55 protein-coding genes, 1 tRNA gene and 2 pseudogenes are annotated in these 51785 nt (G+C 61.5%); 32 read left to right on the forward strand and 26 right to left on the reverse strand.

Going from position 1 to position 51785, the window contains the following annotated elements; translation table 11 throughout:
* Positions 1–460 precede the first annotated feature (460 nt).
* Positions 461–1294, reverse strand: a complete 834-nt coding sequence (locus B0B52_RS15765) for an undecaprenyl-diphosphate phosphatase (RefSeq protein WP_077594618.1) — start codon at positions 1292–1294, stop codon at positions 461–463.
* A 259-nt stretch (positions 1295–1553) separates the two neighbouring features.
* Between B0B52_RS15765 and B0B52_RS15770 the strand changes: the two are divergent.
* The 14 genes and pseudogenes from B0B52_RS15770 to B0B52_RS15835 all read left to right on the forward strand — a co-directional run.
* Positions 1554–1961: pseudogene (locus tag B0B52_RS15770) on the forward strand (DUF2306 domain-containing protein); the annotation flags it as partial.
* 42 nt (positions 1962–2003) lie between these two features.
* Positions 2004–2516 (forward strand): annotated as a pseudogene (locus B0B52_RS22850) (DUF6622 family protein); the annotation flags it as partial.
* A gap of 15 nt (positions 2517–2531) precedes the next feature.
* On the forward strand, positions 2532–2825 hold the full coding sequence (locus B0B52_RS15780) for a 2TM domain-containing protein (protein WP_077594619.1): 294 nt from the start codon (positions 2532–2534) through the stop codon (positions 2823–2825).
* Positions 2826–2848: 23 nt separating this feature from the next.
* Complete coding sequence (locus B0B52_RS15785) at positions 2849–3877, forward strand: dienelactone hydrolase (RefSeq protein WP_077594620.1); 1029 nt, start codon at positions 2849–2851, stop codon at positions 3875–3877.
* Positions 3874–4857: an alpha/beta hydrolase gene (locus B0B52_RS15790; RefSeq protein WP_077594621.1), complete on the forward strand. Its 984-nt coding sequence runs from the start codon at positions 3874–3876 to the stop codon at positions 4855–4857. Before B0B52_RS15785 ends, B0B52_RS15790 begins: the two co-directional genes overlap by 4 nt.
* A gap of 71 nt (positions 4858–4928) precedes the next feature.
* Positions 4929–5234: a 2TM domain-containing protein gene (locus B0B52_RS15795; RefSeq protein ID WP_077594622.1), complete on the forward strand. Its 306-nt coding sequence runs from the start codon at positions 4929–4931 to the stop codon at positions 5232–5234.
* Positions 5231–6280 carry a sensor histidine kinase gene (locus B0B52_RS15800; protein WP_077594623.1) on the forward strand — a complete coding sequence of 350 codons (1050 nt, stop codon included), beginning with the start codon at positions 5231–5233 and terminating at the stop codon, positions 6278–6280. Before B0B52_RS15795 ends, B0B52_RS15800 begins: the two co-directional genes overlap by 4 nt.
* Positions 6277–7134 carry a LytTR family DNA-binding domain-containing protein gene (locus tag B0B52_RS15805; RefSeq protein WP_077594624.1) on the forward strand — a complete coding sequence of 286 codons (858 nt, stop codon included), beginning with the start codon at positions 6277–6279 and terminating at the stop codon, positions 7132–7134. Before B0B52_RS15800 ends, B0B52_RS15805 begins: the two co-directional genes overlap by 4 nt.
* A 57-nt stretch (positions 7135–7191) precedes the next feature.
* A complete protein-coding gene (locus B0B52_RS15810) occupies positions 7192–7929 on the forward strand; it encodes a DUF924 family protein (protein WP_371327404.1) in 738 nt (245 codons plus the stop codon).
* Positions 7930–7973: 44 nt separating this feature from the next.
* Positions 7974–9566: a tetratricopeptide repeat protein gene (locus B0B52_RS15815; protein ID WP_077594625.1), complete on the forward strand. Its 1593-nt coding sequence runs from the start codon at positions 7974–7976 to the stop codon at positions 9564–9566.
* A 258-nt stretch (positions 9567–9824) separates the two neighbouring features.
* A complete protein-coding gene (locus B0B52_RS15820; RefSeq protein WP_077594626.1) occupies positions 9825–10370 on the forward strand; it encodes a DUF3455 domain-containing protein in 546 nt (181 codons plus the stop codon).
* 281 nt (positions 10371–10651) lie between these two features.
* Positions 10652–11239 (forward strand): DUF3455 domain-containing protein, encoded by a 588-nt coding sequence (locus tag B0B52_RS15825; protein WP_077594627.1) that lies wholly within the window; start codon positions 10652–10654, stop codon positions 11237–11239.
* Between the two features lie 139 nt (positions 11240–11378).
* The gene (locus B0B52_RS15830) at positions 11379–11807 is read left to right on the forward strand and encodes a hypothetical protein (protein WP_077594628.1); all 429 of its coding nucleotides are present in this window, start codon (positions 11379–11381) and stop codon (positions 11805–11807) included.
* 141 nt (positions 11808–11948) lie between these two features.
* Positions 11949–12539 carry a DUF3455 domain-containing protein gene (locus tag B0B52_RS15835; RefSeq protein ID WP_168173566.1) on the forward strand — a complete coding sequence of 197 codons (591 nt, stop codon included), beginning with the start codon at positions 11949–11951 and terminating at the stop codon, positions 12537–12539.
* A 151-nt stretch (positions 12540–12690) separates the two neighbouring features.
* Here the strand turns inward: B0B52_RS15835 and B0B52_RS22730 are convergent, their stop codons facing one another.
* Complete coding sequence (locus tag B0B52_RS22730) at positions 12691–13107, reverse strand: hypothetical protein (RefSeq protein WP_077594630.1); 417 nt, start codon at positions 13105–13107, stop codon at positions 12691–12693.
* 148 nt (positions 13108–13255) lie between these two features.
* Between B0B52_RS22730 and B0B52_RS15845 the strand changes: the two genes are divergently transcribed.
* The 6 genes from B0B52_RS15845 (at position 13256) to B0B52_RS15870 (ending at position 18343) form a co-directional block, all read left to right on the forward strand.
* The gene (locus B0B52_RS15845) at positions 13256–15037 is read left to right on the forward strand and encodes a glutamine--tRNA ligase/YqeY domain fusion protein (protein ID WP_077594631.1); all 1782 of its coding nucleotides are present in this window, start codon (positions 13256–13258) and stop codon (positions 15035–15037) included.
* Positions 15038–15241: 204 nt separating this feature from the next.
* Complete coding sequence (locus tag B0B52_RS15850) at positions 15242–15757, forward strand: DUF3592 domain-containing protein (protein WP_077594632.1); 516 nt, start codon at positions 15242–15244, stop codon at positions 15755–15757.
* A 40-nt stretch (positions 15758–15797) separates the two neighbouring features.
* On the forward strand, positions 15798–16640 hold the full coding sequence (locus B0B52_RS15855) for a cyclopropane-fatty-acyl-phospholipid synthase family protein (RefSeq protein ID WP_077594633.1): 843 nt from the start codon (positions 15798–15800) through the stop codon (positions 16638–16640).
* 11 nt (positions 16641–16651) lie between these two features.
* Entirely contained in the window at positions 16652–17074 is a 423-nt protein-coding gene (locus B0B52_RS15860) for a hypothetical protein (protein ID WP_077594634.1), read from the forward strand.
* Positions 17075–17222: 148 nt separating this feature from the next.
* Entirely contained in the window at positions 17223–17444 is a 222-nt protein-coding gene (locus tag B0B52_RS15865) for a hypothetical protein (RefSeq protein ID WP_077594668.1), read from the forward strand.
* A gap of 8 nt (positions 17445–17452) precedes the next feature.
* Positions 17453–18343, forward strand: coding sequence for a M23 family metallopeptidase (locus B0B52_RS15870; protein ID WP_077594635.1), 891 nt, complete (start codon positions 17453–17455; stop codon positions 18341–18343).
* 282 nt (positions 18344–18625) lie between these two features.
* Here the strand turns inward: B0B52_RS15870 and B0B52_RS15880 are convergent, their stop codons facing one another.
* The 13 genes from B0B52_RS15880 to B0B52_RS15940 all read right to left on the reverse strand — a co-directional run bounded on the left by B0B52_RS15880 (position 18626) and on the right by B0B52_RS15940 (position 30191).
* Entirely contained in the window at positions 18626–19777 is a 1152-nt protein-coding gene (locus B0B52_RS15880; RefSeq protein ID WP_077594637.1) for an ABC transporter substrate-binding protein, read from the reverse strand.
* 131 nt (positions 19778–19908) lie between these two features.
* Positions 19909–20559, reverse strand: coding sequence for a maleylacetoacetate isomerase (maiA, locus tag B0B52_RS15885; RefSeq protein ID WP_077594638.1), 651 nt, complete (start codon positions 20557–20559; stop codon positions 19909–19911).
* Positions 20560–21273, reverse strand: a complete 714-nt coding sequence (locus B0B52_RS15890; RefSeq protein WP_077594639.1) for an ABC transporter ATP-binding protein — start codon at positions 21271–21273, stop codon at positions 20560–20562.
* A gap of 19 nt (positions 21274–21292) precedes the next feature.
* Entirely contained in the window at positions 21293–22045 is a 753-nt protein-coding gene (locus B0B52_RS15895; RefSeq protein ID WP_077594640.1) for an ABC transporter ATP-binding protein, read from the reverse strand.
* On the reverse strand, positions 22045–23058 hold the full coding sequence (locus tag B0B52_RS15900) for a branched-chain amino acid ABC transporter permease (protein ID WP_077594669.1): 1014 nt from the start codon (positions 23056–23058) through the stop codon (positions 22045–22047). The genes B0B52_RS15895 and B0B52_RS15900 overlap by 1 nt, the downstream gene beginning before the upstream one ends.
* Positions 23059–23063: 5 nt before the next feature.
* Positions 23064–23981 carry a branched-chain amino acid ABC transporter permease gene (locus B0B52_RS15905; protein ID WP_077594641.1) on the reverse strand — a complete coding sequence of 306 codons (918 nt, stop codon included), beginning with the start codon at positions 23979–23981 and terminating at the stop codon, positions 23064–23066.
* Positions 23982–23985: 4 nt separating this feature from the next.
* Positions 23986–25182 (reverse strand): ABC transporter substrate-binding protein, encoded by a 1197-nt coding sequence (locus B0B52_RS15910; protein WP_077594642.1) that lies wholly within the window; start codon positions 25180–25182, stop codon positions 23986–23988.
* Between the two features lie 70 nt (positions 25183–25252).
* A complete protein-coding gene (locus B0B52_RS15915) occupies positions 25253–25573 on the reverse strand; it encodes a non-heme iron oxygenase ferredoxin subunit (RefSeq protein ID WP_077594643.1) in 321 nt (106 codons plus the stop codon).
* 3 nt (positions 25574–25576) lie between these two features.
* Positions 25577–26065 (reverse strand): aromatic-ring-hydroxylating dioxygenase subunit beta, encoded by a 489-nt coding sequence (locus tag B0B52_RS15920; RefSeq protein WP_077594644.1) that lies wholly within the window; start codon positions 26063–26065, stop codon positions 25577–25579.
* Positions 26062–27351, reverse strand: a complete 1290-nt coding sequence (locus B0B52_RS15925) for an aromatic ring-hydroxylating dioxygenase subunit alpha (RefSeq protein WP_077594645.1) — start codon at positions 27349–27351, stop codon at positions 26062–26064. Before B0B52_RS15925 ends, B0B52_RS15920 begins: the two co-directional genes overlap by 4 nt.
* 45 nt (positions 27352–27396) lie before the next feature.
* Complete coding sequence (locus B0B52_RS15930) at positions 27397–28092, reverse strand: fumarylacetoacetate hydrolase family protein (RefSeq protein WP_077594646.1); 696 nt, start codon at positions 28090–28092, stop codon at positions 27397–27399.
* A 37-nt stretch (positions 28093–28129) separates the two neighbouring features.
* The gene (gtdA, locus tag B0B52_RS15935; RefSeq protein WP_077594647.1) at positions 28130–29179 is read right to left on the reverse strand and encodes a gentisate 1,2-dioxygenase; all 1050 of its coding nucleotides are present in this window, start codon (positions 29177–29179) and stop codon (positions 28130–28132) included.
* Positions 29180–29207: 28 nt separating this feature from the next.
* A complete protein-coding gene (locus tag B0B52_RS15940) occupies positions 29208–30191 on the reverse strand; it encodes a 2Fe-2S iron-sulfur cluster-binding protein (RefSeq protein WP_077594648.1) in 984 nt (327 codons plus the stop codon).
* A 174-nt stretch (positions 30192–30365) separates the two neighbouring features.
* On the opposite strand from B0B52_RS15940, the gene B0B52_RS15945 reads away from it, so the two are divergent.
* Together B0B52_RS15945 and B0B52_RS15950 are read left to right on the forward strand one after the other, a co-directional pair.
* The gene (locus tag B0B52_RS15945; protein WP_077594649.1) at positions 30366–31271 is read left to right on the forward strand and encodes a LysR family transcriptional regulator; all 906 of its coding nucleotides are present in this window, start codon (positions 30366–30368) and stop codon (positions 31269–31271) included.
* 304 nt (positions 31272–31575) lie between these two features.
* Entirely contained in the window at positions 31576–32097 is a 522-nt protein-coding gene (locus B0B52_RS15950) for a hypothetical protein (protein ID WP_077594650.1), read from the forward strand.
* 135 nt (positions 32098–32232) lie between these two features.
* On the opposite strand, the gene B0B52_RS15955 is transcribed toward B0B52_RS15950, so the two are convergent.
* The 3 genes from B0B52_RS15955 to B0B52_RS15965 all read right to left on the reverse strand — a co-directional run bounded on the left by B0B52_RS15955 (position 32233) and on the right by B0B52_RS15965 (position 35452).
* Complete coding sequence (locus B0B52_RS15955) at positions 32233–32580, reverse strand: helix-turn-helix transcriptional regulator (RefSeq protein ID WP_077594651.1); 348 nt, start codon at positions 32578–32580, stop codon at positions 32233–32235.
* Positions 32564–33025, reverse strand: coding sequence for an SRPBCC family protein (locus tag B0B52_RS15960; RefSeq protein WP_077594652.1), 462 nt, complete (start codon positions 33023–33025; stop codon positions 32564–32566). The genes B0B52_RS15955 and B0B52_RS15960 overlap by 17 nt, the downstream gene beginning before the upstream one ends.
* 183 nt (positions 33026–33208) lie before the next feature.
* Positions 33209–35452, reverse strand: coding sequence for a PAS domain S-box protein (locus B0B52_RS15965; protein WP_254425732.1), 2244 nt, complete (start codon positions 35450–35452; stop codon positions 33209–33211).
* Between the two features lie 328 nt (positions 35453–35780).
* On the opposite strand from B0B52_RS15965, the gene B0B52_RS15970 reads away from it, so the two are divergent.
* Together B0B52_RS15970 and B0B52_RS15975 are read left to right on the forward strand one after the other, a co-directional pair.
* Positions 35781–36503, forward strand: coding sequence for a haloacid dehalogenase type II (locus tag B0B52_RS15970; protein WP_077594653.1), 723 nt, complete (start codon positions 35781–35783; stop codon positions 36501–36503).
* A 121-nt stretch (positions 36504–36624) separates the two neighbouring features.
* The gene (locus B0B52_RS15975; RefSeq protein ID WP_077594654.1) at positions 36625–37218 is read left to right on the forward strand and encodes a pseudouridine synthase; all 594 of its coding nucleotides are present in this window, start codon (positions 36625–36627) and stop codon (positions 37216–37218) included.
* Here B0B52_RS15975 and B0B52_RS15980 read toward each other — a convergent pair.
* Complete coding sequence (locus tag B0B52_RS15980) at positions 37179–37727, reverse strand: DUF2242 domain-containing protein (protein ID WP_371327405.1); 549 nt, start codon at positions 37725–37727, stop codon at positions 37179–37181. The two genes, B0B52_RS15975 and B0B52_RS15980, sit on opposite strands and share 40 nt — an antisense overlap.
* Positions 37728–37969: 242 nt before the next feature.
* Between B0B52_RS15980 and B0B52_RS15985 the strand changes: the two genes are divergently transcribed.
* The 3 genes from B0B52_RS15985 (at position 37970) to B0B52_RS15995 (ending at position 39655) form a co-directional block, all read left to right on the forward strand.
* A tRNA-Ala gene (locus tag B0B52_RS15985) sits at positions 37970–38045 on the forward strand.
* Positions 38046–38120: 75 nt separating this feature from the next.
* Positions 38121–38987, forward strand: a complete 867-nt coding sequence (locus tag B0B52_RS15990) for a 2-keto-4-pentenoate hydratase (protein ID WP_077594655.1) — start codon at positions 38121–38123, stop codon at positions 38985–38987.
* Between the two features lie 20 nt (positions 38988–39007).
* A complete protein-coding gene (locus B0B52_RS15995; protein ID WP_077594656.1) occupies positions 39008–39655 on the forward strand; it encodes a GDSL-type esterase/lipase family protein in 648 nt (215 codons plus the stop codon).
* Between the two features lie 143 nt (positions 39656–39798).
* On the opposite strand, the gene B0B52_RS16000 is transcribed toward B0B52_RS15995, so the two are convergent.
* On the reverse strand, positions 39799–40413 hold the full coding sequence (locus B0B52_RS16000; RefSeq protein ID WP_077594657.1) for a hypothetical protein: 615 nt from the start codon (positions 40411–40413) through the stop codon (positions 39799–39801).
* 244 nt (positions 40414–40657) lie between these two features.
* Entirely contained in the window at positions 40658–41230 is a 573-nt protein-coding gene (locus tag B0B52_RS16005) for a carboxymuconolactone decarboxylase family protein (RefSeq protein WP_077594658.1), read from the reverse strand.
* A gap of 159 nt (positions 41231–41389) precedes the next feature.
* On the opposite strand from B0B52_RS16005, the gene B0B52_RS16010 reads away from it, so the two are divergent.
* Entirely contained in the window at positions 41390–41719 is a 330-nt protein-coding gene (locus tag B0B52_RS16010) for a helix-turn-helix domain-containing protein (protein WP_077594659.1), read from the forward strand.
* Between the two features lie 11 nt (positions 41720–41730).
* Here B0B52_RS16010 and B0B52_RS16015 read toward each other — a convergent pair whose 3' ends face one another.
* Entirely contained in the window at positions 41731–42663 is a 933-nt protein-coding gene (locus tag B0B52_RS16015) for a DHH family phosphoesterase (protein ID WP_077594660.1), read from the reverse strand.
* 323 nt (positions 42664–42986) lie between these two features.
* Between B0B52_RS16015 and B0B52_RS16020 the strand changes: the two genes are divergently transcribed.
* The gene (locus B0B52_RS16020) at positions 42987–44012 is read left to right on the forward strand and encodes a bifunctional 2-polyprenyl-6-hydroxyphenol methylase/3-demethylubiquinol 3-O-methyltransferase UbiG (RefSeq protein ID WP_254425733.1); all 1026 of its coding nucleotides are present in this window, start codon (positions 42987–42989) and stop codon (positions 44010–44012) included.
* Positions 44013–44199: 187 nt separating this feature from the next.
* On the opposite strand, the gene B0B52_RS16025 is transcribed toward B0B52_RS16020, so the two are convergent.
* Positions 44200–46551 carry a xanthine dehydrogenase family protein molybdopterin-binding subunit gene (locus tag B0B52_RS16025; RefSeq protein ID WP_254425734.1) on the reverse strand — a complete coding sequence of 784 codons (2352 nt, stop codon included), beginning with the start codon at positions 46549–46551 and terminating at the stop codon, positions 44200–44202.
* Between the two features lie 165 nt (positions 46552–46716).
* On the opposite strand from B0B52_RS16025, the gene B0B52_RS16030 reads away from it, so the two are divergent.
* Positions 46717–46974: a hypothetical protein gene (locus tag B0B52_RS16030; protein WP_077594674.1), complete on the forward strand. Its 258-nt coding sequence runs from the start codon at positions 46717–46719 to the stop codon at positions 46972–46974.
* Positions 46975–47072: 98 nt separating this feature from the next.
* Positions 47073–47504 (forward strand): response regulator, encoded by a 432-nt coding sequence (locus tag B0B52_RS16035; protein ID WP_077594661.1) that lies wholly within the window; start codon positions 47073–47075, stop codon positions 47502–47504.
* Positions 47505–47551: 47 nt separating this feature from the next.
* On the opposite strand, the gene ylqF is transcribed toward B0B52_RS16035, so the two are convergent.
* From ylqF to B0B52_RS16050, 3 genes are all read right to left on the reverse strand, one after another.
* Positions 47552–48505, reverse strand: coding sequence for a ribosome biogenesis GTPase YlqF (ylqF, locus tag B0B52_RS16040; RefSeq protein ID WP_077594662.1), 954 nt, complete (start codon positions 48503–48505; stop codon positions 47552–47554).
* 169 nt (positions 48506–48674) lie between these two features.
* Complete coding sequence (gshA, locus tag B0B52_RS16045; protein WP_077594663.1) at positions 48675–50261, reverse strand: glutamate--cysteine ligase; 1587 nt, start codon at positions 50259–50261, stop codon at positions 48675–48677.
* A gap of 282 nt (positions 50262–50543) precedes the next feature.
* Positions 50544–51218 carry an alpha/beta hydrolase gene (locus B0B52_RS16050; RefSeq protein WP_077594664.1) on the reverse strand — a complete coding sequence of 225 codons (675 nt, stop codon included), beginning with the start codon at positions 51216–51218 and terminating at the stop codon, positions 50544–50546.
* 170 nt (positions 51219–51388) lie between these two features.
* Between B0B52_RS16050 and B0B52_RS16055 the strand changes: the two genes are divergently transcribed.
* Positions 51389–51625, forward strand: a complete 237-nt coding sequence (locus tag B0B52_RS16055) for a hypothetical protein (protein ID WP_077594665.1) — start codon at positions 51389–51391, stop codon at positions 51623–51625.
* Positions 51626–51785 lie beyond the last annotated feature (160 nt).

Below are 51785 nucleotides of genomic sequence, written 5' to 3' on the forward strand. Positions count from 1 at the left end.
GCTCCCTTCCCTCGCCCCGCTGGGCGAGAGAAGGGAGCCTCATTTGGCCGCGTGCGCTGCGCTCGCGTGCAAACATGACTGTGCGTTGGGAGTGCCGTCCTTGAAGCGCTGCGCGCTTCAAGGACTCCGGATTTGTCCCCGCATTGCCTTCCCCCACCCGTCGGGCTGGGCCGAGGAGCGCAGCGGAAAGCGGATCAGGGCGAGCGATTGTCTGAGCGAAGCGAGTTCGAGCTCGACCCCGCTTTCGGCGAGCACCACAGGTTGCCCGTAGCGAAGCGCAGGGACCCAGACCATCGGGTCGCCTTCTCTTTGCTTACTTTCTCTTGGCGAAGCAAGAGAAAGTGAGTCGCCCGCCGGGGCGAGACCCGGCTTGCTGGTGAACCAGGCTGTGCAAGTTATCCAACATGGATCCCGGATCAAGTCCGGGATGACAGCTTCTCTGGTACGTGCGAACGAAAACTCAGCCGGCCCAGGTCACCCAGCCCATCTGGGCCGTCACCAGCACCACCACACCAAAAACAATGCGGTACCAGGCAAAAGGCACAAAGCTATGGGTGGCGATGTAACGCAGCAGCCAGCGTATGCACAGCCAGGCGCTGATGAATGAAAACAGCAGGCCGACACCGAACATCGGCAAGTCCGCCATCGACAGCAAAGCGCGGTCTTTGTACAGGCTGTAGACGCCGGCGCCTATCAGCGTCGGAATCGCCAGGTAAAAGGAAAAGTCGGTTGCCGCCTTGCGTGACAGGCCGAGCAGCATGCCGCCGATGATGGTGGCGCCGCTGCGGCTGGTGCCGGGGATCATGGCCAGGCACTGCACCAGGCCGACCTTGAGCGCGTCCATCAGCGTCATCGCTTCGACTTCCTGGATACGCGCCACCGCCGGGTTGTTCTGCTGGCGCCGCTCGGCCCACAGGATGATGAAGCCGCCAATGATGAAGGTGCTGGCCACCACCACCGGCGTGAACAGGTTGGCCTTGATGGCCTTGCCGAACAGCAGGCCCAGCAACACGGCGGGCACAAAAGCCACGAAGACATTGAGCGCAAACTGCTGCGCCTGTTTTTCGGTGGGCAGTGCCACCAGCGTGTCGCGCAGCTTTTGCCAGTAAACCAGGATGACTGCAAAAATTGCCCCGGTCTGGATGGCGATGTCAAACACCTTGGCCTTGTCGTCGTCAAAGCCCAGCAGTGCGCCCGCAAGAATCAGGTGGCCGGTGGATGAAATGGGCAGGAACTCGGTCAAACCCTCGACGACGCCCATGACGGCCGCCTTGATCAGCAATGCAATATCCACTCATGCTCCAGAAAGTAAGGGGGAATTATCGCCGCTGCCTGTTGGCGCTTCGGGCGCTACGCGGCCGAAATAGGGGCTCAATCGGCCCCTTGAAAACACGTCTCATTACAACTCCTGCGGTTCTCGTGCGTCCTTGAGCCCCGCATTTCGCGCCATTACGGCGCAACTCGCGCTCCGCTTTCTGCATTTCGTCGCACCGCCCTCGCGCTAGCGGCGGCGCTCCGGCAAAGTCCGCTTCATCCACTACAGGAGAAGCCCCATGGACATGTCGCCCGTTATTGCCGTTCATCTGACCACCATCCTTGGCGCTGTAGCCACCGGCCCGGTCGCTCTGTGGGCCCGTAAAACCGGTGCGCACCGTCCCCGGCTGCACCGCGCTGCCGGTTATGCCTGGGTCACGTTGATGCTGGTGGCCGCTACTTCGGCCATATTCATCCGAGACTACCGCCTGCCCAACATCGCCGGCTACACCCCCATCCACATACTCATTCCGGTGGTGTACGGCATGCTCATCCTGGCCTTCTGGTTCCTCGCCAAAGGCAGCATCGAGGGCCACCGCAAGACCATGCAGCGCCTGTACATCGGCGCCTGCGGGGTGGCGGGTGCCTTCACCCTGCTGCCCGGCCGCTACCTCGGCAACCTGGTTTTCGGCCAGTGGCTCGGACTGATTTCTCCAACCTACCAACCTCCTCAAGGAACACCCATGATTGCTCAAATTCTCATCAACACACCCCTCTGGGTCTGGGGCCTGCTGGCCGCATTGCTGGTACTCGGCTTCGGCCAGACCCGCAGCCGCACCGTGGGCTTGGCCCGCATCGTCATCCTGCCTCTGGGCCTGGGCGCCTTCTCGCTGTACGGCACCATCTCGGCCTTCGGAACCTCACCCACTGTGCTAGGCAGCTGGCTGGCCACAGCCGTCTTGCTGGTGCTGGTGGTCACACAGCTCCCGCTCCCGGCCGGCGCCCGCTACGACAACGCCTCACGCAAGTTCCAGCTTCCGGGCAGCTGGATTCCCATGGTCTTGATCATGGCCATCTTCCTGACCAAGTACGTTGTTGGCGTGAGCCTGGTGATGCACCCGGAACTGAAGGTACACGCCAACTTCAGCCTGGCCATCGGCACACTTTATGGCGTCTTCAGCGGCATCTTTGCCGGCCGCGCCATCCGCCTGGTTCGCCTGGCCCTGCGCCCCGCCCCCACCCTTCCCGTCCTCAACGCTTGAAAAAAGGAGCTCACCATGAACGCCACTCCCCTGCAAGACAAAACCCTCGAACAACTCGCCCGCAAGCGCGCAGGCGCCAAAATGGGCTGGTACATCCATGCCACCGTTTTCATCATCGTCAACATCCTGCTGGCAGTCCTCTCGGCGATGAGCGAGCGCCACTGGGCCATGTTCCCGGCCTTCGGCTGGGGCATAGGCCTGGCGGTCCACGGTTTCGTGGTCTTCCTCGTGACGGGCGGGGGCGGCCTCCACCAGCGCCTGGTGCAGCAGGAACGCGAGCGTCTGGACCTGCAGCGCGACCCCTGGTAAGAGAAGGCACAGAAAAAACCGCCATGAAAAAATACCTGTTTGCCTGCGTCTTCCTGCTGGCCTTCGGACGTGCGCAGGCAGGCGTGGGCCTCACCGAGCTGCCCGGCCCGGAGGGCGACGGTCCGGTCAGCGTTTTTTACCCTTCCAGCGGTGAAGACAAGGCGCTGCAGCGCGGGCCTTTCGCCCTGCAGCTCGCCTGGCAGGGCACGCCGGTCCGCGGCAACGGCCGCCTCATCGTCATCTCGCACGGCTCGGGCGGCAACCCCTGGGTGCATACAGACGTGGCGCGCACGCTGGTGCAGGCCGGTTTCGTGGTGGCCTTCCCCCAGCACCGGGGCGACCATACCGGGCAGTTCACCGACCCTGGCCCCATCAGCTGGAAGCTGCGTCCAGCCGAAGTGTCTCGCGCCATCGACGCCGTGGGGCAAAGCCCGCAGTTCGCACCGCTGCTGGTACTGGACAAAGTCGGCGTTTATGGCGGATCCGCAGGTGGGCACACCGCGCTGACAGTGGCCGGCGGGCGCTGGTCGCCTGCAGCGTTCCGCCGTCACTGCGAAGCTCACATTGCCGACGACTTTTCTTCATGTGTGGGTTTTTTCACCCGCCTGCGCGGCAACATCCTGGACGGGCTCAAGAAAACCGTGGCGCTGGGTGTGATTCGCCAGCGTTTTGACGACACCAGCTGGTACAGCCACCATGACCCGCGCATCCACGCCGCCATAGCCAGCGTGCCTTTTGCCGCCGACTTCGACATGGCTTCCCTGGCCGCGCCGCGGATTCCGCTGGGGCTTATCGAAGCTCGTCAGGACATCAACCAGGTGCCGCGGTTTCACATCGATGCCGTACGCGCGGTATGCACGACGTGCACCATCATTGCGGACCTGCCCAGTGCGGGCCACGGCGCCATGCTGTCCCCGCTGCCGCCATTCAAGCCCGACACGATCGCCGCTGAACTGCTGGGCGACCCGCCCGGTTTTGACCGCAACACGCTGCCTGAGATAGACCGCAAAATAGCGGCCTTCTTTCGCCAACACCTGCCGCCCGCACCATGAACACTTCAAGCCGCCTTCCCCGCACCCTGGGGCTCGTCCTGTTCGCCGCGGTGGCTCTCCTGATGGTCGCGCTGGCCGCCGCCATCACCTTTGGCGGGCCGGGGCCGATTGCACCTTTGGCCAGCGTCAACGACCCGTTTGCCAAAGCCGATTTTTCAGGCGTGCCTTTCCCGCGCCGCTATACCGCGCGTGACGGTACCGCCATGGCCTGGCTGCACTATGCGGCCGCCGGCAATGTACAGAACGCGCGCCGTGTGGTGCTGGTCCACGGTTCGTCGGCGCGGGCGCGCAGCATGCATGTGCTGGCACGTGCCCTGGCCGGCGCCGGCTTTGAAGTGGCAGCGCTCGACATGCGCGGCCATGGCGACTCCGGCCCGCGCGGCCAGGCTGCCTACGTGGGCCAACTTGAAGACGACGTGGAAGATTTCATGCGCGCCGTGCCGCATGCCGGCCCCAGCACCCTGCTGGGCCACTCCCGCGGCGGCGGCTTTGTACTGCGCTTCGCCGGCGGCGCCAGACAAGCATTGTTTGACCGCTATGTGCTGCTGTCGCCCTACCTGCGCCACGACGCGCCGACCGCCCGGCCTGATGACGGCGGATGGGCAACCATGGGCTTGCCGCGGTTCCTGGGCTTGCACTTCATCAACCTCGCCGGTATGACCACCTGGAATCACCTGCCCGTACTCAATTTCGCACTGGACGACGCAGCGCGCCCCATGCTCACGCCCTCGTACTCATACACCCTCGCCAACGGTTTCGGCCCGCACAACGACTATGTGGACGACATCCGCGGCGCCCGCGGTGCCATGCACATCGTCGCCGGCAGTGACGACGAACTTTTCCGGGCCGACCGTTTTGCGGACGTATTCACCGCCGCAGGCAAAACCGTGCCGGTGACGCTGGTGCCAGGCGTCAACCACATGGGCCTTACCCTCGACAGCGCCGCTTTGGGCGCCGTCATCCAGGCCTGCCGGACCTGAGGTGCTCCCCTGTAACGCCCGGCACCCATGAACGGTGAAAACGTCAATAGAATGTTTCAACACCTTCGCCTATGAACACCCCACTGAATTCCGAACAGATAGAACGCATGGCGCACAGGCGCACCAGCGCCAAGCTGGGCTGGTACTTCCACGCCTTCCTTTATGTGCTGATCAACCTGATCGTGTTCGCCACCTCGGAATATGGTTTCGGCAGCCGGCCCTGGTCGCTGTTCCCGCTGCTGGGCTGGGGCCTGGGCGTGGTGCTGCACGGCATCTCGGTCTTTGTGCTGGGCGCAAATGGCAGCCTGCGGGAACGCATGGTGCAAAAGGAACGCGAGCGCCTGCAGCGCCAGCACGGCGACGGCACACCCCGATGAAAATCGACTGGATCGCCAAGCTGCGCCATCTTCTGCAGGTATTGGCGTTTGCGCTGGCCATCGCCACCATCCAGTACGCGTTCACGCCGGAAAAACCCTATGGCCCGCCACTGGTGTATTCGCTGTTCATCGCCAGCATCACCTGGGCCGTGATTGACCTGGGTCGCGAGTTTTTCCCCTCCAGCGCAGAAACCGGCTGGCCACAAGGTTGGGCCGGGCTGGCCCTGGTGCTGGCTGGCATAGCGCTGGGCTACCTGATCGGTACCTGGCTGGCCGACAAGCTGTGCCTTTATTACGGCTGGTATCCCAGCGGCGCCCGTCCTCCCCCCAACGGCCCAGGCCAGCTGCGCACCTCGATTCTCATCACCGTGCTGGCCGGCGTCACGGGCAGCTATTACTTCTACACCATCAACAAAAGCGCCTACCTCATCCGCAAGATGAATGAGGCGCACCAGCACGCCAACGAGGCGCGCCTGAAGCTGCTTGAAACCCAGCTTGAACCGCACATGCTGTTCAACACGCTGGCCAACCTGCGGGCGCTGATTGCCACCGACCCGCAGCGCGCGCAGGTCATGCTGGACCACATGATTGCCTACCTGCGTGCCACGCTGGGCGCCTCGCTGAGCGCCACCCACACGCTGGAGGCCGAGTTCGACCGCCTGCGCGACTACCTGGAACTCATGGCCATCCGCATGGGGCCGCGCCTTTCCTACACGCTGGACCTGCCGCCCGAGCTGGCGCAGCATCCCGTGCCCACGCTGCTGCTGCAACCCCTGGTTGAAAACAGCATCAAGCACGGGCTGGAGCCCAAGATCGAAGGCGGGCAGATCACCGTGAGCGCGCGGCGTGACGGCCCGACGCTGGTCCTGGAAGTGCTGGACACCGGCGTGGGCCTGTCAGGTGCCGCCGAAGACCGGCCGGGCTTTGGGGTCGCCCAGGTGCGCGAGCGGCTGGCAAGCACCTACGGCCTTGAATCTGCTATTGAATTGGTAGCTTCTTCCGAAGGTGGGACAAGGGCTACGGCCCGATTTCCTTACAAAGAATGAGCTCAAACAGCCCCAGCGGTCTCAACGGCGCTCCCGCGGCCACCGCACTGATTGCCGAAGACGAACCCCTGCTGGCTCAGGCCCTGCAGGCCGAACTGGCCCGTGCCTGGCCCACGCTGCGTGTAGTGGCCAGCGTGGGCGATGGCGTTTCGGCCGTGGCCCAGGCACTGCAGCTGCAGCCGGACGTGCTGTTCTTCGACATCCGCATGCCCGGCCAAAGCGGCCTGGACGCCGCCGCCGAGCTGGCTGACGAATGGCCGCAGGGCAAACCTTTCCCGGCGCTGGTGTTTGTGACCGCCTACGACCAATACGCCGTGCAGGCCTTTGAAACACAGGCCGTGGATTACCTGCTCAAGCCGCTGCAAGCGGCGCGCCTTGAAAAAACCGTATCAAAAGTGCAGCTAGCCCTTTCTGCACGGGTGCCAGCAGCTATTAATTCAGTAGCAGAGCAAAACGGCGCACTCGACCAGACCCTGGAGCAGCTGCGCCACCTGCTGGCTGCAACCCGCACGCCCGTGCCTGAAAGCAGTCCCCTGAAAGTGCTGCAGGTCAGCGTGGGCACAAGCATTCGCATGGTGCCGGTGGGTGAGGTGGTTTACTTTGAAGCCGCCGACAAATACGTGCGGGTGTTGACCGCCGGCCACGAGTACTTGATACGCACGCCCCTGAAGGAACTGCTGCCCCAGCTGGACGCGCAAAGTTTCTGGCAGATTCACCGCGGCACCGTGGTGCAGGCCTCAGCGATTGAAACCGTCAGCCGGGACGAAGCCGGCAAACTCACGCTGAGCCTGCGCGGCCGTCCGGAAAAGCTAGCGGTCAGCCGGCTTTACAGCTCGCTGTTCCGGGCCCTGTAGCCGCCCCGGCGCGGGCCGATAAAGGGTTTTCAAGACAGTGTCAACCTCCAGCGTCTCATGTCCCTGTGCCCTTTGTTGGGGCGCAAGCAAGCCCGGCGCAGCAGCGGCGATGCTGGCATCATGCCGGGCATGACATCGTCCTATCGATCAACAGCTCCTTCCGATTTCGCATCCACCGCATCGCCTGCTGCTACTTCAGCGAAGGCTTCTCCGGCAGCGCCAGTCACGCCGCAGTCGGTGCTTGACTTCTGGTTCAACGAATCCACGGTCAAACGCTGGTTCACCGGTGGCGTAGAACTGGACGACGAAATACGCAGAGAGTTTGGTACGCAAGTGACGCTGGCACAGTCCGGCGGGCTGGCCGAGTGGGAAGCTGACCCGCAAAGCCGGCTGGCCCTGGTGATTGTGCTCGACCAGTTTTCGCGCAACATCTTTCGCGGCAAGTCCAAAGCCTTTGCCGGCGATGAGCGTGCCCAGCAGTTGGTGACCGACGCACTGGCGCGCGGTTTTGACGCAGAGTTGCCGTGGATGGGCCGCGTGTTTTTGTACATGCCGCTCATGCATGCCGAAAGCCTGGCGCTGCAGGAGGAGTCCGTGAAACGTTTCACCGCGCTGGAAGCCGCCGTGCCGGACGATTTGCGCGCCAGCGCGCAAAGCTCTCTCGACTACGCGCGCCAGCACCGCGACATCATTGCCCGCCTGGGTCGCTTCCCTTATCGCAACTCCGCACTGGGACGCACCAACACCGCGCTGGAATTCGACTTCCTGAAGAACGGCCCGCGCTTCGGGCAATAGGGGCAACCATTTCACGCCCACACCCGTGATTTGAAAGGCGTGACATGTTCACCAAGTTGAAAAATCTGCTCGTATCGGGATCGTCAAAGGCCGTTCCTGAAGTCACCTTCAAAAAGCAGGGCGACAAACACCTGAATCTGGACGAACTGGACGAGGCGGTGGCCTGCTATAGCCAGGCGGTATCCATCAATCCAGAGTTTGTTGAAGCCTATCTTGGTTTGGGTTTCGCTTTGACCGGACAACTGCATCACGAGCAGGCTGCAGCTGCATTGGACAAGGCTTTGTCGATTGATCCCGCCATTGCGGACGCACACTACATGCTCGGCACCATTGCAAAGGCGCGCGATGACCAGCCCGGCGCCATCAGGCATTTCACCAGGGCACTGGAACTCAAACCGGACTTTGAATTTGCTTACCGTGACTTTTTCGATTTTTTGCTTCATTCCGGACAAACTGGAGAGGCCGAGGCACTGATCCGGAAAGGAATTCTTGTCTTCCCGGAATCGGCAGAGTTTCATTTTTTCCTGGGCAACCTGCTGTTCAACCGGCAGGATTTTGAGGGAGCCATTTCGTGCCACACCAAGGCCGTGGCATTAGAACCGACAGCAGTTTCCTCCCACAAAATCCTGGGTGATGCACATCGCAATCTTGGCCACCATCAAAGGTCGGCAGAGTGTTACGAAGCTGCAGCTCTTCTCGAACCCGACAACGCTGATGCACATGTCAATCTTGGCGACGCCCTGGACATGCTCGGGAAAAACCAGCAGTCCATCGGGTGTTATCGACGCGCAATTGCACTCGAACCCGGTCATGCCGCAGCGCATCGGCTCCTCGGAAATGCCCTGTTGAGCAACGGCAATCAACCGGGAGCCCTTGCCTGTTACCGGAAGGTTGTCGAATTGCAGCCCGACAGTCCGGTTGTTCATCTGGTGGCGGCACTCTCGGGAGAAAGCCCCGACAGTGCGCCACGAGGCTATGTCGAACAACTTTTCGATGAGTACGCGCAACATTTTGATTCGCACCTGGTCCGGACACTTCACTACAACGTGCCGGAAAAGCTGGCTGAGATGGTGCTCAAGTTCTCCGTTCCAGGGGCTGGAAAATGGTCTGTCCTGGATCTGGGTTGCGGGACCGGATTGTCCGGTTCCGCCCTGGCCGCACATGCAGGAGAGCTGGTGGGCGTTGACCTCTCCAGCAAAATGCTCGCCAAGGCCCGGGCCCGGAACATCTATTCGCGGCTTGAGCACATGGATCTGGTATCCATGATGCAAAACGAAGCGCCTGCGAGTTATGACGTTCTCATCTCCGCAGATGTTTTCATTTACGTTGGGAGACTGGACGGATTGTTCGATCAGGCACAGAGACTGTTGCGTCCGGGCGGGCTGTTTGCGTTTTCAATCGAATCCCTTGATGCGCTGAATGACGAGGGTGGTTTGGCATCGGGGGCTGCCCCTGGCTACCAGCTGACGCCGACCGGCCGTTACGCACATTCCATGGCCTACATGATCCGCATGGCAACGCACCATGGCTTCGGGATATTGAGCAACATGAACATACAGTGCCGCCTGGAGCAGGGCAAGGATGTACCGGGACGCATGATGTTATGGCGCCGGCTGGACGGCACCGGGCCGCATTGAGCCGAATGATGCGAGCGGCGGAGTGAAAGTCCGGTAACGCCCGCCACAACGCTTCGGTCCCGTCACCGTGCGACTCTGGTGACTTTTTTCACGCCAGAACTGCCCAGGCCTGAATCCGGCCGGCAACTCACCCCGTACTCCTCTCAGGCGCTGCCGCATGGCCGGACTCCCGTCCGGCCATGCGGCACGCCGACACGAGCGCATTCACAACAAGCAACTGGCGCCTGCCAGCTCACTCACTTAACTGGAGTTACCTTCATGATGATTCGTACCGCTATCGCTACTGCCGCCGTCTCGCTCATCGCCGCCTGCGGCAGCATGGCGCCGATGATGACCAGCTACTCGCAGGCAAACCTGCCCGCCACCGTGCAAGTGCCGGCCGGCAACAAGGTCGCCATGGAAACCGTGGGCATGGGCGACATCACCTACCAGTGCAACGCAAAGAAAGACATGGCCGGCCAGTTTGAATGGGTGTTTGTCGGCCCCGACGCCAAGCTCATGGACCGCGGCGGCAAACAGGTGGGCAAGTACTACGGCCCGCCCGCAACCTGGGAAGCCATGGACGGCTCCAAACTGACGGCCGTGCAGCTCGCCGTAGCGCCCAACATGCCCGGCAGCATTCCGCTGCAGCTGGTCAAAGGCAACCCCGCCATGGGCTCGGGTGCCATGCAAGGCGTCACCTACATCCAGCGCGTCAACACACAGGGCGGCGTTGCGCCCGCCGCTCCTTGCACCGTCGCAAACCTGTCAGCCAAACAAGTCGTGAAATACCAGGCCGACTACATCTTCTACAAGGCCATGTAAGCAAGAAGGCCATGTAAGCAAGAAGGCCCACAGGCTCCTCGCTTGCTCCCCGCGGGGAGTTCACCTCATGGTGAGCAACCGGCCTCCGCCCCCTCGGGAGCCGGTTTTTACAGCCCGCTGACTGCGGCAAGCGCCGTTGCCTGTGGGCTTTTTTGCGCCCGTAAAACCGAAGTGTTTTGCGAAAGCGTTTTTCACTCGCAACGCCCATGCGCGGCGTCCTACATACGGTTACATCCGACGCGGTTCAACTCGAACTTACAACCTCAAACGGGAAACTCCGCATGAAAAGCACCCACACCACCTCACTGCACATCGCCGGCAAAAGCCTGCTCTGCACCAGCCTGATGACCATCGGCACAGCCCTCATCATGGGCGCCTGTTCCAGCAACAAGCTGCCGCTGCCCAAAGAGTATTCACAAGACACCCTGCCCCAGTCCGTGATGGTTCCCTCCGGTCACAAGGTTGCGCTGGAAACGCGCGCTGCAGGCGTGCTTGACTACGAATGCCGCGCCACCCCTGCCGGCCCCTACGCCTGGGTGCTGATGAGCCCCAGGGCCAACCTGCTGGACCTCAGCGGCAAAGACGTGATTGCCTACTCCGGCCCACCGGCCACCTGGACCCACATTGACGGCTCCCGCATCGTCGGCAACCAGGTCAGCGTCGCTTCCAACGGCGAGTACAACCTGCCACTGCAACTGTCGCGTGCAGAACCTTCCCCAAGCGCAGGCGCACTGCAGGGCGTCAGCTTTATTCAGCGCATCAAGACCAAAGGCGGCGTTGAAAAAACCAAGCCCTGCACCACGATGAACGCTGCTGAAAAAGTGACACTGCCCTACCAGGCCGACTACATCTTCTGGCGCCCGGTTTAAACCCCTGATCCATCCCATGAACCGCCTTTTATCCATGCCGGGCTTCGCACCGGCCCCGGCAATAGACGGTTTCCTACAAAAAACCGCCCGGTCCTGCTGTCTACTGAAGTGCCAGCCCTGCTGGAAGGAGTGATCCGCCATGAAAAGTACGCACCACACGTTTCGCGTCATCAGCGTTGGCATTGGTTTGGCCCTTCTGGTGGTCAGCGGCACCGCGGCCATGATCGCCACCTTCTCCGGCCCGATCTCCGCACCTTCTGCCTATGTGCCTCATGCCGCTGCGCCTGCGCCCGCTTCTGGCGTCTTCCATCACGGAGACGACAGCCTGCTTTACGAACGCGTGGCCCGCAGCGACGGCAGCACCCAGTGGGTGCTGATTAACGAGCCCGCAGTCAGCGTGGCCAGCCTCATGCTTTCCGGTGAGCGCCTGCAGCCCATCAACTATGTGCTGCAGGGCAAACCCTCAGGCCTGAACAAGGTGTTGAAGAACTGCAACATTGGCGCCGATAACGGCACGAAGCCAAAAGCAGTCGATGCGTACGATCTTTCGTGCGTGACGCTCGGGTAAGCAATCTATAGTTTTACGGCGCTGCCCTGAAACCGCTTGTGGCAGGGGCTGAGCGTCTGCTGCGCGACAGTAAAAAAGCGCCAAAAATGGCCCCGGCAAGTTACGATGCCCCGGCACCCTTCCTCATCACAGGAATTTGCCGTGAAAACAAAAGCTGCCCGTCTTCCTTTTTCCTCCGGCCGCCTGTTGCCCTGCCTGCTGCTTGCCGCAGGTAGCGTCGCGCTGTTGGGCGCCTGCGGCTACCGGCCGCTCAAACCCTACAACACACAAAACGACCTGCCCGAAGCCGTGCGCGTGCCCGCAGGCTACCAGGTGGCAATTGAAGCCACCAGCAACGGGCAGCTGATGTACGAATGCCAGGCGGTCAAACGCGCACCTTACGAATACGAATGGCTGTTGCGCAGCCCCGGTGTGACCCTTACCGACACCTACGGCAACCGCATTACCCACAAACCCGGCGTACGCGCAACCTGGGCGCACCAGGACGGCTCCAGCGTCATGTCCCGCGAATTCATTGAAGTGCCGAACGGCGAGCCCAACCTGACCCTGCAGCGCTACAAGGCCGAGCCTTCAGAAACGCCCGGCATGCTGCACAACATCAGCTACGTGCAGCGCCTGCGCACCGTTGGCGGCTGGGTAGCCGCCATCCCCTGCAGCGCGCCGCAATTGGGCATGCGCAGAACGGTGCCTTATGAAGCCGACTATATTTTCTGGCGCGCCAAGAGCTCCTGAAGCGCTCTCTGAGGTGCCGCGACCTGAGCCAACAACAAGTGCCCCAATAGCCCCGCTCAAACAAAAAGCCCGCAGGCTTGAAGCCTGCGGGCTTTTTTGCTGGTGCAGGCCGCATGGCAGCGGGCCTTTACACAATGACTCTTAACGGTACTTAACGGTCATAACCGCGATGGTCCCCATGGCCGCGGTGGTGGCCATGTCCGTGGCCCCGGTGCCCGCGGTAATACCCCGACGACGGCACCACATACACGGGGGGACGTTCGTAATACACCGGGCGAGGCTGGTAATACACCGGCCGTGGTTGGTAGTAAACCGGTGCAGGCGGGTAATAAACAGGCTGGGGCTGCACATACACCGGCTGGTGATAGACAGGCTGTGAATACACCGGGTAGGCATTGGTCACACCGATCTGCGCGCCGGGCAACACCACGCCGACAGAAAACTGCACATCGCTGCGCGCGTGGGCGCCACCTGCAAACCCGAGGGCCCCCAGGGCCAAGGCTGCAGCTGCACCCGCCATCAGAAGGGTTCGCCGGGGTGTTGCGGCTTGAAGTGTTGACTGAAGCATTGCTTTCTCCTTGAGTAGGGCAGAAAGTGCCCATGTAGGAATTAAACGCTCCAGCCCGTTAATGGCCTACCCACTGCACGGTTAAGAGCGTACCCAAAAGTAACGCCCAAACCGGCTTTACATACGCCCACCCCCTAGAATCAGGCGCATGACCCCCCTTGCAGACAAAGAAACCCCCAAAACCAGCAATTTTTTGCGTCAGATCATCGAACATGACCTGAACGCTGCCACTTACGCCGGCCGCAAATGGGGCGGCAGCCCCGGCGACGCCGCCCACCACGCCGCCGGCCAGCCGGACCCCGCCAAGGTGCGCCTGCGCTTTCCGCCCGAGCCCAACGGCTACCTGCACATCGGCCACGCCAAGAGCATTTGCCTCAACTTTGGCCTGGCGCGCGACTACGGCGGCGTGTGCCACCTGCGTTTTGACGACACCAACCCCGAAAAAGAAGACACCGAATACGTCGACTCCATCAAGGACGCCGTGCAGTGGCTGGGCTTTGACTGGCACAACAACGGAGAAAACAACCTCTTCCAGGCCAGCGACTACTTTGACTTCATGTACCGCGCCGCCGAGTACCTGATTGAAGCCGGCCACGCCTATGTGGACGAACAAACCGCCGAGCAGATGCGCCTCAACCGCGGCGACTTTGTAAAGCCCGGCACCAACAGCCCCTTCCGCACCCGCAGCCCGGCCGAGAACCTGGCGCGCTTTCGTGAAATGCGCGACGGCAAGCTGCCCGACGGCGCCGCCGTGCTGCGCGCCAAGATCGACATGGCCAGCCCCAACATCAACATGCGCGACCCGGCCATTTACCGCATTCGCCGCGCGCACCACCACAACACCGGCGACAAATGGTGCATCTACCCGATGTACACCTACGCCCACCCGATTGAAGACGCGCTGGAGCAGATCACCCACAGCATCTGCACACTTGAGTTTGAAGACCAGCGCCCGTTTTACGACTGGCTGCTCGACCGCCTGGCAGAAGGCGGCCTGATTGCCAGCCCACACCCGCGCCAGTACGAATTTGCGCGCCTGAACCTCACCTACGTTCTCACCAGCAAACGCAAGCTTGCGCAGCTTGTGAACGAAAAGCGCGTGAGCGGCTGGGACGACCCCCGTATGCCAACCATCGTCGGCCTGCGCCGCCGCGGCTACACGCCCGAAGCCATCCAACTCTTTGCCGAACGCATTGGCGTCACCAAAAGCGACAGCTGGATTGACTACAGCACGCTCGAAGGCGCACTGCGCGACACGCTGGACCCGATTGCCCCCCGCGCGATGGCCGTGCTCGACCCGGTCAAGCTGGTGCTGACCAACTGGGACGAAGTCATGGGCGCAGGCAAGCTTGATGATTGCTCCGCCCCCGTGCACCCTCACCTGCCCGACCTGGGCAAACGCAACTTCAAGATCGGCAAAGAGGTGTGGATTGAAAGCACCGACTACGAAGAAACGCCGCCCAAAGGTTTCTTCCGCCTCTTCCCCGGCAACAAAGTGCGCCTCAAATACGGCCACGTCATCGAATGCACAGGCGCCACCAAAGACGCAAGCGGCAAAGTGACTGAAGTGCAAGCCACCCTGATCCCCGACACCAAGAGCGGCACGCCCGGCTCAGACTCCGTCAAGGTCAAGGGCGTCATCACCTGGGTCGGCGTGGCCGATGCGGTGCAGGCCGAAGTGCGCCTATATGACCGCCTGTTTACCGAAGCCCACCCCGAAGCGGATGGCAAGGATTTTCTGGAGAACCTGAACGCTAACAGCCTGAGCGTGGTGACGGCTTATGTGGAGCCTTCACTGGCATCTGCTACAGCCGGCCAGCGTTTCCAGTTTGAGCGGCATGGGTACTTTGTCACTGACTTGAAGGATCACGCTGCGGGGAAAGCGGTGTTCAATCGGGTGACGGGAATGAAGGACAGTTGGGTTAAGTGAGAGTCACCCACTTGGCCAGACCAAAGCAGGCAATCGCGGTGATTGCAGGGCCCAATGCCTGCTGAAAAATCAGCGACCGTGCATTTTTTACGGCACCAGCTGCATGCGTACTTGTTCTCTGCTCTCGCGAAACTCTTAGTCGACGGAGAGATCTAGATGCTGATGCCCATCGTGCAGCATATGTTTTGCACATGAAAGGGTGGTATGCAACTAATTGATAGAGCCGAAATCTCCAAACTTAGCCATTCGGCACGACAGGGATATGCGGCATTGCTGATACTGATGGCCTGCTGTGCTCTGTATGTTGCTTATCTGTTCGGAGAAATGACTTTCCGCGAATATCAATTAAACACGCGCTATAGCCGTGAGGGGATTAAGGCCGAAGGCCTAGTCACTGGTTTCAGATTCTTCCAGGCCACTGGTAAGAATCCGGAAAGGCACACCGGATATCACCCCAATGTGACATTCACTACGCCAAACGGCCCCGTCATTCTTAAGGCCAGCATTGGAGAGCCGCTGACCAGCGCGGCGCAACAGCAGTTCTGGCTAGGGCGAGAGGTCCACGTGCTCTACCTGCCCGATCAGCCAGACCGAGCTCGCGTATTGGAATGGCCGACCGAATTTTCGCAAAGCCTAATGCTAATGACCGCGTTTATGTTTTCCATCTCGATGCTGGTGCTCTATTTTGCTCGCGTTATGTGGCCAAGCACAGCCAAATAAAACACTCTCTACGGGTTTCAAATCTGACCTTTACGTACACATGCTAATCCGCCATTGCACGGGAAGAGTCTTCCCACTACTGGCTGCGATTTTCTCGTCGCAGCTGACTCACGCCCAACCCACCGAAGAAGTCCCCTTCATCACCTCCCCCGACAACGTCACGCTCGAGATGCTGAGCGTCGCAGACGTCAAGCGCGGCGACCACGTGATTGATCTGGGCTCCGGCGACGGGCGCATCGTGATTCTTGCGGCGAAGAAATTTGAAGCCACCGGCCTGGGTGTGGAGATTGACCCCGCGCTGGTGGTGCGTAGCAAAGCCAATGCACGTACTGCCGGCGTGGCAGACAAGGTGGAGTTTCGGGTTGAGGATTTGTTCAAGACCGACCTCTCGCAGGCCACGGTGATCACCATGTATTTGCTGCAAGAAGTCAACCTGCAGTTGCGCCCTTCCCTGCTTGCACTCAAGCCGGGCACGCGCATCGTCTCGCACGACTGGAACATGGGTGACTGGGCGCCTGACCGCACAACCGTTGTGCCGGTGCCCAACAAGGCGGTGGGGCGCGAGAAGTCGAGCAAGGTGCACCTGTGGACGGTGCCTGCGCGGGTGGAAGGCTTGTGGTGTGCGAGCGGCCTGCTGCGCGGTGCCAGCATCAAGCTGACGCAGAAGTACCAAACCTTTGAAGGCACGCTGGCGTGGCGCGAGCGTACGCGTGAACTGGCAGGCACCATCAACGGCACCGAGCTGCGTACACCCGCAGGCAGGCACGGTGAGCTGGTCTTGCAGGCGGAGGGCGATGCGCTCCGCATCAAAGAGGCCCATGGCAATATGGCGCTGGCACAGGGCCAGACCTTCAGGCGCGCGGCGGGCGCGTCTTGCAGCTAGAGGACGCCGCGATGGAGCAATTCACCCACCTGAAGCTGAGGGGTTGGCTTGGCATCGTGCTTATCATCGTCGCAACGGGCGTGGCCGGCATCATGTTTTTTCTTTTGGGCTTGAATGGCCTGCAAAGCGGGGAAATTGTCATCCAGTTCAAAGGGCATGCTGCGGCCACTGCCACAGCTGACGGCCCCAACGCTTCTGCCTTCCACACCGAGGTGTGGGGCTTCATGCTGATAGGCGCGTTTTTCATGTGCTGCAGCCTGGCTGTCATCCTGCGTCTGCTCTTTGTCTCGCGTGCTCGCCGGGACGAGACGATCCGCATGATTGGCGCCATGCGTGCGAGCGGCGGTAGTGATGCGGTGCCGGGCTGGGCTGTCGCGGTCGTACTGATCGGCCTGGTGTCGACCTTCGTTTTTATAGCCTTCAGGTTCAGCTAGCTCGGCCTTACCGCCCCCGTGCCGGCGTTGCACACGGCGGCAACGCCCGCCGCCCAGAATCGTCTTTTGCCGACACACAACTCCTCTTGCTGCGCGTAGGATGTTTTTCAGCCCCCATACGGCCGTTCAAACCTCCAAGGAGACCTCCATGCCCCAATTCGCCACAGTGACCCACGACGTAACCTTCACCCCCGGTGACGGCGCGCCCATTCCCATTCCACCGGGCCGCATCGAAGTTGGGCTGGAGCCTGACAGTGCCACCCTGAGCTGGGACGCCGGTGACGGCGTGGCGGCTGTGGCGGCCATTCCGATCAGCCAGTTCAACGACTACCTGCGCGACGGCAAGATCACCTGGGAAGTCAAGGAATAATCAGGCGCATGTTCGCCCGCCCGCCTTACCCGGCCCCTTCTGTTACCCGCCGCTCTGCCCTGCTGGGCGGCCTGGGTTTGCTCGCGCTTCCGGCCGGCGGTTGGGCGGCAACGCCTGCTGAAGCCAGCGTTTGGCCGCGGGCCTTGCAGGTGCCCGGCGGTATTGCGCGGCTGCCGCTGGGTGCTGCGCCAACGCGGCCGGTGGCCCACCTGCCAGGCGGCGACGGCCCGGTGCCCTTGCTGGTGCTGGGCGACACCTCGCACTGGACAGCGCTGGTGGGGGTGGCGCTTTCGGCAGAGCCCGGCGAGGCGCACATTGTTGTGCAGGCCGGCGAAGGCGCGTCGCGTGAGCTGGCCTACACCATTGCTCCCAAGCGCTATAGCGAGCAGCGCCTGACCGTGCCGCCGCGCACGGTGGATCTCTCGCCCGAAGACCAGGCTCGGTTTGAGCGGGAGCGTGCGCACCAGGCGACAGTGATGGCGACTTTCAGCGAACCCCCACTACAAAACACATTGCGCATGCGGGTACCAGTGCCGGGGCGGCGCTCCAGCTCTTTCGGGCTGCGCCGCGTCTTCAACGGCCAGGCGCGCAACCCGCACAGCGGTATGGACATTGCCGCCGGCACGGGCACGCCGGTGGTGGCGCCGCTGCCGGCGCGGGTGATTGACACCGGCGACTATTTCTTCAACGGCCAAACGGTGTGGCTGGACCACGGTGGCGGGCTGCTGAGCATGGTGTGCCACCTGAGCGCCATAGACGTCAAAACCGGTGACATGCTCAAAACCGGCGAGCGCCTGGGCGCCGTGGGCGCCACCGGCCGGGTGACCGGCCCGCACCTGCACTGGGGCGTGATGCTGAACCGCACCATGGTGGACCCAGCGCTGTTTTTGGCGGCTTGAGCGACCAGCGCGCGCCAGACGGCCCAAAACCTCGTTTTTGCCGTTTTACCCAATAATTTCAAGCAAAATGTGCCGTTTGCCCAATAAACACGGGGTCAAGCAGCTCCTGAAAACATAGCAACCTGCCTGTCGATTTTTGCTGCCGACGTCTGCTGCAAGTCCACCGGACGCGCAAAGAAAAAGCGGCGCACCACTTTCGCAATGCGCCACTTCGGCCACTTCGGCCACTTCGGCCACTTCGACCGCTCCGGCCGCTTTGAGCGGCGATCGCTATTTGCCAATCTACTTTTGAAGGCTGCCGCTGGAATTGATGATAGAAAGATCTACACCACCCCAGCCGGTCCGCTGGTTGGCTGTGTAGTTGACATAGACACCGCCCAGGTTGTATTCCCCCAGATTGGACAAGGCTTGCAGCACGGCGGCGCGGGTCGGCGTTTTGCCCGCCCGCCGGACAGCTTCCACAGCGATCTTCGCGCCCATGTAGCCCTCGAGGCTTGCGAAAGACAAGGCCTCGCCAGCGGCGTACTTCTTCATGTCCGCTTGATACTCGGTGATAACCGCCTTGGAAGGAACGAAAGGGAAAGGCACGGCCTGACTCAAGACGATGCCACGAGCTTTATCCTTGCCAGTGGCATTGACCAGGCCGTCGTGCTGCAGCACCGACAAGCCATAGATCTGCACCGCACCACCAGGAACGTCGCGGACCGCCTTGACGAATTCAAACGCAGGCTTTCCCGCAGCCAGCAAAATAATGCCCTTGGGGCGCTTCTCTGCGATGGCGGCAACGGCCGCGCGAACGCTCGCATCCAGCTTGTCGGGCGCGGCGTCAAGTACCTGCTGCGTTGCGATCTTGACGCCCAGTGGACCGCTGAGCTGGGTCGTCAACTGCGCAAGGGGTGGACCGAAGGCAATGCTCATGTTGACGATGGCCAGCGAGTCCTTGCCCCAAGTCTTTGCTTCCTTGAGAAGGCTGCCAACTTCATCCGCGTAGCCGCTGCGCAGGGGAAACACATTAGCGGCAGAAATCACGTTTTTATCGCCCTGCAGCGGCGCAATCAGCGCTATGCCGTTCTTGCTCGGCAAGTCCTGCTTGGCGATTTCAGCAAGGCCGGCGCTGTTGAGAAAGCCCAACAGCCCGATCACCGCCGGGTCGCCGATGAGCTGCTGGGTCAATTCAACCATTTTTGGGCCCTGCAGACTGTCATCCAGCGTGACCAGCTTGAGTTTGTTGCCCTGCAGGGTGTTGCCCGCATTGACCCTGTCGAAATAGGCCTGGATACCCGTTGCCAGGCCTTTGGCGTTCGAGGCCGAGGCCGGATTGGTCTGTGAGGCGACCTGCCCAAAGACCAGTTCGATGGCGTGGCTGGAAATCGGCAGGGCCAGGATCGCAAGTGCTGCCATGGTGGTAGTGAAGCGCGAGAAGTTGAGAGCCATACAGCCTCCTAAAAATCAGCAGTACACCACCAGGGAAACGTAATTCAAATGGGTTAAACCCCAAGGTATTACATTGACGCTGCCCGAATTGCCCTCGACCAGCAATTTCAAGCGCCAAAGTGGTGCAATGGTCATTCAGCATCAGGTTGCCGCGCAGGCTGAGCCTCCGCGAAAGCGGGTAGCGCCTGGCATGCCGCGTAGACAGCCATCACCTTCCTGCATCTGGAGAGATCCACATTGAAGCGTTGCGCGCTGAAGACTTGTGGCACCAGGCAACAGTCAGCCATCGTGGGAACGTTGCCAAAGCAGAAATCACCGTGCCGATCAAGTCTTTCCAGATGCTGTTCAAGCGCCTCAAGGCCGAGGGTGATCCAGTGCTTGATCCACTCGCTTCTTTTCTCCTCCGAAACATCCATGAACTCGGACAGGTATTTCAGAACGCGCAAGTTGTTGAGCGGATGAATATCGCAGGCGATTCCCAAAGAAAGCTGGCGCACAAAAGCCCTGTCGGCCGGTGACGACGGCAAGAGGGGATTTTGCGGGTACACCTCATCAAGGTATTCCATGATGGCCAGGGACTGGCTCAACTGAATCCCGGGCTCGCTCAGAACCGGTACTGACGCTTGCGGATTGATGGCCATAAACGCCTTGTCAAACTGCTCTCCGCCGTTGCGATTGAGGTGAACGAAGACATGTTCTGCGTCCAGGCCCTTCAGATTCAACGCGATGCGAACGCGGTAGGCCGCCGAGCTGCGAAAGTAGGTGTGAAGAACGCGGGCCATTCAAACCCCCAGGTATTGGTGAACAATTTCAGGACGGCCGCGCAGCTCGTCTGAGCTTCCTTGCCATACAACGCAGCCTTTTTCAATCACAAAGTGCCGGTCGGCCAGGCCCATCAGCGCTTTCACGTTTTTATCGATGACGATCTGCGACAGGCCCTCCTTCTTCAGATCAGCAAGCGCGCGCCAGATTTCGTTTCGAATCACGGGGGCCAGGCCCTCCGTTGCTTCGTCGAGCACCAGCAGCCGCGGATTGGTCATCAGCGCACGGCCGATGGCCAGCATCTGCTGCTCACCCCCCGAAAGTTGCGATCCCAAATTATTGCGGCGCTCTTTCAAGCGCGGGAAAAAGGCGTAGGTACGCTCCAGTTCCCAGGTCTTGCCATTGCTCTTTTTGTCGTCGCGCGCGGTCGCCACCAGGTTTTCTTCGACCGTCAGGTTGGGAAACACTTGCCGGCCTTCGGGTACCAGCGCCAGGCCCTGGCGCGCGATGCGGTGCGAAGGCAAATGATCCACACGGGCACCGGCAACCCACACGCTTCCGGAGGCCACGGGCAGCATGCCAAACAAACATTTGACAGTGGTGGAGCGGCCCATGCCATTGCGCCCCAGCAGGGTCACCACCTCGCCTGGGCCCACATCGAATGAAATGTCGAACAGTGCCTGCGCATGGCCATACGAGGCCTGCAGGCCCTTGACGGATAAAAATGGCGTCATGACTTTTTCCTTGCCCGCTTCATGCTTCGGCTTCTTCGCCGAGGTAGACCGCCCGCACTTCCGGGTGGTTGCGAATTTCATCGGGTGTGCCGGTGAATAAAATTTTTCCGTAAACCAGCACGCTGATGCGGTCTGCCAGCGCAAACACCGCATCCATGTCGTGCTCGACCAGCAAGATGGTGTACTGGCGCTTCAGCCGCTGCAGCAGCGCGATGACGGCGGCGGATTCCTGAACACTCATGCCGGCCATGGGCTCATCGAGCAGCAAAAACTTGGGGCCGGCGGCCAGGCTCATGGCCAGCTCCAGTTGCCTGCGTTCGCCGTAACCCAGGTCGCCGGCCGCCACGTTGTGTCGATGCGCGAGGCCGGTGGCCTCGAGTGCTTCTTCGGCAAACTTGCGTGCCTCCTTGCTCGCAAGCATCGGAGTCCAGAACCTGAAGGCATGCTGTCGTGAGCCAAGCGCCGCGAACGTGGCGTTCTCCAGCACGCTGAAGTCTTCGAAGATCGAGGTGATCTGGTACGAGCGCAACAAGCCACGCTTCGCGCGTTCATGGATAGGCAACGCGGACACATCCGCGCCATCGAACCAGACGCGGCCGCTGTTCGGCGCGAGCTCGCCTGACAGCTGGTTGATCAGCGTGGTCTTGCCGGCACCGTTGGGGCCGATGATGGCGTGCAGTTCGCCCTCGCCGATGTCGAGCGACACCGCGTCGGTGACCAGCAGCGCGCCGTAGCGTTTGGTGAGGGATTCAGTGCGAAGTACGCTGGCCATTACAGGGCTCCCTGTGCGGTACCCGTCGTCGCAACGACCGAGGGGGTGGCTCTTTGAGCCGGTTTTCCCCGTGAATCAAAGCGCTGCAGCAGGCCGACGATGCCGCGGTTTCCCAAGAGCGTGACGATGACAATGAACGGGCCGAAGATGACCATCCAGTGCTCGGTAAAGCCTTTGAGGATTTCTTCGAGGCCAAGAAAAACCAGCGCGCCCATCAAGGGGCCAAACACCGTACCCAGACCGCCAATCACCACGATAACGATCAGCTCGCCGGAGACCGACCAGGCCAGCGTGCTGGGCGAGGCGAAGGCATTGAGGTTGGCCAGCAGCAGGCCGGCCACACCGCACAACATGCCCGACATCACATAGGCCAGCAGCTGGTAGCGCAGCACCGGAATGCCGGCGGCTTTGACGCGGCGTGTGTTCTGCTTGGCCCCACGGATCACCATGCCGAAGGGCGCAACGCGCAGCCTGGCCAGCCACCAGATCGACAACACCAGAACAACGAAGGCCACGACGTAGACGTTGGTCGCGGACGACAGGTCGAGCGGGCCGAAACGGCTGGGCAATGCAATGGACATGCCGTCATCGCCGCCATAGTTCTTCAGGCTCACGAACAGGAAGTAGCCCATCTGGGCGAAGGCCAGCGTGATCATGATGAAGGCGATGCCGGTGGTGCGCAGGCTGATGACGCCTGTGACCAGCGCAACCAGACCGCACGCGCCCAGGCACAGCGCCAGGTGCATCCAGCCGCTGCCGACACCATGAAAAGAGGCGAGCCCGACGGCATAACTTCCCAGCCCGAGAAAGAGCGAATGGCCGAAGCTCACCAGCCCGCCGTAACCCAGCGCCATGTTCAGTGCGCAGGCGGCAATGGCGTAGATGATGATGCGCGCGAAGAAGGCTACGTAAAATGGCTGGTCGGTGGCTTGCGCGACGAAAGGCACGGTGGCCAGCAATAGCAAGACCAGCAAGGGAACCCAGGTGCTGGGACGTGAAAGAAGTGAGTTCATGGTTTTCACCTGTTGGCTGGAAAGAGGCCTTGCGGTCGCCAGGCCAGAACCACCGCCATCAGCAGATAGACCAGCATCGAGGCCAGTGCCGGGCCTGCCGCGTCGGCGAGCGAGCGCTCGGTGACCTGCCGCAGGATGAGGGGTAGAAATGCGCGGCCCAGAGTGTCGACAATGCCGACGATGAGCGCCGCATAAAAGGCGCCGGTGACCGAGCCGATGCCACCAATCACGATGACGACCAGTGTGGTGATGAGCACCGCCTCGCCCATGCCGGACTGCACCGACAGGATTGGCCCGGCCATCGCGCCTGCCAGACCAGCAAGCATGGCGCCGACCGCAAACAGCATGGCGTTGAGCAGCCGGATATTGACGCCGAGTGCGGCGACCATGGCAGGGTTGACCGCGCCGGCCCGGATCAACATGCCCACGCGGGTCTTGTTGATCAGCAGCCAGGAACCCACCGCAACCACCAGCCCGACGACGATGATGGCAAACCGGTAGGCCGGGTAGCTGAAGCCGGCAATAGGGATGGCGCCGCTCAGCAACTCCGGCACCTGCAAAAACACCGGCTGCGGGCCCCAGATGATGCGCACCAGCTCATTGAAGAACAACACCAGGCCAAAAGTGGCCAGCACATGGTCAAGGTGGTCGCGCCGGTAGAGGCGCGCGACTGCGACGAACTCCAGTGCCAGGCCCAGCAGCAGCGAGCCCAGCATGGCCGCCAGCAAGGCCAGCCCGAAGGAGCCGGTGTACTGGAAGGCCGTGGCCGCGAAGTACGCGCCCATCATGTACAGCGAGCCGTGCGCCAGGTTGACGAAGCTCATGATGCCGAAGACCAGCGTCAGGCCTGCTGCCAGCAAAAACAGCAAGACACCGTACTGCAGGCCGTTGAGCAGCTGCGCGAAAACCATCGTGCCGTTCATGGCGTCACTTCAGCGCGCACTGCGCGTGGTAGGCATCGCTCTGCTTGGCCAGCGGCGTCCCAATCAGTTTCCCGACAACGTTGCCGCCGCTCTTGACGGTTTCGAACGCGTAGTAGTTCTGTACCGGCAGGTTGTTGTTGTTGAACGCGAACGCGCCGCGCACCGACTTGAACTCGCTGCCAGCCGCCTTGACCGCGGCGGCAAGGGCCTTGGCATCACCGGCCTTGGCCTTGCCCAGGGCGATATTCAGAATATTGGCTGCGTCGTAAGCCGTCGCTGCGTACGCGCTGGGCGTCCGTTTGTACTTGCGTTCGAAGTCGGCAACAAACTTCTTGTTCTCTGGCGTGTCGAGCGCAGCGTCCCACATCGCGCCGCTGATGCTGCCAACAGCCGCGTCACGCAGGCCCGGCAGGGTCGTGCCATCAACGGTGAAGACTGAATAAAGCGGCACTTTGGCCATCAGGCCGGCCTGACTCATCTGCTTGATGAAGTTGACGCCCATGCCGCCTGGGTAGAACACGAACACCGCATCGGGCGCGGCCGCCTGCAGTTGCGCAAGCTCGGCCGAATAGTCAGGCTGGTTCACCTGCGTGTAGACCTCGTCCACGATCTGGCCCTTGAAGTAGCGCTTGAAACCGGTCAGCATGTCTTTGCCGGCCTGGTAGTTGGGTGCCATCAGATAGACTTTTTTCAGGCCCTTGTCCTGGGCAAACTTGCCCATGGCTTCGGCGGCGCCGTCGTTCTGCCACGCAGCGGAAAACACATTGGCCTTGCAACCGGCTCCGGCCAGCGGCGATGGGCCTGCATTCGTGGCGATGGCCACGGTGCCCGACTCGGCGATGCGCGGCAGGCTGGCCATCAGCACATTGGAAAAGCTCAAGCCCACGATGGCGTCGACCTTGTCCTTGTCGATGAACTTGCGCACGATCTGGCCGCCAATTTCAGGCTTGAGCTGGTCGTCTTCCTTCAGCACCGTGGTGGCCTGGCCGCCGAGCTTACCCCCCAGTTGCTCGACCGCCAGCATGAAGCCGTCAACCTGGTCCTGGCCAACGATGGCCTGTGGGCCAGACAAGGGCGCCATGAAGCCAATGGTGGCGGCAGCGGTGAACTGGCTGGCGCCGGTGAGTGCAAGCCCGGCCGCGGCGATCAGTGCGCTGCGGCGAAAAGGCGTCCTGGAAAGCGTCTTGGGTGTTGTGTTCATGGTGTGTTGTCTCCTGCGGAATAGAGTGGTGAAAGGGATAAAAGGGTGAAAGGCGGGTCAGGCTGCGGGTTCAGTCAGAAATTTGCACAAAGACACGGCCGCCCTCGATGCGCACGGGGTAGCTGCGAATGTCTTCCGTGATCGGCGCGCAGGTGCCGCGGCCATTGCGCACGTCGAACTTGCCCTGGTGCAGGGGGCATTCAATTTCATGGCCGTCAAGAAAGCCGTCGCACAACCGGGCATGGCCGTGGGTACAGATGTTGTCGGTGGCAAAAATGCTGCCCTCAACTTTGTAGAAGGCAATGTCGCGGCCGCCGACCTGCAGGCCGATCACGTCGTCTTCGGGCACGCCGGCTTCTTCGGTGGCGTCCATCCAGTTGGAATTGCTCATGGTTTAAATCGGGTAGATGATGGAGTTGGGGATCATTTCGCTGTCGTACACGCACAGGCGCGAAGCGAACTTCAGGCCTTCGGGCGTGCGCACGATCACGTCGATGTAGCGGCCGACATTGAAGACAGTCGACTCTTGTGACAGCTTGGTGCGGAAAACCGCGTAGTTGGCTTCCGACTCGAAGCGGTTGCTGTCAACCGAGCGAATCAACGGCGCGCCGACGACGTGGCGCTGGTAATACGGGTCATGGAACAAGGTCTCGCGGATGCCATAGACCCGATCCTTCAGCATGCCCTTGCTTTCAAAAAAAAGTGTCGCCAGCGGAAACCCACGTTCATGGTTTTCGCGCGGAATCAGCTTGTAGATGCAGTCTTCTGTGAAGAACTCGGGCCACAAGTCCCAGTTGCCAGAATCGACCGCCTGGGCGTAATCGGCATACAACTGCACCACCTGCAGGTAGTCTTCGAAATTGAGGTTAACGGCGGCGCTCATACGTCGGCCTCCATCACTTCGCGCCAGTATTGGTACATGCCGCGTATCAATGTTTCGGTGACCATGTGGTCGGTGTCCTCAACCGTGCGCCCGCCGAGTTCGGCCAGGGTGCGGTGGTAAGGCTTCTGCTCGAAGCCCTGCTGCGAGAACTCGATCACCTCGCCGTCGTCGGCCGACACGAAGCCGGCCGGGCCGAACAGGTTGGCCTGGCGCAGCCGGCGCTGCGTCATCTCCGGCGTGTCGTCCGCAAAGCCGAAATGCGTCCACACGAAATCGAAGGAGCCATGGCCGTCGGGCTGAATGTGGCGCGTCGATACGCTGTTGACCTGCTGCTGCAGGATGACGCTGGGAAACAGCGTCATCATCACCGCAGTGGGGCCTTTCCACCAGGGCTCGGGCACGATGTCGAGAAAGCGCGGATCGTGAAGCTCCATGCTTTCCTTGAAGCTGGACACCTGCGTGACCTGGTCGGCCTTACCGGACTGGCCGCGCGTGGAGATCATGGCCGCATGGCGGTGGCGGGCGTCCATCTTCAGCTCGCTCTTGTTGTCTGCGCGCCAGAGGCCGAAGGTAACAAACCACGTATGCAGCAGGCCGGGGTGGTAGGGGTCTTTGATGTTTTCCTGCATCAGCTTCCAGTTGCCCGGAATACGCTGGCGGTTGTAGCCCAGAATCGTCAGCTTGCGGCCGTCAAACAGGCGGTCGAAATAGCCGAGGATGACCGGCCCGAGGAAGTCTTCGAGCGACTCGATGCCGTGGTCGAAGCTGGCAAACACCACACCGCCGCGCGTTGCGACCTTGAGCTTGTTGAGGCCGTGGTCGGTGGTCTTGAAGTCTGCGGGCATGCCGCCGTTGACCTTGCCGTCCTGTTTGACACCGCGGCGAAACGGCACACCCTGCAGATCACCTTTCAGTGTGTAGCTCCACTGGTGATAAGGGCACACAAACTCTTTTTTGTTGCCATGGCGTTCACGGCAGAACTGCATGCCGCGGTGGGCGCAAACATTCTCAACCACGCTGATGCCGCCGTCGGTATCGCGCACCATGATCACCGACCGCTCGCCGATCACCGTGCGCTTGAAGTCGCCGGCGTTGGGGATCTCGGCGTCGAGGCCGACGTAGCTCCAGTGTTTGTTGTAGAAAAAGCGCTCAAGCTCTTTCTTGTGCTGGTCCGGCTCGGTATAGGCCATGAAGGGAATCCGGCTTGTGCCTTCTGATTCCCAATGAATCTCGATGGGAAAGGTTCCGCCGGGTGCGGTGGTGGATGCCGTCGTGGGTGCAGTCATCGCTGTCTCCTTGGTTTTCAGTCTTCTGTTTTCCGCGCTTGCGTGTCAGGCCCGCACCGCGACCGAGATGCCGGCTAGGCCCGCGATGTTGCCTTGCATCACGTCGCCTGCAAGCACGGCGTTCACGCCTTCGGGGGTGCCGGTCATGATGAGGTCGCCGGGCTCCAGCGTTTCATATTCGGACAGGTAGGCAATGCATTCCGAAACCGACCAGATCAGCTTGGCGATGTCTGACGATTGGCGGGCGCCGCCATTGACGGTGACGCTGATGGCGCCTTCAGCCACATGGCCGCTGTCAGCCACGCGGGACAGCGCACCTATGGGCGCCGAGCGCGAGAAGGACTTGCCGAATTCCCACGGACGGCCTTTGTCGCGCGCATCGAGTTGCAGGTCGCGGCGTGTCATGTCCAGCCCTACGCCGTAGCCGTAAACGTGGCTAAGCGCATCGGCCACGGTGATGTTGCGGCCGCCCTTGCCGATCGCAACGACGAGCTCAATTTCGTGGTGAAAGCTATTCGTCTTCGGCGGATAGGGAATGGTGACCGGTGACGAGGCATCGACGGCCGCGTTGGCCGGTTTCATGAAGAAGAATGGCGGGTCGCGGTCAGGGTCTTTGCCCATCTCGCGTGCATGGGCGGCGTAGTTGCGGCCCACGCAAAAAATGCGGTTGACGGGAAATCGTTCACTGATACCTGCAACAGTGAGCGTGGGAAGGGTGACGGGTTCGATGGCGTAGTTCATGTGTGTACTGCGAAGAATGTGAAAGGTTGAAAAATTTTCAGGCGCGGTGTTCGCGCCACAGGCCGAGGGCCTGTTGTACCGGGCGGTCTGAATAGCTGAAGAGCACGGCCTCGGGACCGGCGCGGAACTGGTGGCTGTGCCAGGACGGCACCACCAGCACGTCGTTTTCATCGAGGCGAACCGTTTTTCCTTCGACGGTCGCCTCGGCGTTGCCGCTGAGGCACACGTACACCGTGCCATCGGTGCAACGGTAAGGCCGCGTTTCGAAACCGGCCGGAATCAGCTGGGAGAACGCGGCCATCGTCGGCATCGGCGAGCGGCCGGTGGCCGGGTTGACGTAGCGCTGTTTGTGGCCGAAGTGCGCATCGGGCGCACCGCCGGCGGCTATGGCTTTTAACGATGCCAGTGTGCGTTCCCAGGGGTAGACAAACACCTTGGTCGGCTCGGCGGGCTGCTGGTAGAAATCGACCGGGACCATGTTGGAGCCGTAACGCGCCAGCGCATCCCCTTCCGGCCGGGCGACGGCCTGGTAGGCGCTGTCGCTTTTCTCTGCAAATCCGGCATCGAGGAAACGCACGATGGGAATGTCCAGGCCGTCGAGCCAGACGACCGGCTGGTCGCCCAGGTTGCCGTGGTCGTGCCAGGTCCAGGCCGGCGTGATGATGAAGTCGCCGCGGCGCATGGTCGTGCGTTCCCCGTCGACCGCTGTGTAGGCGCCCTCACCGTCCAGCACCAGCCGAAGCGCGGACTGGGTGTGGCGGTGCGCCGGCGCCACTTCGCCCGGCATGATGAGCTGCAGGCCGGCATACAGCGACTGCGTGATGCAGGACTGGCCGCGCAACGCGGGGTTTTCCAAAATCAGCACGCGGCGTTCAGCCTCGGCCGCGCTGATCAAGGTGCCCGCTTCCATGACACGTTCGCGCACGTCGGCGTACTTCCACGCGTGCGCGACTGCCGGCGACTTGGGGGAGTGCGGCACCAGCGCGCCCAGCACCTCCCACAAGGGTGTCATGTTGTCCACGCCGATGCGATCGTAATAGGCTTTGCGGTTCAGCTGGGAATCAAGGTCTGTATTTCTGCTGTTCATGAGGGTTCCTGTTGATCGGTCTGATCGGTCATGTGCCGCTGGCGTAAAACGCATCGGCATAGATTTGTTCGGGCAGCACGCCCATCTGGCGCACCAGCAGGCTGGTGGCCTCGACCATGGGCGGCGCACCACAGAGGTAGGCCCGGAAGCCGTCGAGGCTGGGCCAGTCCTGGGCGATGGCTTCGGTCACCAGGCCGGTGCGGCAGCCGGGCGCCTGGCCGGAGGCAAGCACGACGTGCACCTTCAGTTGCGGATGCTGGCGCTCAAGCTCTGCCAGCCATTCGCGGCCGTAAACGTCGCGCTCGGAACGAACGCCGAAGTACAGGTGAATGCTGTTGCGCATGCCTTCGACAATGACACCGCGGATGACGGACAGAATCGGCGCCAGGCCTGTACCGCCGGCCACGCAGAGCATCGGCCCCGCATGCTTGCGGCGCAGATAGGCCGAGCCCAGCGGGCCGCTGACGCGCACCGCGTCGCCAACCTTCAGCGTGTTGGCGATGTAGCCAGTGACGCGGCCCTCGGCGACCAGGCGCACATGGAACTCAAGCTCGCCGTCGGCGCAGAGGCCCGCCATCGAATACGGCCGGATGTGCTCGGGCGTGAACTGAAGCTGGGCATATTGCCCGGGTGAAAACTCGATGGGCTTGGCCGGCTTCAGCCGCAGGCGTTTGATGTCGTGGGTCTGGTCCTCCACCGCAACGACGGTGGCCTTGACGATTCTTGCCGTATGGACCACCACCTCGTCGGGCTCGGGAATTTCAACAATGCAGGATTCGGTCAGAAAGGTCTGGCAGGCCAATACGTACTGGTCGCTGGCTGCCCCCGGCCGCTGCGCCTCCCCACCCGAGGCGAGCACCTGCCCTTCGACGAGCTTGCAGCGGCAGGTGCCGCAACGCCCGGCCAGGCAGCTGTATGACACCGGCACGTCATTCGCGCGCAGGGCTTCCAGCAGGTTCACCCCTGCGGTGACGCTTAGCGTGCGCTGGAGAGGGCGGACAAAAATTTCCATCGTGGTCGGTCTGGGTATGTCTCGTGGGAGAGTTGCCTTGCCGCATGTTTTCTGGTGAACATCAGCGGCTATGGGGCAATGATCTGAGGCCCACCAAAATCAGTCAATACAATGGCATTAATGTTCTGTATCACTGAAATCAATAACTCTTTCAATATCCCTTAGGAGTCGCAGATGGAACTCAAGGACATCGACCTGAACCTGCTGGTGATCTTTAACCAGCTGCTGACCGAAAGAAGCGTCTCCAAGGTGGCGGAGAACCTGGGCTTGGGGCAGCCCGCCGTCAGCAATGCCCTGGCGCGCCTGCGCAAGCTGTTTGGCGACGAACTTTTCCTGCGCACGTCGAGCGGTATGCAGCCCACGCCCTTTGCGGACCAATTGGCCGAATCGATAGGCTATGCGCTGGGCATGATTCACGGCGCAATCAACGTCAAGAATTCGTTCGATCCCGCCAGCAGCAAACGCCGCTTTACCGTGGGCATGACCGACATCGGCGAGATCTACTTCCTGCCGCTCTTGATGGAAAAAATCCAGAAAGTGGCGCCGGGGGTTTCCATCAGCACGGTGCGCAATACAACGGTCAACCTGAAAGATGCCATGGAGGCAGGCCACGTCGATCTGGCGATTGGGCTGCTGCCCCAATTGAAAGCCGGCTTCTTCCAGCAGCGCCTGTTCTCTCAGCAATACGTTTGTGTGTTTCGCAAAAACCATTCACTGGACAAGCGAAAGATTTCTTCAGCTGATTTTTTTGCAACCGATCACGTCGTGATTGCGTCTGCAGGAACCGGGCACGGGAAAGTCGACGAAATTCTGGACAGCGGCTCCCAGAAAAGACGAATACGCCTCACCGTTCCGCATTTCGTCGCGATTGGTCATATTCTTCAATCTACCGACATGGTGGCTACAGTGCCCGAGCGTCTGGCAGAAAAAATGGTGACGCCGTTCAACCTCAAATACGTCACCCATCCCGTCAAGTTGCCGCAAATCGCCATCAATCTTTTTTGGCACGCCAAGTATCACAAAGACCCGGCAAATCAGTGGCTCAGATCGCTTGTTTTTGACACGCATTCGGACCGGTGATGCGAAAGAGCGCTTTCATCGGGCACTCCAAGCTCGGTGATAAATGACGGACCTCAACCGGTCGCACAGACAAGAACAGGAAGCCCCTTGGCCACTCATGCGGTCCGCAAAATCGTTTCGGCTGTTTTCACGCCGTAATTACAAGAGAAAAGTGCCGGTAGCCCAATAAAAGCGGGCGCAAGTAGCTACCAAAAGAGTAGCAAATTGATCGCATCTGGATATGCGCCTCTAGCCAGTTAGGTCGCAGCCACTAGTAGAAACCCTGATGATTAGCCATCACTGATCCACTTTCAAAGGAAACACCATGAGCGCCAAGAACCTGTCTACCGTTGCAACCGACTTGATCGAGTCTTACGGCAACACTGCCAAAAACGTGATCGATGCCTACCGCGCAGGCGGCGAGCGCGTGGTGACGCTGCTGGAGCAGCGCTGGAACAGCGCACTGAAAGAGTCGCGCTCGGAACTGACGGCTGAAACCGCCAAGAACGCACGCGCAGCGCAAGCCGCCTTCAGCGCCTACTACACCAAGGGCTTGACCTTCACGACCAACGGCGCACAGCAAGTGGTGACGCAGCTGGTGAAGCTGGCTGAGACCGGCGTGGAACGCGCTGCTGCCAACGCTGCCCTGTTTGAAGAAAAAACCGGCGCAAGCGCTTTGACCACACTGGCCGCAGCCACTGCCCCCGGCGCACTGGCACTGAGCAAGCTGGCCGCACAAATTGAACAGAAAACCGCAGAACTCGCTAGCAAGATTGCCGGCGACGACGTGACCACCGTCAGCGCCAAGCGCAGCTCGGCTTTCGGCCAACGCCGCAAGGCCGCCTGAACGGTCAAGCCCGTTTTCTTCAGGTAAAAAGCTATGCCAGCCCTTTAAATACGGGCGCCACCAGCTACTGAAAATATAGCGCCGCCCCGCAAGGGGCAGGCGCTTTTCTTTGCCCGCTTTTCTCGCTTTGGCGCGTCAGCCGTTTTCCAGCGATAGCTTGAGGCGGCCCAAAGCCTGGTCCCACTGCTGGGCAATCAGCTCAAGCGAGCGGCGAGCTTCTTCCACCTGTTGCGGGTCAAACTGCCATAGACGCTCTCGGCCGACCTTGACATCGCGCACCAGCCCGGCATCAGCCAGCACCTGCAGATGGCGGGTGACGGCCTGGCGGGTCACCTCGGTTGTGGCGGTAAGTTGCGCGATTGACACCGCGCCGCCCACACACAGAACCGTCACCAGGCGCAGACGAGTCTCGTCGCCCAGCGCGGCAAACACCGAAGCGGGGCCCGGCTGCGGCACGGGCATGGCTTTACGCACTGGCGACATGGGCCTGGATGTTGCGTATCTGCCCGTCCCAGCCGCCGCTGTTCATGCGGAAGGCTTCCGCACGCCGCGCCAGCGGGATCTGGTCAAAGCCGGACTCCACCGTGCGCAGCAGCGTGCCTTCCCCTGCGTCCTGCAGCTCGAAGGTCACCAGCGTGGTCGGTTCCTTGCTGTAGTCGATGGCCGGGTCCACGGCATAAGGGTGCCAGCGGTAAGAGAAAAGCGTCTCCGGCTCCACACGCTCGACCAGTACGTCAAACATGACGTGTTCATAGCCGGCAATGGTGATTGGCCCTTGCGTGCGCTGCCCGGGTTTAAAGGTTTTTCCCTTGAGCGCGACGCCGAACCATTTGCCAAACTCTTCGGCATTGGAAAGCGCGCGCCAAACGCGGGAGCGCGGCGCCTGGATCAGGGTGCTTCTTTCGATGCGGTCGGTGGATGAAGTCATATGCAATCTCCTTGTTGCATTTATTTTTGACCAGGGCCAACAAAAGAGCAACTATTTTGTTGCATTAATTGCAAACAAATGAAACTGAAGCAGCCGTTGTTGACCGCGCACCCGCATTGCGCGGTGAGCCGCCGGACAAGTTGGGGGCAACGCGCCGCAAAGACAGCGCGCCCCAGCTCCCCTTTAGATCACCCACTCACCCGGCTGGCTCAGCGTGAAATAGAAAGTTGCGCCCTCGCCAATGTGGCTGTCTGCCCAGACCCGCCCACCGTGCCGCTCAATGACACGCTTCACCGTGGCCAAGCCTATGCCTGTTCCCACAAAATCACCAGGCGAGTGAAGCCGCTCGAAGGTACCGAACAACTTATGGGCGAAGGCCATGTCGAAGCCGGCGCCGTTGTCTTTCACAAAGTAAACAGTCTGGCCGTCTGTGCCAGTGCGGCAGCCCACCTCGATAAGCGCCTGCGGTTTTTTGGAGCTGAACTTCCACGCATTGGCCATCAGGTTTTGCAGGGTCGCCAGCAGCAGGCGCGGGTCACCATGCGCGTACAGGCCTTCCTGGATGTGAACCCGCACGTCGCGCTGCGGCTCCCGCTCGCGGTAGTCACGTTCTATTTGCCGGGCGATGGCCGTCAGGTCAACCTTTTCTGACTTGATTTCTTCGCGCGAGAGATGGGCCAGCGTGAGCAGGCCTTCAATCAGCTCGCCCATCTGCGTCACACCCACGCCAATGCGGTCCAGGTAGTGCTTGCCTTTGTCGCTGATGTTCTCCGCGTCAAGCTTGGCCAGCAGCTTGCTGAAGCCATGAATGGTGTTCAGCGGCGAGCGCAGGTCGTGCGAAACGGAGTACGCAAAAGACTCCAGCTCCTTGTTGGCTTCGGCCAGCTGGGCGGTGCGCAGCAGCACGCGCTCTTCCAGGTCGCTGTTGAGGCGGAGGATCTCCTGCTGCTGCTGTTTGCGCTCGGTGACATCGCGCTCCACCGCCACCCAGTGGGTGTACTTGCCGGCGGCGTTGGCAATCGGCGTGATCTCGATCTCCACCCAGCGCTCCCTGCCGTCCCTGGTGTAGCTGCGCATCTCGGTGCGCACCGGCTGCAAGGCCTTGATGGCCGCGCGGATCTGCATGATCTCCGGGCTGTGCAAATGGGCTCCCCACAGAAAGCTGAGAGAGTTTCCGATGGCTTCCTCGCGGCTGTTGCAGGTGTGGCGCACAAAGGCATGGTTCACAAAAACAATTTCAGGCTCGGGTTGGCCGGGCTTGACCTTCGCAACAATCACGATGTCGTTCAGGCGCGAGACGGCGGTTTCCAGCAAGCGCAGTTGCGCCTGCTCGGCGCGCCGCTGCGTGATGTCTTGAAAATACACGGCCGTTCCCGCCTCTGTGGGATAGACGTGGAAAACAAACCAGGTTTTCAGCGGCCGGTAAAACGCTTCAAGGCGGGCAGTGCGTTTTTCTGCAACCGCTGCGCGGTACTCCTGCTCTATATAGGTGCCAGCGATGGCGGGAAACTCTTCCCACAGGTTTTTCCCCAGCAGTTCTCCACGGGGGCGCTGCAGCATGCGCTCGGCCTGGCTGTTCAGGAAGGTGAAGCGCCACGACTTGTCCATCAGGCTGAAGCCGTCGGTGATGCTCTCGAGCGTGGTGCCCAGCAGCGTCTCCAGTTCCTGTGTGCGAACCTCGGCTTCTTTTTGTTCGGTGATGTCCTGGAAGGCGCCTTGCAGGCGGATTATTTTTCCCGAGGCGTCGCGCACAGCTTCACCCAGCGACCGCACCCAGATGCGCCGCCCTTTGGCGGTGATCTTGGGCAGTACAAACTCATAGGGTGTGCCGTGCTGCGCGCAGGTCTCGACCATGCGAATGACGGTGGCGCGGTGCTCGGGCGGAAAGTACCCGATGCCCTCCTCCAGCGTTGGTTTGTAGCCCGGCGGCACGTCGTGAATCAGGCAGTTTTCGTCTGACCAGGTGAGCTTGCGCTCGGGCAGCTCTATCGTCCAGCCGCCCAGGCGCGCCACGCGGCCGGCGATGCGGGTCATGACCAGATTTTGTTCAAGCTGCTCGGTGACGCGCTTGAGATCGTCAATATCCGTCAGGGTACCCAGCCATTGAACCCTTTGGCCAGCCGCATCAAATTGCGGAAGTGCGCGGCCCAGCATCCAGCGGTAAGTGCCATCGGCCCGCCTTAGCCGGTGCTCTATCTCGCAGGGCTCACCCCGGCCCAGCGCCTCTTTCCAGAGGGCAGCGGTGCGTTCGTTGTCTTCGGGATGAATGAGAAGGCTCCAGCCCTTCGTCAGGCTCTCGTCCATGGTGAGGCCGGTGTAGTCCAGCCAGGTCTGGTTGAACCAGGTGTGCTGCCCGTCCGCCTGCATCGTCCAGACGATGTGCGGCATGGCGTCTGTGAGCCGGCGAAACTGTGTTTCTTCGCTCACGCCGAAAACCCCATTCGCCAGCTTGCCGACAAGGTGCAGGCCAACACGGCCAGCACTGCCTGCGTGCCGAGGTCATGAGCCGGGGGCCTTGCGGACCTCCCTGCGAAAACTTCCAGGAAACTCGCGTGCATAAGACAGCTTTTCCCTTTTGTGGCTCAGCCCCGGTGTGAAACAGAAAACGCCGTCCTTCCCGGCAGCATCAAGCCTGAACCAGTTTAGCGCGGCCCCGCCGTACGTGTGCGCAAAATAGCCTTTGCCAGCTAGCGAAAACCCCGCTTTCCCAGGAGCCTGGGCGGCAGAAGGAACGTCGGTTGCCGATAATGCACAGATGAACACGCCGCACCCTCTTCCGCGCCCGCAGGTATTGGCCTTTGATATTTTCGGCACGGTGGTGGACTGGCACACCGGCATCGCGCGTGAAGTGCAGGCTCTACGTCCGGAAGGCCCGGAAGTGAACGGCGGCGAATTTGCGCTGGCCTGGCGCGCCGGTTACCGCCCGGCCATGGCCCGCGTCATGTCGGGCGAACTGGGCTGGACACTGATTGACGACCTGCACCGCTTGATTCTGGACGGCATCCTGCCGCAGTTTGGCCTGAGCGACCTCACCGAAGCGCAGAAGCAGCACCTGAACAAGGCCTGGCACCGGCTGGACCCGTGGCCCGATGTGCTGGCCGGCCTGTCGCGCCTGAAAACGCGCTACACCATTTGTACTCTTTCCAACGGCAACATCGGCCTGCTCACCAACATGGCCAAGCGTGCGGGCTTGCCATGGGACTGCATTTTGTCGGCCGAAGTCTTCAAGGCCTACAAGCCCGACCCCGCCACCTACCTGGGCGTGGCCCGGGTGTTTGACCTGGCGCCTGCCGAGGTGATGCTGGTCGCCGCCCATCAGGACGACCTGGCCGCCGCGCGCGCCTGCGGCCTGCAAACGGCTTACATCGAACGGCCTACAGAGATGGGTGCGGTGCATCCGAAAGATGTATCGCCCGACCCAGCAAACACCTGGCATGCCACGGACCTGCTGGCCCTGGCGGATCAACTGGGTTGTTGACCCTTTCTTTTGCTACATATTTGATAGCTACTTACGCCCGAATTACCTGGGCAAAACCGCATTTTCTTTATCAACCCGGCCCCGTGGGGCTTTACGAAGCGGTTTTTCTCTTCTGCTTGCCATGACACCCCTCGCACCTTCCCGTCTGATTCTTTTCAACAAGCCCTATGGCGTGTTGAGCCAATTCACACCCGAAGGGCGCTGGCGTGGGCTCAAGGAGTTCATCACACTGGCCGATGTGTATGTAGCCGGCCGGCTGGACGCCGACAGCGAAGGCCTGCTGCTGCTGACGAATGACGGCCAGCTGCAGGCGCGCATCAGCAGCCCGCGCTTCAAGATGGAGAAAACCTATTGGGTTCAGGTGGAAGGCCTGCCCGGTGAAGCCGCCCTGCAGACCCTGCGCGAAGGTGTGCAGCTCAAAGACGGGCTCACGCTGCCGGCGCGGGTGCGCCTGATGGCGGCGCCGGAGCTGGCCGAACGCGAGCCGCCGGTGCGTGTGCGGCAAAGCATTCCCACCGCATGGGTGGAGCTGGTGATTCGCGAGGGGCGCAACCGCCAGGTGCGCCGCATGACGGCGTCGGTGGGTTTTCCAACGCTTCGGCTCATACGCGCGGCCATTGGCGCCTTCAATCTGGACGGCCTGGCCTCAGGCACCTGGCGCGAAAGCACCGACGTTCAGGGCGCATCTTCTTCCAGCTCACTGGCGTTCAGGTAACGTTTGACGAGGTCAAAAAAGCGGTCGTAGAACGCATCAGACGTGATGGTTTCGCTGCCGACCTTGACCAGCGCATCATTGCTTGAGCTGAAGGGAAGCGAGACCGAACCTATCGCGCCCACCCCCACACTGGCGGAGTTGTTGCTTTTCTTGAGCGTGTAGCTGTCCTGCAGGGCCGTGACAAAACCGAGGCTGATCTTGCCGTTGGCGCTTTCCGGTGCACACACGACGCGAATGGCAATTTGCAGATGCGCCTCCGGCTCGGGCTGAAAACTTTTCTGCGCGTCAACCAGGTCTTTTCGGGCGGTATTGATGATGTAGCCCTGGCTAAGCAAGGCGCGGCGCGATGCCTCGCAGGTTTGCGCAGGCGTGGCGTCAAACAGGCGCGAGTACGTGGCCGTGGAACCAAACTGCTCCTGCAAGGGAAACTGCTTGATGGGCGGCGCACAGGCGGTGAGCAAGCCTGCCAGACTCAGAAGACACAGATAAGACGGCCGGATCAAAGTCAATGTGTTCACTCCTCTCGGAAGAAAAAGTTAAGGGGTGTTTTTGCCGCACGGCATGGCATGCTACATGCGAACGGGCTCGTATCCGCTACGCCAAATGCTACAGGAAGGGCGCGGCAGAGGTGTTACCAATTACCAGCAACTCGGAACAGGCTGCACACCAGGCAGATTGCGTGCAACCCGCACCAGGGGTTGCTGGCGGTCTATTGGTGTTTTTCAGGCCTTTGGCTAGAATTCGCAGGTGTGGGGGGGTAGCTCAGCTGGGAGAGCGCTGCGTTCGCAATGCAGAGGTCGGGAGTTCGATCCTCCTCCTCTCCACCACGCTTTTTTCACTACTCAGCCTGAGTTCTTGTCGTGCGAAAGCGGCGACGTTGCCGCGACACCGAGGGACTTCCCATGAAGAAGTGCATCGCAGCGTTTTTGCTGCTCTGGACTACGGTAGCCGTAGCCCAGCCCGCTTGCTTCAGCCCCGCGCAGGCCGCGGAACTGGTGTCCCACTTCTACGCCCGAACAGCAGCACCTGACTTGCCGCCGATGGATGCGGCTACAGGCGAATGCAGTCGACTGCAATACCAGAAGGCCCTGTCCCTGCGGCATGGCGCAGTCATCGGCTACAAAGTTGGCCTGACCAACGACACTATTCGCAGAGTGTTTCGGGCGGATGTTCCGCAATGGGGAACGCTCTATGAGGGCATGCTGCTACCGAATGGATCCGAAGTCAGCGCGTCGTTTGGCGCCCGGCCGACCGTGGAGGCGGATCTTCTGGTTCGCGTCAGCAGCACCGAAATCAACGCGGCTCAAACCATTGATGAAGTCATGAAGGCGTTGGATCAAGTCATTCCCTTCATCGAGTTGCCCGACATGCTCGTGAAGACCCCTCTCAAGCTGGACGCCCATTCTCTTGGCGCGATCAACCTGGCGGCGCGCCTGGGCATCATGGGCGTTCCGGTTGCTGTATCGCAAGAGCCCCAGCAACGTGCACGGCTGCAAGAGTCACTGGCCAGGATGAAGTTGGTCATGGCGGACGGCGCCGGCGTGACGCTTGGCGAGGGTGTCGGATCCGACCTGCTGGGCCATCCCCTGAACGCCGCGCTCTGGCTGGTGCGGGAGCTCAACCGCCAGGGGATTCGCGTGCAACCGGGGCAGTTTCTTTCACTTGGAACTTTCCCTCCTGTACAGCCGCCCAAAGCAGGCACACGATTCGTCGTGGACTACAAGGGGTTGGAAGGCTCCGCACCGGTTTGGGTGCAGTTCCGCCAGTAACGACACCGAGCGCTTCACCCATGCCCCACCCTCTTCGCCGCCAGCTTCTGCTGGGCTCTGCGGCCAGTGCCCTGTTGCTGGCCACAGGCTGCTCCAAATCTGCCAAGCCCAAGGTCAACACGCTTCCCAAAGAAGCCACCCTGCTCTGCCTGGGTGATTCACTGACCTTCGGCTTCGGCGCGGCAGCAGGCGCCGCTTACCCGCAGGTGCTGGAGCAACTCACCGGCCACGTGGTAAAGAATGCTGGCATCAACGGCGACACGGCCGAAGGCGCGCTTGCCCGGCTGCCGGACCTGCTGCAGGCCAACTCACCCGGCCTGGTGCTGGTGTCCATTGGCGGCAACGACTTCCTGCGCAAGATGGCGCCGGAGCGCACGCGGGCAGCGCTCACTTCGATCGTGCAAACGGCTGCGGCCAGCGCGCAGGTGGTGTTGATCGCGCAACCGCAACCGGTGCTGATGGCGCTGGTCACCGGCTCGCTGAAGGACCATGAAATTTATGCCGAGGTGGCCGGCCAGACCCATGTGCCGCTGTTTGAAGGCGGCTGGTCTTATGTGCTCTCGCGGCCTGAGCTGCGCTCGGACCAGGTCCATGCCAATGCCGAGGGCTACAAGGTGTTTGCCGAACGGCTGGCAGCCTGGTTGCGTGAAAAGAAATATGTGGCCTGATAGTGGCCGCTTCTCGCTATTAATTTCATAGCTGTTAGCGCCCGTATTTAAAGGGGAAACGGCTATGTTTCAACAAAGAAAAGCCACCAACCCTTGCGGGCTGACGGCTTCTTGGCCTGCCTGCAGTGTCGCAGGCATCGCGCTTAACCGCGGCCGTAGCGGCGGTCGTTGGTCAGCATGCGTTCGACGTCGTCGCGCAAGTTGGACAATTCATTGCGCAGCTGGCGGCGCTCCCGCTGGGTCACAACGCCGTCAGACTTGAAGGCAATTTCATGGCGCTCAATGTCGCGTTCGCGGCTGTGCAGCCTGCGCGCTTCACGCCGCGTGATATGGCCTGAACGCACGCCTTCGTCAATGCGCTGGCTGATCCGGTATTCCGTGCGGTCGATACCGTTGGTGCTGCCGCCCGCCTGTGTGGGCCGAACCACGTCGCGGTTGGCCATCATGCGCTCAACCTCGTCGCTGAGGGCTGCCACGTCGTTGCGCAGCGCTTGGCGCTCTTGCGGATTCACATTGCCGTTGGCCTTGAACTGGGACTCACGCGCGGCGATCTCCTGGTCGCGCCGGTACAGCATCTGGGCTTCTGAGGGTGTGATGTGACCCGACGCCAGCCCCTGCTGGATACGCGCGCCAATGGCCTGCTGTGTCTGGTCAATGCCCGGTGTGCTGGAGCCATGCTGCGCCATGACTGGAGCAAAACCCAGTCCGGCGAACAGGGCAGATGCCAACAAGGAAGTGGTCAACAGTTTCGATTTCATGAGGTTCTCCTGCTTTGCGGATGAATAACCAGCAACCCCATGAACAACTTGCGGTGGCTGGAACAGTTTCCAGGGTCGGCAAGCAGCTCGGGGGCTGCTTTCTGAATCGCTGCTTTTTAAGGGCTTGTCTGATTCAGTGAGGCCATTGTTGGCAGGGCTTTGTGAACGCCGTGTAAGCCAAACGGAGATTTACCCGGTATTTACCGCGCGACTGCAATCGTGTCCAGATGCGCGAAATTCTTCCTCATGCCACTGCGGCAGGGTTTAACTGGTAGTTGTCGAACTGGGGGCGTATCAGCGCCACCAGCATGGCCACCCCCACGTAAAGGCCTGTGAGCTGGGTAATTTCTATCAACGTTTCCTCGCTGAACTGCGCGCGGGCCTGTGCGTAGGTTTCATCACCCACCGGCGCCAGGCGCACCAGTGCGTCCACAAGGGCCATGGCCGCAAGCAGTGCCGGCGACCAGAGGTCTGGCGAAGGTTGCGCCGCACGTACGTCGTCAATCTGCGCCTGGCTCAGTCCCATGCGGGCCGAGATGGTTTGCACATGCAGGTTGAACTCGTAGTCGTTGCGGGTTGCCACACAGGTGCGCAGGATGATGGTTTCGCGCAGGTCTTTGGGCAGCACGCGCCGGTCAAGCAGGCCGGTCGGGCCGATCAGCCCGCTGTCAACCAGAAAGCCGAAGAGGCCGGCATTGCGCGCAACGCTCAAGAACAGCTGCGGCGCCGGCATGCCTGGTGGAAGCAGTTTGGCCATGTGCCCGGCCAACGGTTGTTCAAGAGGCTCAGGTACGGGAAGGATGCGGGAGGTTTGCATGAAGGGATCCTTTCGGGAAACAGGATTGAATCGTTTGCTTCTAAAAAAAAGCAAATTGATTTTGCCCCTGAATGCTTCTAAAATCAAAGCGTCCAGTCATGCTGGCGACAGATAACACACGGCAGGCAGATCACCGATGAACAAAAAGAGGAAGGCTTGATGAGCACACGCAGCGCAAAGGCTGGACCCAATCCCTACAAGGACGGCATCAATGCGGCGATTGATCTTTTTCATCGACGTTGGACCATGCGCATTCTCTGGGAGCTGCGCAGCGGGCCGGTGAACTTTCGCGCCTTGCAAACAGCATGTGCGGAAGTTTCCTCGTCAGTGCTCAATGTGCGGCTGGCTGAACTGCGCGAGGCCAGGCTGGTCGAACATGCCAGCGGCGAAGGTTATTCGCTGACGCGCTGGGGACAGGAACTGCTGGCGGCCATGGAGCCGCTGGTGCTGTGGGCGGGTCGCTGGCAAAAATCGCAGCGAAAACCGTGAGCTCTCAAGCCTCAGCTGCTGGCGCGCGGCACCGCTTCAAACACACCGCTCAGCAATTCCGGCAGCCTGTCGATGCGCATCTTGAAGCCACAGGCCTGGGCATGGCCGCCACCGCCCATGCTTTCGGCCAGGGCGATGCAGTCAAATCCGCGCTGGGAGCGCAGCCCGCCTTTGACGACACCCCCGGGCGCCACCGTCCACATCAGCGCAAAGGTGCCGCTCTTCTTTGAGAGAAGGTCACCCACCAGGCTGTGGAAGACGCCGGGCGCGTTGACCATCAGACCCTGCTGGCCGTTGAAAATAACGGGCTGCGCGCTTTCGGCAATGTCAGCGGCGAGCTTGCTGAACTTTTCGTCCATGGCCTGGCCGCGGGCCATGAAGGCCGCTACTTCGTCGGGGCTGAAAGAAGCAATCTCGGCCCAGCGGGAGAAGGTGACAGGCTCCATGTCGAGCGCCGCCAGAAACCCCGGGCTTTCGGGATAGCGCCAGACCCAGATGTCGCGGTCCTCGACGTAACGCACCAGATCAGGCAACGCCGTATCGGGGTGAAAAAACTCCCAGGCCAGGCGGGCACCGCATTTGTTCATGTCGAAATGCACAACACCGCAGCGGCAGGCAAAACCAGTGAGTTTTTCCGCCGCGCTCTTGTGGTGGTCCAGCATCACAAGTTTGGCCGCCCGCTCATCGATGCCGCGCAGGATATCGGCAGCAAATGAAAAGTCGAGGATGTACACCGCACGGCCGTCCAGCGGCGGCAGGTCGTCAACGGCGCGGATGTCGCCATGGTCCAGCCCGAGGTACTCGGCACTGTCTCCGTAATACAGCCAGGCCGCCAGGGCCGCTGCAAAACCGTCGGGGCAACCGCGCCCGTGGTACAGCACCAAGGGCCGGGGATCGTTCTTGTTGGGGGCAACCAGCAGTTGCAGGGGAAGAATGGTTTTCATGGCGCCTCGATTGTCGCCCGGCAGCAGACAGGCCTTCCACCCCAGCGCCGAACGGGGCCCGGACGAGGGCCGACCAGCGAGGACTGATCGCTTCATTTCCTCTCAATTGCTACTGAATACCTGCTGTTTGAGCGGCTCGTGGCGGCAAATTGATGGCTGGTGATGTGCGGTTTTTCCAATGGTGCACTGCCGCATCGGCGGCGCAGCGGGGGGGCCGGAAGCCTGATTGGAGGCCTTACACGAGGTTACCGCCCTCGCCTCATACACCGCTAAATTGAGGCTTGCGCCCACTCCAGATGAATTCACGTTTGTCTGCCCCCTTCATGACATTGACCGCGAACAACGAACTTTCCCGTGTGCACGCCGCGAGCCCCGTGCTGAAAAGCGGCCCCCAGCAAGCGGCCAACCCGGCCTATTGCGGTGCGGCCATGCAGACCAGAACCTGCTGTCCTGCCTGCCTGTCGGTGCCACTGACAGAGGTGTACCGCGAGCCGTACACAAGCGACGGCATCCAGAACTACCTGAAGACTCAGTACGAGGGCAATGCCTCGAGCACCGCAGATGATTGCCTGTATGTGTTGTCACGCTGCCAGCGCTGCGGCCTGAGTTTCCAGAAATACATTCCGGGTGACCCCTTCCTCGGCGAGATCTACAACAGCTGGGTGCCAGGAACCGACTTCGAACGCGAGCACCGCAACTACAGCCTGGAGGAGTACCGCTACCTGGCGGAGCAGGTGCAGTTTGTCATTCAGCATCTGGGCCGGCCGCCAGCCGCGGTGCGCATGCTGGACTTCGGCTTCGGCTGGGCACACTGGTCAAGAATGGCCATGGCCTATGGCTGCCGGGTGTCTGGCGTGGAGCTGTCACAGGAGCGGAGTGCGCACGGTCAATCCGTCGGCATAGAGCTTTTGACCCTTGAAGACCTGCCAGACCAGGCGTTTCACTTCATTCATACCGAGCAGGTGTTCGAACACCTGACAGAGCCCCGGGCTGTACTGGACCGGCTGGTGGCCGCACTGGCACCTGGCGGGCTCATCAAGATCAGCGTGCCGGACGCCGTGACCTCACTGAAAAAAATCGAAGGGGGACAAAGCTTCGGATCGCTTTCCGCCAACGACAAAATGCCCATTGCACCGCTTGAACATATCAACGCGTTCAGCCACGCCTCGCTGGTGGCTTTTGGCAAGGCGGCCGGCCTGCGGCCTGTTCGCCCCAGTTTTTACCGGCTCTACAACAGCGCCTCCGGGCTGCTTCAGTTGAAGAACCTGGCGCGTGTTCTTGCACGTCCGGTTTACAGGCACGTTTTCCCGCGCAATACCTTCGTCTATTTCGAACGGGCGCCGCAATAGGGATCCAGCGCCCGGCACATCACCCAGGGTGAATACATAGGCGCGAAGATGCGTGCAAAAGAAGCGGCCGGCCACGCTTGAGGTTGGGCCTTTTTTTGATCTTCAGTCAGCTATTGTTTTTATAGCTGTTGGCGCCCGAAAAACAAGGGCTGCGGCATTTTTTTACTTACAAAAATGCCACAGAACCTCATAACGGAGCCTGCATCAATTCCCACAGCCTGGAAGGTGACAAAGGCATTTGCAGGTGTTGTGCCTTGGCTGCCATGCCGCGGCGTGATAACGCGTCTGCCACGGCATTGACCACGGTGGGGCCGGCGCCTATGGTGCCCAGTTCCCCCACACCTTTGACGCCCAGCGGGTTGTTCAGGCAAGGTGTGGACTGGTCCATCTCGGTCTTGAATTGCGGTGCGTTATCGGCACGCGGCGCGGCGTAGTCCATCAGGCTGCCGGTCACCGGCTGGCCGGTTTCACGGTCATAAACCATGTGTTCGCACAGCGCCTGGCCGATGCCCTGCACCGCACCGCCGTCCAGCTGGCCGCGCACGATCATAGGGTTAACGACGCGCCCGACGTCATTGACCGACGCATAGGCCACCACCGCCACATGGCCGGTTTGCGGATCGACCTCAACCTCGCTGATATGGCAGCCGTTGGGCCAGGTCGGGCCCGCCACGGCGGTGGTTGAATCCACAAAAATCTGCCGGTCGCCCTGCCGCGCGGCCAGTTCAAAAAGGCCGATGCGCAAGTCGGTGCCCGCCACCGTGAAGTCGCCGCCCGCATAAACCACGTCCTCGGCGGCGGCCTCAAATTCTTTAGCCGCTAACTGTTTGCCCAGCGCAATCGCCTTGTCGGCGCCGGCGCGCACTGCCGAGCCGCCTGTGAACAGCGAACGCGAGCCGGCGCTGCCGAAACCGTTGCCGCGGTCGGTGTCACCCATCACCACGCGCACTTTGTCGGCGGATACGCCAAACGCGTCCACCACCAGCTGTGTCAACGTAGTTGCGATGCCCTGCCCCATGGCATTGACGGCGGTGAAAACCTCGATCACGCCGTTGGCCTTGATCTGCACGGTAACGGTTTCTTCAAGCGCGTTGCCACCCGTCCACTCCAGAAAAGTGGAAATGCCCAGGCCACGCATTTTTCCGCGCAAGGCCGACTCCGCCGCCCGGGTGCCAAAGCCACTCCAGTCGGCCAGCACCAGCGCCTGGTCCATCACCGACTCGAACTTGCCGGTGTCGTACACCTGGCCCATCGGGTTGGTGTAGGGCATTTGCGCAGGTTGAATGAAATTGCGTCGGCGCAATTCAATGCGGTCGATGCCGGTCTGGCGCGCGGCCTCGTCCATCAACCTTTCCATGATGAAGATGGCCTCGGGCCGGCCTGCACCGCGGTAGGCGCTGGTGGAGACGGTGTTGGTCAACACCGCCTGGAAATGAAAATCGACGGTCTGGATGTCGTACACGCTGGTCTGCACCCAGGGGCCGATCAACAGCTGAATGGCCACGCCCGCGCCGGTGGCATAAGCACCCACATTGGCCTTGGAAGCCAGACGCAGCGCCAGGATTTTCCCGTGCTCGTCGAGTGCCAGTTCGGCCCGGCTTTGCAGGTCGCGGCCATGGTAGGCAGAGACGAACTCCTCGCTGCGCTCTGCCACCCATTTCACCGGGCGCTGCAACACACGCGCGCAATAAGCGGCGGCAATGTCTTCAGGGTAGGCACTGGTCTTCATGCCGAAACCGCCGCCCACGTCGCCCACCACCACACGCACCTGCTCAGCCGCCATGCCCAGCGCGTCACACACCGAGTCGCGCACCCCCGTCGGCATTTGAGTACTCATGCGTATCGTCAGGCGCCGTGAGTCCTTGTCAAAAGCAGCCAGCACAGACCGCGGCTCCAGGCTGAGTGCCTGCAGGCGCTGGTTGACGATGTCGAGTTTCACCACGTGCCGCGCCCGGGCAAAAGCCACCGCCGTGGCCTCGATGCTGCCGTAGCGCGTTTCGGCGGCAATGTTGTCTGGCGCTTCGGGTGTGAGCGCCGGTGCCCCGGGTGCGGTGGCGTCGTTCAGGTCAACCACCATGGGCAGTTCGTCGTAATCCACCATCACCGCCTCGGCCGCGTCGCGCGCCTGCTGCAGTGTCTGTGCCACCACCGCCGCGACCGGCTCGCCCACGAAACGCACGAATTCATGCGCCAGCACGTGGCGCACCGGCGAAACACTGGCCGAACCGTCGGCGCGCTTGAAGCCAACGGAGCCAGGCATGGGCTTCACGCCGGCGGCCACCAGCTCGGCGCCGCTCACAACCTGGAGCACACCGGGCATGGCCCGCGCCGCCTGCATGTCTACCGACAGAATGCGTGCGTGCGGATAAGGAGAGCGCACAAAAAACAGGTGCGTTTGTTCAGCAGCGCTCACGTCGTCGGTGAACCGGCCGGCGCCGGCCAGCAGTGCGTCATCTTCCAGGCGGCGAACGGACTGCCCGCTGCCAAAGCGGGCGGGGTTGAGACTGGGGTTGGAGGTTTCGGTCAAAGCTTGGCTCACAGGTGCTCCTGAAACGGGCGCCGTTGCAAAAGAAAAAGGCCGCCCGGAGATATAGGTGATGGGTGATGGGTTGGTTCACTATAAATCGATTGGCCCGATCAGGCTTGTCCCGCTGGTGAAACCCCCGTGCGCGGCCCCCTCCGGCAAATGCCGGACAATGAGACCATGCCCCTACCTCCTCCCCCCACCCGCAAACACAGCAACAAGGCCAACAACGAACTTCTGGTCAAAGGCATCTTGCTGGCCATCATCGGGCTGGCCGTGCTGGTTTCCCCGCGGTTCATCACTTCGCCCGGCATGCAGGGCATTGTGGCCAATTCGTCACTGGTGGGATGGTTTTCGCTGGCGCTGGGCGCCGGCTTCCTCATCGCGTACGGCCGCAGGCGCCTGACAGGCAACACCGGCCCCTCCGGCCCGCTGTAAGCCGCAGGGCGCGTTGTAGGGCTCTGTCCTACGTTCGCGCAAAGCAATCCCCTGCGGCGGGTGCGCTGTCCGCGCAGGAAACTGGCAAGGTGACCTCAATGAACTTTGCCGCCGGCCCCCTGCGCGGCCCCACTGCCCCCCGAAGGAAGAAAGCCAGATTTTTTCCACCGGTAAAGGCGTACATCGTCGAAGACAACGCGCTGATCCGCAACAACCTGGTCGACACCCTGACCGAGCTGGCCGGTGTGCAAACCATTGGTTTCTCGGAAACCGAGCAGGACGCCTGCGCCTGGCTGGTGCAGCATCCGGCGGACTGGCAACTCCTGATCGTTGACCTTTTCCTGTTGCAGGGCAGCGGCCTTGGCGTGCTCAGGAACTGCGGCACACACAAGCCGGGGCAACGCGTGGTGGTGCTGTCCAACTACGCGACCGCCGAGATACGGCAACGCTGCATGGCTGTCGGCGCCGACGCCGTGTTCGACAAGTCAACGGAGCTGGACCAGTTTCTGGCCTTTTGCCGGCTGCATTGAGCCGTCAAATTTTCAGGCGGCGGTGCAAGCCTGAAAGCGTGAGGCCGTCAGCTTTCGCGCGGTGGGCGCGGAATCTTCTTGAAACGCACCAAGCGGTCGGTTTCTATCCGGTCTTTCTTCACCTGGCGCTCTGCATCAAGCAGCCTCCCTGCGGTCAGCCATTGGCCGAACTCTTCGGGCGTCTCCAGCGTGATGCGGCCGAGGGTGGCGGCGCGAAATTCGTAGATGACGATCTCGGCCGCTTTCTGCAGGTTGACACGTCCTTTGCTGAGCACGGCACCACGTTTGCGGCCTATCTCTTCGAGCAGCTGTTCGTCCGTGATGCCCGGAGGAAGTTCTACCTTGTAACGCGCCTGTAGCAAGGCGGGGTAGGCCTGAATCAGGTAATCGAGCAGTTCAAGCGCAACCTCTTCTTCGTTGAAGGCATTGCGCCCGATGGCGCCGCTGGCCGCCAGGTTGTAGCCGCTTTTGGCAACGATGATGCGCGGCCACAGCATGCCGGGCGTGTCCCACAAATAAAAACCATCGGCCAGCACAATGCGCTGCTCAAGCTTGGTGATGCCGGCCTCGTCACCGGTTTTGGTGGCGCGCTTGCCGGTGAGGGTGTTGATGAGGGTCGATTTTCCTACGTTGGGAATGCCGCAGATCAGCACCCGCATGGGCTTGACCATGCTGCCGCGGGTAGGCGCCAGGGCGTGGCAGGCGTCGATCAGGCGGCGCGCCGGTGTGGTTTCGCTAGCGTCCAGCGCAATGGCGCTGGTACCCGGCAGGCTGTTGTAATGCGCCAGCCACAGCGCGGTGCGCGCCGGGTCGGCCAGGTCCTGCTTGTTGAGCACCTTGAGGGCGGGCTTGGCGCCCGTGAGTTCAGCCAGCATGGGGTTGGCGCTGGAGCCGGGCAGGCGCGCGTCCAGCAGCTCAATGACCACATCAATTTCCTTGATGCGCTCACTGATGGCCTTTTTGGTCAGGTGCATGTGACCGGGGAACCACTGGATAGCCATCTTTTGAATATTCTTTCTCTGTACTTTTGGAACATACGCCGCCGCTGGAGCGCCAGGGCGCGTAACCGGCGCGAAACGGACATCCGCAGGCGAATTGTGAACCACCCGGCGGAGGGGTGGCAGGCAGGTGAAAGGTATCAGCGCCCCCGGAAGGACGGCGACGGGACCTTCAGGCGACCGCTGCCTCGTGGCTCGGTATGCCCAGGCGCTCGGCAGAGATGTACTGCTGGCGATAGATTTCGAAGGGCATGGTGTCGGCCGCTTCTATCTTCTTCTGCTCGGCAATGGACTGCTTCGTGAGTGCCTCGAAGGCAGCCTGCTGGTCGCTGGAAAATGGCAGGCCGAGCAGCGCCTCCTTGGTGCGGGCAGATTGCGCACGCACGAAACCCACAAAGGAGTTGCCGTGGTCTTTTTCCATCGCTGCCAGCACGCGGGCCGACGGCAGGCTGGCAGGGTTGAGCAGCGCCGCTTCTGCGGCAACCAGCGTCTCGCTGTAGGCGGTGCCGCCGTGCACTGCATCCAGCGCCGCGGCAATCGGTGCGCATTGCGCCAAAACTTCCGCGCCCCATGACGTCAAAGGCACTTCCTTGCCCGCGCGCTTGAGCAAAAGCCCGGGCTGCCGGCCGCGCGCTGCGGTGTGGTGCTGGTTGTGCTTGAGCTCGGCAATTTCCTGCGGGGTATCAGGCGGGCTGTCGCTGAGCAGGCAGTGCAGCAGGAATACGTCGAGAAAACGCATGGTCTGGGCATTGATGCCGACGGGCTCGAACGGGTCCAGATCCATCAGGCGCACTTCGATGTATTCGACGCCGCGCTCGCGCAGCGCATGCAAGGGCCGCTCGCCCGGGAAAATCACACGCTTGGGGCGGATGGTGCCGTAGAACTCGTTTTCGATCTGCAGCAGCGTGGAGCCCAGCTGGTTGTAGTCGCCGCCGGGGTTCTGGATGCCCACCGCTTCGTAGGCCGGATAGGGCCGCGTCAACGCGTCCTGCAGGGAAGCGCCATAACCGTCGAGGCTGTTGTAGCTCACGGCCAGCGAGGCCTGGGCGTCGCTCTGGTAACCCAGGCGACCCATGCGCAAGGAGGTGCCGTGCGGCATGTACATGGTGCTGTCGGACAGGGACTGCAGCTCGTGCTGGCGCCCGGCGACGAAGGAGGAACACACGGCCGGCGAGGCGCCGAACAGGTAGAGCAGCAAAAAAGCCTGGCGGCGAAAATTCCGGATCAGCGAAAAATACTGCTCGCTGCTCACCTCCGGCAACGACCAGTTGTAGTGAATGCCCGAAATGGTCTGCATGCGCCGGCCGTAGCGGTGCGACAGGCCCATGCGGTAAACACTTTTCGCGCGCCCGACATTGGACGAGCCGAAGCGCGCAATGGGAATGGTCTCGTCGGTCGGCAGGCCGCAAGGCATGCTGGAGACCCAGAGCATTTCATCGCCCAGCGCCTGCATGGCGCGGTAGGTGAACTGATGGATTTGCGTAAGCTCGCGCAGCGCGGCGTCCGCGCCGTCGGCCAGGCCCTTGTGCGCCCCCGTGACCAGCTCGACCTGCGACTCGCTGAAATCGGTGGTGATGCAGGGGTGCGTCAGGGCCGAGCCCAGCGCAGCCGGATGCGGTGTCAGGGCCAGCGCGCCGCCTGGCTGCGCGCGCAGGCTTTCCTTTTCAATGCCGCGACGCATGCCTTTCAGCCTGGCGGGGCCGAGCGCCTTAAGGCGGTCTCCCAAAAGCGCGGCGCGGCGCGCATGCAAGCTGTTCATAACTTCTTCCCTCAGAATCTTTCGTGGCGTGCAAGGTATCACAGGCCGCGCTTGTTTGCAGGCGGGGTGGCGCGGCGGGAAGCCCCCACGCACAGCCCGGTAAGTTGCACTTTTTCTATCTTGCGCCGGTTGCTATATTTTCAATAGCTGGCACCGCCCGTACGGAAAGGGCTGGAGTCCCATTGAATGAGAAAAATCGGCCAGGCGGTGCCGCCGGACATCCACGGAGGCCCTGCCCAACCCTGGGAAAGCCCTTACGGCAGCCGGGCCCGCCGCAACACGTTAGGCAGCAGGCTGGGCCAACACGCCAAGCAGCCACTGGTTCATGTCCGCAATTTCCTCCATGCAGACGGAATGCTCCATATCGTAGGCATGCCAATCAACCGGGTAGCCCTGGGTGGTCAATGCGTCGCGTGTCGCCGTGGCCGCAGCCAGCGGCACCACGTCGTCGCGTTTGCCATGGGCCAGGAAAACCGGCAAGCCTTCGTTAGCGGCACTGCGCTCGGCGGCCAGGGTGTGGGCCAGGGGCAAATAGCCGGACAGCCCCATGATGCCAGCCAGACGCTCGGGATAACGCAGGCCCGCCATCAGGGCCATGGCGCAGCCCTGGGAAAAACCGGCCACCACGATGCGGTTGGCCGGCATGCCGCGCGAGGTTTCGCGCTCTATCAGCTTGTTCACAGCGGCCTGGGTCTGGCGCATGCCTTTTTCGTCCTGGCCGGCTGTCAGGTCGGCGCCCAGGATGTCGTACCAGGCCGGCATCTGGTAGCCGCCGTTGATGGTGACGGGAAGTATCGGCGCATTGGGAAACAGGAAGCGCACCGGCCCCACGCTGGACAGATCCAGCTGCTCGGCCACCGGCACAAAATCGCGGCCGTCGGCACCCAGGCCGTGCATGATCAAAATGGTGGCGACGGGCTGCTCGCCCGTCTGGGCTTCAATAACTTCAAGAGACATGCGTGAACCCGGTCGGATGAAACCCCTGATTCTATGAGCAGGCCCCGCCGCATGGTCCGAACGGGCGTTTCCAGGGCACCCGGCACCTGAGGGCAAGTGCGCTTGCGGGCGGTGGCGGGATGTTGCTAGCATTTGCCGTCAGCATTTTCTGACGCGCACTGGAGGTTCGAATGAAGCTCATCCTTGCTGCCGCGGCATTGACCGCCTCGTCACTGGCCTTCGCCCACAACTGCCCGAACGAGATGAAAGCCATTGACGCCAAACTCTCGACCAAGCCTTCGCTTTCCGCCGCCGACATGAGCAAGGTCAAATCCCTGCGTGCCGACGGAGAGAAGTTTCACAAGGAAGGCAAGCACGACGACTCGATGAAAGCCCTGGGCGGCGCCAAAAAACTGCTGGGCATTTGAGTTCAGGGCCTTTGCGTTAAACAGGTCGGATTTCTTGTCAATAGCTGGCTATTGACAAGAAATTCAACGCAGCGGACCGCCCGAGCCCGGATGATCGCGCGCCGCAGGGGACTTGTTCAGCGCTTCCTTAGCTGCCCCGTGCCGACCACACCCCCTCCCC

It is taken from the genome of Polaromonas sp. A23, from assembly GCF_002001015.1.
Taxonomy (GTDB): Bacteria; Pseudomonadota; Gammaproteobacteria; order Burkholderiales; family Burkholderiaceae_C; genus Polaromonas.

Coding starts and splice junctions, on each gene's coding strand:
- B0B52_RS15780 (WP_077594619.1), top strand. CDS start 2,532: ATGAACGCCACTCCCCTGCAAGACAAAACCCTCGAACAACTCGCCCGC.
- B0B52_RS15785 (WP_077594620.1), top strand. CDS start 2,849: ATGAAAAAATACCTGTTTGCCTGCGTCTTCCTGCTGGCCTTCGGACGT.
- B0B52_RS15790 (WP_077594621.1), top strand. CDS start 3,874: ATGAACACTTCAAGCCGCCTTCCCCGCACCCTGGGGCTCGTCCTGTTC.
- B0B52_RS15795 (WP_077594622.1), top strand. CDS start 4,929: ATGAACACCCCACTGAATTCCGAACAGATAGAACGCATGGCGCACAGG.
- B0B52_RS15800 (WP_077594623.1), top strand. CDS start 5,231: ATGAAAATCGACTGGATCGCCAAGCTGCGCCATCTTCTGCAGGTATTG.
- B0B52_RS15805 (WP_077594624.1), top strand. CDS start 6,277: ATGAGCTCAAACAGCCCCAGCGGTCTCAACGGCGCTCCCGCGGCCACC.
- B0B52_RS15810 (WP_371327404.1), top strand. CDS start 7,192: ATGTCCCTGTGCCCTTTGTTGGGGCGCAAGCAAGCCCGGCGCAGCAGC.
- B0B52_RS15815 (WP_077594625.1), top strand. CDS start 7,974: ATGTTCACCAAGTTGAAAAATCTGCTCGTATCGGGATCGTCAAAGGCC.
- B0B52_RS15820 (WP_077594626.1), top strand. CDS start 9,825: ATGATGATTCGTACCGCTATCGCTACTGCCGCCGTCTCGCTCATCGCC.
- B0B52_RS15825 (WP_077594627.1), top strand. CDS start 10,652: ATGAAAAGCACCCACACCACCTCACTGCACATCGCCGGCAAAAGCCTG.
- B0B52_RS15830 (WP_077594628.1), top strand. CDS start 11,379: ATGAAAAGTACGCACCACACGTTTCGCGTCATCAGCGTTGGCATTGGT.
- B0B52_RS22730 (WP_077594630.1), bottom strand. CDS start 13,107: ATGCTTCAGTCAACACTTCAAGCCGCAACACCCCGGCGAACCCTTCTG.
- B0B52_RS15845 (WP_077594631.1), top strand. CDS start 13,256: ATGACCCCCCTTGCAGACAAAGAAACCCCCAAAACCAGCAATTTTTTG.
- B0B52_RS15850 (WP_077594632.1), top strand. CDS start 15,242: ATGCAACTAATTGATAGAGCCGAAATCTCCAAACTTAGCCATTCGGCA.
- B0B52_RS15855 (WP_077594633.1), top strand. CDS start 15,798: ATGCTAATCCGCCATTGCACGGGAAGAGTCTTCCCACTACTGGCTGCG.
- B0B52_RS15860 (WP_077594634.1), top strand. CDS start 16,652: ATGGAGCAATTCACCCACCTGAAGCTGAGGGGTTGGCTTGGCATCGTG.
- B0B52_RS15865 (WP_077594668.1), top strand. CDS start 17,223: ATGCCCCAATTCGCCACAGTGACCCACGACGTAACCTTCACCCCCGGT.
- B0B52_RS15870 (WP_077594635.1), top strand. CDS start 17,453: ATGTTCGCCCGCCCGCCTTACCCGGCCCCTTCTGTTACCCGCCGCTCT.
- B0B52_RS15880 (WP_077594637.1), bottom strand. CDS start 19,777: ATGGCTCTCAACTTCTCGCGCTTCACTACCACCATGGCAGCACTTGCG.
- maiA (WP_077594638.1), bottom strand. CDS start 20,559: ATGGCCCGCGTTCTTCACACCTACTTTCGCAGCTCGGCGGCCTACCGC.
- B0B52_RS15890 (WP_077594639.1), bottom strand. CDS start 21,273: ATGACGCCATTTTTATCCGTCAAGGGCCTGCAGGCCTCGTATGGCCAT.
- B0B52_RS15895 (WP_077594640.1), bottom strand. CDS start 22,045: ATGGCCAGCGTACTTCGCACTGAATCCCTCACCAAACGCTACGGCGCG.
- B0B52_RS15900 (WP_077594669.1), bottom strand. CDS start 23,058: ATGAACTCACTTCTTTCACGTCCCAGCACCTGGGTTCCCTTGCTGGTC.
- B0B52_RS15905 (WP_077594641.1), bottom strand. CDS start 23,981: ATGAACGGCACGATGGTTTTCGCGCAGCTGCTCAACGGCCTGCAGTAC.
- B0B52_RS15910 (WP_077594642.1), bottom strand. CDS start 25,182: ATGAACACAACACCCAAGACGCTTTCCAGGACGCCTTTTCGCCGCAGC.
- B0B52_RS15915 (WP_077594643.1), bottom strand. CDS start 25,573: ATGAGCAATTCCAACTGGATGGACGCCACCGAAGAAGCCGGCGTGCCC.
- B0B52_RS15920 (WP_077594644.1), bottom strand. CDS start 26,065: ATGAGCGCCGCCGTTAACCTCAATTTCGAAGACTACCTGCAGGTGGTG.
- B0B52_RS15925 (WP_077594645.1), bottom strand. CDS start 27,351: ATGACTGCACCCACGACGGCATCCACCACCGCACCCGGCGGAACCTTT.
- B0B52_RS15930 (WP_077594646.1), bottom strand. CDS start 28,092: ATGAACTACGCCATCGAACCCGTCACCCTTCCCACGCTCACTGTTGCA.
- gtdA (WP_077594647.1), bottom strand. CDS start 29,179: ATGAACAGCAGAAATACAGACCTTGATTCCCAGCTGAACCGCAAAGCC.
- B0B52_RS15940 (WP_077594648.1), bottom strand. CDS start 30,191: ATGGAAATTTTTGTCCGCCCTCTCCAGCGCACGCTAAGCGTCACCGCA.
- B0B52_RS15945 (WP_077594649.1), top strand. CDS start 30,366: ATGGAACTCAAGGACATCGACCTGAACCTGCTGGTGATCTTTAACCAG.
- B0B52_RS15950 (WP_077594650.1), top strand. CDS start 31,576: ATGAGCGCCAAGAACCTGTCTACCGTTGCAACCGACTTGATCGAGTCT.
- B0B52_RS15955 (WP_077594651.1), bottom strand. CDS start 32,580: ATGTCGCCAGTGCGTAAAGCCATGCCCGTGCCGCAGCCGGGCCCCGCT.
- B0B52_RS15960 (WP_077594652.1), bottom strand. CDS start 33,025: ATGACTTCATCCACCGACCGCATCGAAAGAAGCACCCTGATCCAGGCG.
- B0B52_RS15970 (WP_077594653.1), top strand. CDS start 35,781: ATGAACACGCCGCACCCTCTTCCGCGCCCGCAGGTATTGGCCTTTGAT.
- B0B52_RS15975 (WP_077594654.1), top strand. CDS start 36,625: ATGACACCCCTCGCACCTTCCCGTCTGATTCTTTTCAACAAGCCCTAT.
- B0B52_RS15990 (WP_077594655.1), top strand. CDS start 38,121: ATGAAGAAGTGCATCGCAGCGTTTTTGCTGCTCTGGACTACGGTAGCC.
- B0B52_RS15995 (WP_077594656.1), top strand. CDS start 39,008: ATGCCCCACCCTCTTCGCCGCCAGCTTCTGCTGGGCTCTGCGGCCAGT.
- B0B52_RS16000 (WP_077594657.1), bottom strand. CDS start 40,413: ATGAAATCGAAACTGTTGACCACTTCCTTGTTGGCATCTGCCCTGTTC.
- B0B52_RS16005 (WP_077594658.1), bottom strand. CDS start 41,230: ATGCAAACCTCCCGCATCCTTCCCGTACCTGAGCCTCTTGAACAACCG.
- B0B52_RS16010 (WP_077594659.1), top strand. CDS start 41,390: ATGAGCACACGCAGCGCAAAGGCTGGACCCAATCCCTACAAGGACGGC.
- B0B52_RS16015 (WP_077594660.1), bottom strand. CDS start 42,663: ATGAAAACCATTCTTCCCCTGCAACTGCTGGTTGCCCCCAACAAGAAC.
- B0B52_RS16020 (WP_254425733.1), top strand. CDS start 42,987: ATGACATTGACCGCGAACAACGAACTTTCCCGTGTGCACGCCGCGAGC.
- B0B52_RS16030 (WP_077594674.1), top strand. CDS start 46,717: ATGCCCCTACCTCCTCCCCCCACCCGCAAACACAGCAACAAGGCCAAC.
- B0B52_RS16035 (WP_077594661.1), top strand. CDS start 47,073: ATGAACTTTGCCGCCGGCCCCCTGCGCGGCCCCACTGCCCCCCGAAGG.
- ylqF (WP_077594662.1), bottom strand. CDS start 48,505: ATGGCTATCCAGTGGTTCCCCGGTCACATGCACCTGACCAAAAAGGCC.
- gshA (WP_077594663.1), bottom strand. CDS start 50,261: ATGAACAGCTTGCATGCGCGCCGCGCCGCGCTTTTGGGAGACCGCCTT.
- B0B52_RS16050 (WP_077594664.1), bottom strand. CDS start 51,218: ATGTCTCTTGAAGTTATTGAAGCCCAGACGGGCGAGCAGCCCGTCGCC.
- B0B52_RS16055 (WP_077594665.1), top strand. CDS start 51,389: ATGAAGCTCATCCTTGCTGCCGCGGCATTGACCGCCTCGTCACTGGCC.